At 60.6% G+C, this 49,046-nt stretch carries 50 protein-coding genes and 1 pseudogene; 27 read left to right on the top strand and 24 right to left on the bottom strand.

Going from position 1 to position 49,046, the window contains the following annotated elements; all coding sequences use genetic code 11:
- Together NKI08_RS29795 and NKI08_RS29790 are read right to left on the bottom strand one after the other, a co-directional pair.
- Positions 1 to 315, bottom strand: a 315-nt coding sequence (locus NKI08_RS29795; protein ID WP_352774561.1) for a DUF5615 family PIN-like protein, incomplete at its 3' end; no start/stop codon positions are given.
- Positions 312 to 932: a DUF433 domain-containing protein gene (locus NKI08_RS29790; RefSeq protein ID WP_352509837.1), complete on the bottom strand. Its 621-nt coding sequence runs from the start codon at positions 930 to 932 to the stop codon at positions 312 to 314. The genes NKI08_RS29795 and NKI08_RS29790, both read right to left, overlap by 4 nt.
- Before the next feature lie 182 nt (positions 933 to 1,114).
- Here NKI08_RS29790 and NKI08_RS29785 point away from each other — a divergent pair, with 182 nt between their 5' ends.
- Both NKI08_RS29785 and NKI08_RS29780 read left to right on the top strand, forming a co-directional pair.
- The gene (locus NKI08_RS29785; RefSeq protein ID WP_352774558.1) at positions 1,115 to 3,262 is read left to right on the top strand and encodes a ParB/RepB/Spo0J family partition protein; all 2,148 of its coding nucleotides are present in this window, start codon (positions 1,115 to 1,117) and stop codon (positions 3,260 to 3,262) included.
- Between the two features lie 117 nt (positions 3,263 to 3,379).
- A complete protein-coding gene (locus NKI08_RS29780; protein WP_352509834.1) occupies positions 3,380 to 3,766 on the top strand; it encodes a hypothetical protein in 387 nt (128 codons plus the stop codon).
- Between the two features lie 475 nt (positions 3,767 to 4,241).
- Here the strand turns inward: NKI08_RS29780 and NKI08_RS29775 are convergent, their stop codons facing one another.
- Positions 4,242 to 4,700, bottom strand: coding sequence for a hypothetical protein (locus NKI08_RS29775; RefSeq protein ID WP_352774556.1), 459 nt, complete (start codon positions 4,698 to 4,700; stop codon positions 4,242 to 4,244).
- Between the two features lie 245 nt (positions 4,701 to 4,945).
- On the opposite strand from NKI08_RS29775, the gene NKI08_RS29770 reads away from it, so the two are divergent.
- Together NKI08_RS29770 and NKI08_RS29765 are read left to right on the top strand one after the other, a co-directional pair.
- On the top strand, positions 4,946 to 5,629 hold the full coding sequence (locus tag NKI08_RS29770; protein ID WP_352509832.1) for a transposase: 684 nt from the start codon (positions 4,946 to 4,948) through the stop codon (positions 5,627 to 5,629).
- A 53-nt stretch (positions 5,630 to 5,682) separates the two neighbouring features.
- Positions 5,683 to 6,434, top strand: a protein-coding gene (locus tag NKI08_RS29765) for an IS5 family transposase (protein WP_352774553.1) whose coding sequence is annotated in 2 segments (ribosomal slippage) — positions 5,683 to 6,013 and positions 6,013 to 6,434 — 753 coding nt in all. Because the reading frame shifts where the segments join, the coding sequence is not laid out codon by codon here.
- Positions 6,435 to 6,487: 53 nt separating this feature from the next.
- Here the strand turns inward: NKI08_RS29765 and NKI08_RS29760 are convergent.
- Positions 6,488 to 7,681, bottom strand: coding sequence for a DUF1173 domain-containing protein (locus NKI08_RS29760; RefSeq protein WP_352774551.1), 1,194 nt, complete (start codon positions 7,679 to 7,681; stop codon positions 6,488 to 6,490).
- 185 nt (positions 7,682 to 7,866) lie between these two features.
- Between NKI08_RS29760 and NKI08_RS29755 the strand changes: the two genes are divergently transcribed.
- From NKI08_RS29755 to NKI08_RS29720, 8 genes and pseudogenes are all read left to right on the top strand, one after another.
- Positions 7,867 to 12,432, top strand: coding sequence for a strawberry notch-like NTP hydrolase domain-containing protein (locus NKI08_RS29755; protein WP_352774549.1), 4,566 nt, complete (start codon positions 7,867 to 7,869; stop codon positions 12,430 to 12,432).
- 11 nt (positions 12,433 to 12,443) lie between these two features.
- Entirely contained in the window at positions 12,444 to 13,487 is a 1,044-nt protein-coding gene (locus tag NKI08_RS29750) for a DUF7146 domain-containing protein (RefSeq protein ID WP_352774547.1), read from the top strand.
- A gap of 246 nt (positions 13,488 to 13,733) precedes the next feature.
- Complete coding sequence (locus NKI08_RS29745) at positions 13,734 to 14,675, top strand: DUF2493 domain-containing protein (protein WP_352774545.1); 942 nt, start codon at positions 13,734 to 13,736, stop codon at positions 14,673 to 14,675.
- Positions 14,676 to 14,737: 62 nt separating this feature from the next.
- Positions 14,738 to 14,998, top strand: coding sequence for a type II toxin-antitoxin system prevent-host-death family antitoxin (locus NKI08_RS29740; RefSeq protein WP_057143280.1), 261 nt, complete (start codon positions 14,738 to 14,740; stop codon positions 14,996 to 14,998).
- Positions 14,988 to 15,406: pseudogene (locus NKI08_RS29735) on the top strand (hypothetical protein). Before NKI08_RS29740 ends, NKI08_RS29735 begins: the two are co-directional and overlap by 11 nt.
- Before the next feature lie 295 nt (positions 15,407 to 15,701).
- A complete protein-coding gene (locus NKI08_RS29730) occupies positions 15,702 to 16,235 on the top strand; it encodes a hypothetical protein (protein WP_352774543.1) in 534 nt (177 codons plus the stop codon).
- Between the two features lie 705 nt (positions 16,236 to 16,940).
- Positions 16,941 to 17,264 carry a DUF736 domain-containing protein gene (locus NKI08_RS29725; protein ID WP_006205585.1) on the top strand — a complete coding sequence of 108 codons (324 nt, stop codon included), beginning with the start codon at positions 16,941 to 16,943 and terminating at the stop codon, positions 17,262 to 17,264.
- Between the two features lie 57 nt (positions 17,265 to 17,321).
- Entirely contained in the window at positions 17,322 to 17,663 is a 342-nt protein-coding gene (locus tag NKI08_RS29720) for a hypothetical protein (protein WP_352774541.1), read from the top strand.
- A gap of 120 nt (positions 17,664 to 17,783) precedes the next feature.
- Here NKI08_RS29720 and NKI08_RS29715 read toward each other — a convergent pair whose 3' ends face one another.
- Positions 17,784 to 18,146 carry a hypothetical protein gene (locus NKI08_RS29715; protein WP_352774540.1) on the bottom strand — a complete coding sequence of 121 codons (363 nt, stop codon included), beginning with the start codon at positions 18,144 to 18,146 and terminating at the stop codon, positions 17,784 to 17,786.
- Between the two features lie 44 nt (positions 18,147 to 18,190).
- Complete coding sequence (locus NKI08_RS29710; RefSeq protein ID WP_352774538.1) at positions 18,191 to 18,871, bottom strand: nucleotide-binding protein; 681 nt, start codon at positions 18,869 to 18,871, stop codon at positions 18,191 to 18,193.
- Positions 18,872 to 19,642: 771 nt separating this feature from the next.
- Here NKI08_RS29710 and NKI08_RS29705 point away from each other — a divergent pair.
- On the top strand, positions 19,643 to 20,050 hold the full coding sequence (locus NKI08_RS29705) for a hypothetical protein (protein ID WP_352774536.1): 408 nt from the start codon (positions 19,643 to 19,645) through the stop codon (positions 20,048 to 20,050).
- Positions 20,047 to 22,284, top strand: a complete 2,238-nt coding sequence (locus NKI08_RS29700; RefSeq protein ID WP_352774534.1) for a relaxase/mobilization nuclease domain-containing protein — start codon at positions 20,047 to 20,049, stop codon at positions 22,282 to 22,284. Before NKI08_RS29705 ends, NKI08_RS29700 begins: the two co-directional genes overlap by 4 nt.
- 266 nt (positions 22,285 to 22,550) lie before the next feature.
- Here NKI08_RS29700 and NKI08_RS29695 read toward each other — a convergent pair whose 3' ends face one another.
- Both NKI08_RS29695 and NKI08_RS29690 read right to left on the bottom strand, forming a co-directional pair.
- Positions 22,551 to 23,189: an FMN-binding negative transcriptional regulator gene (locus NKI08_RS29695; protein WP_352774533.1), complete on the bottom strand. Its 639-nt coding sequence runs from the start codon at positions 23,187 to 23,189 to the stop codon at positions 22,551 to 22,553.
- Between the two features lie 35 nt (positions 23,190 to 23,224).
- The gene (locus tag NKI08_RS29690) at positions 23,225 to 23,884 is read right to left on the bottom strand and encodes a helix-turn-helix domain-containing protein (protein ID WP_352774531.1); all 660 of its coding nucleotides are present in this window, start codon (positions 23,882 to 23,884) and stop codon (positions 23,225 to 23,227) included.
- An 87-nt stretch (positions 23,885 to 23,971) separates the two neighbouring features.
- Between NKI08_RS29690 and NKI08_RS29685 the strand changes: the two genes are divergently transcribed.
- Both NKI08_RS29685 and NKI08_RS29680 read left to right on the top strand, forming a co-directional pair.
- Positions 23,972 to 25,108 (top strand): trans-sulfuration enzyme family protein, encoded by a 1,137-nt coding sequence (locus tag NKI08_RS29685; RefSeq protein WP_352774529.1) that lies wholly within the window; start codon positions 23,972 to 23,974, stop codon positions 25,106 to 25,108.
- Positions 25,109 to 25,147: 39 nt separating this feature from the next.
- On the top strand, positions 25,148 to 25,783 hold the full coding sequence (locus NKI08_RS29680; RefSeq protein WP_352774527.1) for a LysE family translocator: 636 nt from the start codon (positions 25,148 to 25,150) through the stop codon (positions 25,781 to 25,783).
- A gap of 150 nt (positions 25,784 to 25,933) precedes the next feature.
- On the opposite strand, the gene NKI08_RS29675 is transcribed toward NKI08_RS29680, so the two are convergent.
- From NKI08_RS29675 to NKI08_RS29620, 12 genes are all read right to left on the bottom strand, one after another.
- Positions 25,934 to 28,081, bottom strand: a complete 2,148-nt coding sequence (locus NKI08_RS29675; protein WP_352774525.1) for a type IV secretory system conjugative DNA transfer family protein — start codon at positions 28,079 to 28,081, stop codon at positions 25,934 to 25,936.
- 14 nt (positions 28,082 to 28,095) lie between these two features.
- On the bottom strand, positions 28,096 to 29,121 hold the full coding sequence (gene virB11 / locus NKI08_RS29670; RefSeq protein ID WP_352774523.1) for a P-type DNA transfer ATPase VirB11: 1,026 nt from the start codon (positions 29,119 to 29,121) through the stop codon (positions 28,096 to 28,098).
- The gene (gene virB10, locus NKI08_RS29665) at positions 29,118 to 30,581 is read right to left on the bottom strand and encodes a type IV secretion system protein VirB10 (RefSeq protein WP_352774521.1); all 1,464 of its coding nucleotides are present in this window, start codon (positions 30,579 to 30,581) and stop codon (positions 29,118 to 29,120) included. The genes virB11 and virB10 overlap by 4 nt, the downstream gene beginning before the upstream one ends.
- Entirely contained in the window at positions 30,581 to 31,378 is a 798-nt protein-coding gene (locus NKI08_RS29660) for a TrbG/VirB9 family P-type conjugative transfer protein (protein WP_352774519.1), read from the bottom strand. Before NKI08_RS29660 ends, virB10 begins: the two co-directional genes overlap by 1 nt.
- The gene (locus tag NKI08_RS29655) at positions 31,375 to 32,136 is read right to left on the bottom strand and encodes a VirB8 family type IV secretion system protein (RefSeq protein ID WP_352468903.1); all 762 of its coding nucleotides are present in this window, start codon (positions 32,134 to 32,136) and stop codon (positions 31,375 to 31,377) included. The genes NKI08_RS29660 and NKI08_RS29655 overlap by 4 nt, the downstream gene beginning before the upstream one ends.
- Before the next feature lie 18 nt (positions 32,137 to 32,154).
- Positions 32,155 to 33,198 carry a TrbL/VirB6 family protein gene (locus tag NKI08_RS29650; protein ID WP_352774517.1) on the bottom strand — a complete coding sequence of 348 codons (1,044 nt, stop codon included), beginning with the start codon at positions 33,196 to 33,198 and terminating at the stop codon, positions 32,155 to 32,157.
- Positions 33,199 to 33,380: 182 nt separating this feature from the next.
- Positions 33,381 to 34,115 carry a type IV secretion system protein gene (locus tag NKI08_RS29645; protein ID WP_352774515.1) on the bottom strand — a complete coding sequence of 245 codons (735 nt, stop codon included), beginning with the start codon at positions 34,113 to 34,115 and terminating at the stop codon, positions 33,381 to 33,383.
- 9 nt (positions 34,116 to 34,124) lie between these two features.
- A complete protein-coding gene (locus NKI08_RS29640; protein WP_352774513.1) occupies positions 34,125 to 35,282 on the bottom strand; it encodes a transglycosylase SLT domain-containing protein in 1,158 nt (385 codons plus the stop codon).
- Complete coding sequence (locus NKI08_RS29635; RefSeq protein ID WP_352774511.1) at positions 35,266 to 37,668, bottom strand: VirB4 family type IV secretion/conjugal transfer ATPase; 2,403 nt, start codon at positions 37,666 to 37,668, stop codon at positions 35,266 to 35,268. Before NKI08_RS29635 ends, NKI08_RS29640 begins: the two co-directional genes overlap by 17 nt.
- Complete coding sequence (locus tag NKI08_RS29630) at positions 37,665 to 37,958, bottom strand: VirB3 family type IV secretion system protein (protein WP_352707200.1); 294 nt, start codon at positions 37,956 to 37,958, stop codon at positions 37,665 to 37,667. The genes NKI08_RS29635 and NKI08_RS29630 overlap by 4 nt, the downstream gene beginning before the upstream one ends.
- Positions 37,959 to 37,961: 3 nt before the next feature.
- Entirely contained in the window at positions 37,962 to 38,276 is a 315-nt protein-coding gene (locus NKI08_RS29625; RefSeq protein ID WP_352707203.1) for a TrbC/VirB2 family type IV secretion system protein, read from the bottom strand.
- 12 nt (positions 38,277 to 38,288) lie between these two features.
- Complete coding sequence (locus NKI08_RS29620) at positions 38,289 to 38,870, bottom strand: lytic transglycosylase domain-containing protein (RefSeq protein ID WP_352774510.1); 582 nt, start codon at positions 38,868 to 38,870, stop codon at positions 38,289 to 38,291.
- Between the two features lie 156 nt (positions 38,871 to 39,026).
- Between NKI08_RS29620 and NKI08_RS29615 the strand changes: the two genes are divergently transcribed.
- Genes NKI08_RS29615 through NKI08_RS29605 form a run of 3 tightly spaced genes read left to right on the top strand, consistent with a single transcriptional unit; the run spans position 39,027 to position 40,335 of the window.
- Complete coding sequence (locus NKI08_RS29615) at positions 39,027 to 39,626, top strand: hypothetical protein (RefSeq protein WP_352774508.1); 600 nt, start codon at positions 39,027 to 39,029, stop codon at positions 39,624 to 39,626.
- Positions 39,623 to 40,162 carry a thermonuclease family protein gene (locus NKI08_RS29610; RefSeq protein WP_352707210.1) on the top strand — a complete coding sequence of 180 codons (540 nt, stop codon included), beginning with the start codon at positions 39,623 to 39,625 and terminating at the stop codon, positions 40,160 to 40,162. The genes NKI08_RS29615 and NKI08_RS29610 overlap by 4 nt, the downstream gene beginning before the upstream one ends.
- Before the next feature lie 2 nt (positions 40,163 to 40,164).
- Positions 40,165 to 40,335 carry a hypothetical protein gene (locus tag NKI08_RS29605; protein ID WP_352707212.1) on the top strand — a complete coding sequence of 57 codons (171 nt, stop codon included), beginning with the start codon at positions 40,165 to 40,167 and terminating at the stop codon, positions 40,333 to 40,335.
- Here the strand turns inward: NKI08_RS29605 and NKI08_RS29600 are convergent.
- Positions 40,332 to 40,676, bottom strand: coding sequence for a hypothetical protein (locus tag NKI08_RS29600; protein WP_352774507.1), 345 nt, complete (start codon positions 40,674 to 40,676; stop codon positions 40,332 to 40,334). The genes NKI08_RS29605 and NKI08_RS29600 overlap by 4 nt on opposite strands.
- 136 nt (positions 40,677 to 40,812) lie before the next feature.
- On the opposite strand from NKI08_RS29600, the gene NKI08_RS29595 reads away from it, so the two are divergent.
- Genes NKI08_RS29595 through NKI08_RS29580 form a run of 4 tightly spaced genes read left to right on the top strand, consistent with a single transcriptional unit; the run spans position 40,813 to position 43,997 of the window.
- The gene (locus NKI08_RS29595; RefSeq protein ID WP_352707215.1) at positions 40,813 to 41,442 is read left to right on the top strand and encodes a DNA-binding response regulator; all 630 of its coding nucleotides are present in this window, start codon (positions 40,813 to 40,815) and stop codon (positions 41,440 to 41,442) included.
- A gap of 5 nt (positions 41,443 to 41,447) precedes the next feature.
- Positions 41,448 to 42,149, top strand: coding sequence for an FkbM family methyltransferase (locus NKI08_RS29590; protein WP_352707217.1), 702 nt, complete (start codon positions 41,448 to 41,450; stop codon positions 42,147 to 42,149).
- Positions 42,130 to 42,684 carry a putative pterin-binding protein gene (locus tag NKI08_RS29585; protein ID WP_352707219.1) on the top strand — a complete coding sequence of 185 codons (555 nt, stop codon included), beginning with the start codon at positions 42,130 to 42,132 and terminating at the stop codon, positions 42,682 to 42,684. The genes NKI08_RS29590 and NKI08_RS29585 overlap by 20 nt, the downstream gene beginning before the upstream one ends.
- Entirely contained in the window at positions 42,681 to 43,997 is a 1,317-nt protein-coding gene (locus NKI08_RS29580) for a sensor histidine kinase (protein ID WP_352774505.1), read from the top strand. Before NKI08_RS29585 ends, NKI08_RS29580 begins: the two co-directional genes overlap by 4 nt.
- 118 nt (positions 43,998 to 44,115) lie before the next feature.
- On the opposite strand, the gene NKI08_RS29575 is transcribed toward NKI08_RS29580, so the two are convergent.
- Positions 44,116 to 44,688 (bottom strand): helix-turn-helix domain-containing protein, encoded by a 573-nt coding sequence (locus NKI08_RS29575; protein WP_352707223.1) that lies wholly within the window; start codon positions 44,686 to 44,688, stop codon positions 44,116 to 44,118.
- A gap of 97 nt (positions 44,689 to 44,785) precedes the next feature.
- Between NKI08_RS29575 and NKI08_RS29570 the strand changes: the two genes are divergently transcribed.
- From NKI08_RS29570 to NKI08_RS29560, 3 genes are all read left to right on the top strand, one after another.
- On the top strand, positions 44,786 to 45,415 hold the full coding sequence (locus tag NKI08_RS29570) for a hypothetical protein (protein ID WP_352774502.1): 630 nt from the start codon (positions 44,786 to 44,788) through the stop codon (positions 45,413 to 45,415).
- A 126-nt stretch (positions 45,416 to 45,541) separates the two neighbouring features.
- Positions 45,542 to 46,000 (top strand): hypothetical protein, encoded by a 459-nt coding sequence (locus tag NKI08_RS29565; protein ID WP_352774500.1) that lies wholly within the window; start codon positions 45,542 to 45,544, stop codon positions 45,998 to 46,000.
- 577 nt (positions 46,001 to 46,577) lie between these two features.
- Positions 46,578 to 46,787, top strand: coding sequence for a hypothetical protein (locus tag NKI08_RS29560; RefSeq protein ID WP_352707231.1), 210 nt, complete (start codon positions 46,578 to 46,580; stop codon positions 46,785 to 46,787).
- Positions 46,788 to 47,107: 320 nt separating this feature from the next.
- Here NKI08_RS29560 and NKI08_RS29555 read toward each other — a convergent pair whose 3' ends face one another.
- Positions 47,108 to 47,407: a Y4lK-related protein gene (locus NKI08_RS29555; protein ID WP_352509870.1), complete on the bottom strand. Its 300-nt coding sequence runs from the start codon at positions 47,405 to 47,407 to the stop codon at positions 47,108 to 47,110.
- 999 nt (positions 47,408 to 48,406) lie between these two features.
- On the opposite strand from NKI08_RS29555, the gene NKI08_RS29550 reads away from it, so the two are divergent.
- Positions 48,407 to 48,598, top strand: coding sequence for a hypothetical protein (locus tag NKI08_RS29550; protein ID WP_352509872.1), 192 nt, complete (start codon positions 48,407 to 48,409; stop codon positions 48,596 to 48,598).
- Positions 48,599 to 48,660: 62 nt separating this feature from the next.
- On the opposite strand, the gene NKI08_RS29545 is transcribed toward NKI08_RS29550, so the two are convergent.
- On the bottom strand, positions 48,661 to 49,046 hold a 386-nt coding region (locus NKI08_RS29545; protein WP_352774497.1), incomplete at its 5' end, for a S46 family peptidase.

The raw sequence follows: 49,046 nt of genomic DNA, 5'->3' as shown, positions 1-49,046 counted from the left end.
CCATGCCTCCTCGCCACCGAGCTCCGAAAGGGCGAGATGAAAGAGCCTGTGCTGGAGATCGAGGCTCATCAGGCCAGGGGCGGTGTTGAAGGCGACCAGCCCGACATGCAGCTCCTCGCGGCGATAGAGGCCGCGAAAGTCGGTCGTGTTGTGCGTGACGAGCACATAGCCGTCATCGACCGCGCGCCGGGTCACCATATGGTCCTTGGCGCCGGCGAGGCCCAGCCAGCGCACATGGCTCGACTCTGGAAAACCCCGTTCGCGCGCCAGTTTCGCAAGCTCTGGGCTCAGGCATTCGTCGATCAGGAATTTCACGAAACGGCCGGCAGATCGTCGAGACGGATTGTGCGTTTCGATTTCGCCGCCGTGCTGCGCCACGCCGGCTTGACCGGCGGACGGCCACGCCGCGGATAGGCGAGCGCATAGTCGGCCGCGAGCCTGATCCGGTCGAGAGTCAGTTGCGGATAGGCGGCACGGATCGTCTCGGGAGTATCGCCATTGGCGAGCATGTCGGCAACGTCATGAACAAGCACGCGTGTTCCCACAAAGGCCGGCTGACCGCTAAGTACCGCTGGATCGCGCGCCACCATGGCCTTGGCTTTCCTCAGCCGGCCGAGGCCGGTCCTTACCCCGGCGGTGATCGGCTTCAGGTCGACCTTAAGCGGATCGTCCGCGACCACGGGCGCAGCATCATCGGCAATGGCGTGCTCGACGATCCGCCGCCGCGCGGCCGGCGTCAGCGTCTCCGCCGTCAGCCAGGCGAGGCGTAGGCCGACGAGACCCGCTCCGATGATGACACGGCTGCCGCGGCGTGTCTCGACACGGCCGCGTAGCAATCCGGCATCGATGATGCGATGCACCTGCTTAAGCGGCACCTGCGTTACCGCCGCCGCTTCATTGGCGGTGAGCACTTCGGTACTAAACCCCGGCATGACAATAATCCTTCCACGTTCATGGAAGATATATAGTCACTCTGCCGTCCGCAGTCCAGCGAAGGTTTGCGGCAGGCGGCCGGGTCGGCGTGAGGCCTGGAGGCAGAGGGGGAGGGGAGGGTTCTGACGGGCTTGGAGGTTCGGGGAGAGGCCCCGGACCGTCCGTCATGGAGAACCTGACCATGGCAAAGAACGCCATTCAGAAGATCGCGATGAACGCCGCGGAGAATATTCCCTATGACAAGCTAATGCTGTCGCAGAAAAATGTTCGGCGCATCAAGGACGGCGTGTCAATCGAGCAGTTGGCCGAAGACATCGGACGGCGAAAGCTGATCCAGAGCCTGAACGTCCGGCCCATGCTCGACGGCGAGGGCGAGGAGACCGGCACGTTCGAGGTGCCCGCCGGCGGGCGGCGTTATCTGGCGCTCGGCATCCTCATCAAGCAAAAGCGCCTGGCCAAGAACGAGCCAATCCCCTGCATCGTCAACCGCGGGCAGGAGACCTCGGCCGAGGAGGACTCTCTTGCTGAAAACCTGCGGCGCGCTGACCTGCACCCGCTCGACCAGTTTCGGGCCTTCAAGACGCTCAGCGATCAGGGCCTCGATCCGGACGAGATTGGCGCCCGCTTTTTCGTATCACCGGCGATAGTGAGACAGCGTCTGCGATTGGCATCGGTATCGCCAAAGCTTCTCGAGTTCTACGAGAACGACGAAATCCGTCTTGAGCAGATCATGGCGTTTTCGATCTCGGACGATCACGCGCGCCAGGAGCAGGTCTGGGAGCGGATTTCCAGCTCGCACACGCAGGAGCCCTATTACATCAGGCGCCTGCTGACGGAGACGACGGTTCGGGCCGATGATCGCCGGGCCGTCTATGTCGGCGCCGAAGCCTATGAAGCAGCTGGCGGAGTCATCCTGCGCGACCTGTTCGAGCAGGATTCCGGCGGCTGGTTCCAGGATGCCGCACTCCTCGAGCAGCTTGTCTTCGACAGGCTGAAGGTGGATGCCGAGGCAATCCGCGCCGAAGGCTGGAAGTGGGTCGAGGCGGCGATCAGCTTTCCCTATGGCCACGCCTCCGGCATGCGGCGCATCTACGCCGAGGCGCAGGAGCTGAGCGCCGAGGAGATCGAACGCTACGACGCGCTGAAGGCCGAATACGACAAGCTGGATGCGGACTATGCCAAGGCCGAGGATGCCGACGAGGCAATCGAGGCGAAGCTCGACCAGCTGGGCGCCGAGCTCGATGCGATCGATGATCGTCCTCAAAGCTACGATCCCGCCCAGAAGGACATTGCCGGTGTGTTCGTTACGCTTGCCGCGAACGGCGAGCTCCAGGTCGACGCCGGTTTCGTGCGGTCCGAGGACGAGCCGCGGACCGAGACCGGCGACGTCGAGGAGGGCGAGGAAGGGGGCGCCGAGGGCCAAACCCGATCCAGTGGCGACGATGGCGAAGGTGTTGTCGTCAACGGCGAGCCGGTGGGTGACGGCTCTGGCGACGACGGCGAGGACGATTGCATCAAGCCGCTGCCCGATCGGCTCGTTTTCGACCTGACCGCGCAGCGGACCCTGGCGCTACGCAACGCGCTCGCCGGTGACGTCGACATCGCCATCGTCGCCGCACTCCATGCCTTCGTCCTGCAGGTCTTCTATCGCTTCGCGCCGGACACGTGCCTGGAGATCAGCCTGAAGAGCGGCAGCTTCAGCCAGGTCGATGGTCTTGCCGAGACATCCTGGGCCAAGGAGATCGCCGAGCGGCACGAAGCCTGGGACCGCGATCTGCCCGATGAAGCGGAAGGCCTATGGGACTTCCTGCTCGGCCTCGACGAAGCAAGCCGCAAGGCGCTGTTCGCGCACTGCGTCTCGCTGACCCTCAATGCGGTGGTCGAACCCTGGAACAGGCGAGCGAAGGCGCTCGAGCATGCAGACCTGCTTGGACGTTCGCTCCAGTTTGACATGGTCGACGCCGGCTGGACGCCTACCGTTGAGTTCCTCGGGCGGCTCACCAAGGCGCGGATTCTACAGGCTGTCCGCGAAGCTCGTGGCGCAGACTCCGCGCAGCTGATCGACCACATGAAGAAGGACAGCATGGCGCGTGAGGCCGCCCGTCTTCTCGAAAGATCGAACTGGCTGCCCGAGCCGCTGCGCCTTGAGATTGATGAAGTGGCTACCGATGCTGGCGACGCGGTCGCCGGCGACAGGTCGGACGAGGCGGCTATCGACGGCGATGCCGCCGAGCTGCCGGCCTTCCTCGCCGACGATGCGGATCCGTCCTCCGATGAGCCGGTGACCATCGACGGCGACGAAGCAGATCACCTCCAGGCCGCCGAATAATCGGCCTCCCGCTCGGCACGGGTCCGGCACCTCCACCGGACTCATTCATTTCCAACTCACTCTCAAGTCCGGGATCGCCATGGCGATCCCGGACGCTTTCGTTTCATGGAGATCCGCATGTTCGACTGGAAAAGAAGCTGTTCGTACGACGAGCAGCAGAAGAGACATTTCCACGCGACAGCCCGTTCACGGCTGAAGAAACTCGCCGTCGAACTTGCCCTGCCGCAGGGAAGCTTAGACCTGCGCTCAAACAAGGCGGGCATAGCCGTTTCCGGTGAAATTACCCTGCACCATGACCGCGCCTACATTCAGGTCGGCCAGTTCGGGCTGTCCTCAGGTCACGGCATCCTGATCAGGACCTGCACGGGGCGCAAGGACTATACCGGCGGGGCCAACCACTTCGTCGCACTCAGCATGCTCGAGGACATTCCGGCGCTCGCGGCGGCCGTCCGCGCCATCACTGGCGTCGGTCGTCAGAATCCGTCCCAATCCCACGCCGCATGACATCCCGCAACAGCCGCCAAAGCCAAGTCAACCGCCTGTCGGCCGGGAGCGACCCCGCCGGAGCCGGTGGGCCGAAGATCGCGGCAAACGCACGCTCATTAACGCCGGAAGGCATGATGCTGTCTTCAAGCTGCTCGATGATCTGTCGGATCTCGAGATCGACGAGTTCCTGTCCAAAGTGCGATTGCGTCAGAGCTGACGAAGGAAGGCGACGATGGGCACCTATAAGAACCGCGCCTCGGCGGCGAAACGTCTCCTCACGGTGACTGACCTTGGCTCAGTGGATGCACCCGCGTACGGCGCATCCTCAAGCTGTTGAGCCAAACATCGACGAGGTCTTCGTGGTCAAGAAAGCCACGCTCCAGGGTCGGACCTCTATCCGCAACACCAGCCTGCATCCCGGTATCCAACATGCGAGTCCGTATGGCCAACTGCCAGGAGGATATAAGCATCGGGCCCTCAGCAAAACTTCAGGTCAGTGCCTACCATGCGGGAGGTACCCGGCATTGCGTAAAGCGCCGATGAACAGGCAGGCCGGGCCGGCGATACTCGTCTTGGCCTGCATCGGTAGCGGAAGGGTGTTCCAGTCCTCCAAGGGAGCGATAAAGCTGGAGAAAGTGCCATTGACCATGCAATGGCTGGTCAACAAGCCTTGCTTGTCCAGCACCAGAACGCCTGTCTGATCGCTAGGATAGCGGATGGCGGCGACCCGCTGAAGTTCCATGTCGCCATCGATTCGCAAATTGAAAAGCAGTACACCGTGGCTTCGGTTGGCGATTTCTGAGACTTTTTCCGTGAAAGGTACAGTAAGCGCACGAACGCTTTCGACTGCCATCCCGAAAACAAGCGCGTCCAGCTCATCCGCCGCCATGAGAAGATTAGTTCCCAAGAAAATTTGGATTGCAATCGCTCCAGCCGGATTGTGCACAGTCATCGCGCGCCGCTGGCTAGACGCCTGAGCATCGCGTGTATGGATGCAGCTCTGAAGATCCACCTCTCAGTAGGCATGTTTGCCCCCGCTGATTGAGCCGGTCGCCTAAGGCCCATGACACATCGCTTGCTCGTTGCGTCGCTTCTCCGATAAAGCACGGCGAGAGCGACAGATACCTTCGCGTCGGATACTCGCAAAAACGAACAGCGACTTGGCTTGCAAGTCGTCCTCACATCAAGGAACAGACTATGAAGCGCCAGATCCGGCCATTTGTTGTGGAAGTGAAACAGAAGCACGGCAAGCAAAAGTCAAGCCATTCGATCTGGGGTGGTCTCGACCTGTCCAAAATTGTCACGGAAATGACGCAGCCGGCTGACGGTGCTCAGTTGCCAAATTCAGAGGTCATTGACTTCAGTATAAGAGCCATTGATGCTGAAGGAGGGGATAAACCAAAAGCGGAGCATATCATGGCCGATTTTCAGGACGCTCAGACTGTTCAGACGACAGTAGCGCCAGCCAAAGTGGAAGTGCCTGAATCCAAGAAGAAAATTCCGCGAGCAAAGAAAGCGAAGGCAGAGCTCGCAAAGCCGGCGCGCAGGAACGGGGCGAAGCCAGCGCCCCAGGCCGCTGAATCTCCGTTAGCAGTCAAGACCACCCGCAAGACATATTCCGAGAAGGAACGCGCCCAGAAGCTTGACCAGATCGAGAAATCGATCGCTGGCGGCGCGACCAGCAAGATTGCGGTCGGCCAGGCCGGCATATCCGAGCAGACCTACTATTATTGGAAAAGAGCTGCCGCACCTTCTTCAGAAAGTGGTGATCTCCGCGATCTTGTCGCACTCGAAGAAGAAAACAAGCGCCTCAAGAATCTGCTTGCCGACCGTCTGCGCAAGGAAAATGCCGAGCTCAAGAAAAAGCTGGGCCTGGCCTAGGGCCTGTTGATATCCAGATTCCCATTCTGGCTTGATCGTGATTCAAGCTTTGGATGGAACGATTCGTGCTGACGGACGCCCAGTGGGCGAAGATGGAACCGCATTGTCTGGGTAAGCCAGCGGATCCTGGGCGAAGCGGCCAGGACAATCGCCTGTTCGTCGAAGCGGTTCTTTGGATCGTGCGGACTGGCAGTCCGTGGCGTGATCTGCCTGCCCTCTTCGGAAAGTGGAACAGCGTTTTCACGCGATACCGAGGTTGGGTCAAAGCCGATGTTTTCATTCGGCTTTTCGAGGCTTGCTCGGGCCAGCCGGACATGGAATACGCCATGGTCGACGCCACCATCGTCAAGGTCCATCGACACGGCCAGGGCGCAAAAGGGGGACTCAAAGCCAGGCCATAGGTCGCTCCAAGGGCGGTATGACAACCAAAATCTTGGCGCTTACCGACGCGCTTGGCAATCTCGTGCGCTTTGTCCTGCTGCCGGGCCAGCGCTTCGATACGGTCGGTGTCGAACCGCTCATCCAAGGCCTCTCCTTCGGCGCTCTGATCGCCGACAAGGCCTTCGACAGCAACACCATCATCGCCGATCTGAACGAGCGTGGCGCCAAGATCGTCATTTCCCAGCATCCGCGCCGAACAAAGCCGATCCCGCTCGATGCCGAGATGTACAAATGGCGTCATCTGATCGAGAATTTCTTCTGCAAACTCAAAGAGTTCAAACGCGTCGCCATGCGCGCCGACAAAACCGACCAGAGCTTCAATGCCATCATTCATCTCGCTGCTGCCGTCATCAACTCCAAATGAATCTCAACAAGCCCTAAGGCATACTGAAGCATCGACGGAAATTCCGCCGACGCTCAGAGCGGTAGCGGCGGCATATCGCCTTCGCCGACACGCCACACCCAGGAGCCGATCTCCGGACGCGTGGCGATCATTTCGTCGAGCGACGCCTCGAACGCTTCGTCCGCACCGGCCGGAACGACAAAGAGCGCTATCGGCTCGTCCCTGTTCTGAAGCAATGCGTTGGCTATCGGCTGGTCGGGTTGCAGGTCAAAGCGCAATCCCTTCACGCTCTTCTCACGAACGCGGGCGAGCCCATCGACGAGCCTTTTCTCCGGGACCGTCTCGTAGGGAATCCAGTTTTCGGACACCACCATCAACGCGACCTCCTCGACAATGGCGAGGCCGGCCGGGTTCAGTCCGAACGTCGCGATCGTCATGAGATGCGAGCTGGAATCCGCTGCCCACAACGACAATTCTTTCTCAAATCGCACCTGCAAGCGGCGATGCAATGCATCTTCGATCATGAAGGGAAAACCGGGCAAATGCCTGATGACGAGTTTCTGACCGGAGCGGGCGGGCACGATCTCCTTCACCTCGCCGACCAGGACGAGCAACTTTCGGGGACCGGATTTCGCCGGGAGCGCCGTGCCGAGAACCGCGTTGCGACGCTGTTCGATGGCTTCCTTGTTCTCGGCGCGAAACGGCTCGGGCACGAACAGAATATCCGCGAGCGGTCCGCCCCTCACCGTCATTTGCCCGGCAGCCTCGAGCAGATGCCAGCGGACATTCCACCAATGTCGCTTGCCGGCCCATCGGGATGTCCAGACCGTCAGTTCGGCCTCGTGCCAGAGATAATGAAGCAGGCCACGCAGCGACATCCGCCTGGGATCGGCGGTTACGCTGGCGGAACTTTGCCCCGCAGGCACGGACGCTGCCCGGCTCCCCGTCTTGGACAGGCTGAAGTCCAATTTGAGGGCCGCCATGCCGCTTTGCGGATCGAGCTGTATGGCGCTGCCCATCAAGGCGCCCAGACCGGACAGTTCGTAAGGTGATTCATAGGAATCACAGGATGGATCATGTCCGCCGCCGCTCAGCGGCATGCGCTTGATCAGGTGAAGGTCGCCGATGCGGGCGATATACATCGGGCAGCCTGGCTCGCGGCACAGGCACAGCGGACGCTCGGTGCGGGCATAGGCGCTCGCCAACGCCGCCTGCAGGTCAGGCGCTGCCCCCTCGTAAACCTCACTGCCAATTCTGAACCGTCGCATCACCTCCGCCGCTCCAGGTCGCCGCCGCATCCCTGTGCGCGCATTCAAGTCATGGCTTTGCGCAGAGCGCAACCCATTTGGTGCATCGGCGCCAGAGGCAGAGGGGAGCCGGGAGGAATGCGGCCCGGCTGGCGCGCAGAGAGTGTCGGCGCGGGCGCCTCTCCCCTCTCGCGAAGGACATCTCCATGAACATCGTTTCGACCACAGCTGCCGCTCCCCTCGACGCGCCGAGGCACGTCCCCATCAACAACGCCCAGGCGATCTATCAGGCGGCAATGCGGCTTCTGCCTTTCCTCGAGCAGGGCAAGTCTGTCACCACTGCGGAACTGCGCACCACCATGACGACAAGTTTTGGCGGCAGCGATGCGCAAGGGTTCTGGGTCTGGAAAGACGCCTATGAGGCGCTCGAAACCGCCCAGGTGCTGTTTCTGCGCCGGTTCGGAGCAGCGATCCTGTCCCGGTCCACCACGCCGCAGGCGACGCTGGCGATGATGAAGCGCATCGCCGAATTTCTTCCCACTCATACGCGACGGTCCGACGAGAGCCAGGCCATGCAGCAGCTCTCCACGCCCTTGCCGCTGGCCTTCGTCACGGCGCACGCCGCGGCGATCTCATCTTGCGACCTCGTTCTCGAACCCTCGGCCGGCACCGGTCTGCTCGCCGTCCATGCCGAGATGGCGCGCGCCTCGATCGCTCTCAACGAGCTTTCAGCGACACGCGCCGATCTCCTCGGCCTTCTGTTCCCGCGCGTTCCCGTCTCGCGGCACGACGCCGCCCATATCGACGATTATCTCGACGCGGCCATGGAGCCGTCCGTCGTGCTGATGAATCCACCCTTCAGCGTCGGCGCATATGTCGACGGCCATGTCGCCGATGCCGCATGGCGGCACCTCTCTTCCGCATTCGCACGCCTGCTTCCGGGCGGACGCCTCGTTGCCGTCACCGGCTCCGGGCTGTCTCCCGAAAACTCCAAATGGCGGCCGGCCTTCGAACGGTTGCAGCAGCAGGGCACCACCGTCTTCACCGCAGCGATCGACGGCCGTGTCTACGCCCGCCATGGGACGACGGCTGAGACCCGCTTGACCATCATCGACAAAGTTCCTGCTAACGACCCAACCAGCTTCTCCGGCTCGCCGGGCAAGGCCACGGATGTCGAAACGCTGCTCTCCTGGATCACGGATCTTCCGCCCCGGACACCGGGCGGCTTTCCGAACTCGACCGGTACATTGTCCAACGGCATCGTGCGCAATGCCGCCATGCACATGGGTGCCCAATCGGGAGCGAGAGCCGCACCCCTCGGTGCCTCAACGGCTGCTCCGAAGGCCATCCAATCGGTCCGCCCGACTGCGCGGGCGAAGCCCGCCCGCCAGGTCATGGCAAACAGCACGCCGGCTGTCCCCCTCGCCTATGAGCTGCGCGACTGGATGCCGGAGGAGGGCGGCCGGCTCACCGACACGATCTACGAACCCTATGCGCTCCAGTCGATTGACATTCCCCGCGCGAAACCGCATCCGACGTCGCTCGTGCAGTCGGCCGCAATGGCCGCCGTCGCGCCGCCAAAGTCTTCCTATCGGCCGCTTCTTCCTGATGCGATCATCGACGAGGGCCTGCTGTCAGACGCCCAACTCGAAAGCGTCATCTATGCCGGCGAAGCCCATTGCGGCCATCTCACCGGCGCCTGGACTGTTGACGAGACCTGCGATGTCGTCTCCGCCGCGCCAGAAGGTGCTGAGAACGCGGTCCGCTTCCGCCGCGGATGGTTTTTGGGTGACGGAACCGGCTGCGGCAAGGGACGGCAGGTCGCCGGCATCATCCTCGACAATTGGCTACAGGGCCGCCGCCGTGCGATCTGGATTTCCAAGTCGGACAAATTGCTGGAAGACGCCCAGCGCGATTGGGCAGCACTCGGCCAGGAAAAACTTCTCGTGCAGCCACTCTCGCGCTATCGGCAGGGCACGCCGATCCGCCTTGCCGAGGGCATCCTGTTCACGACCTACGCGACCCTGCGCTCGCAAGAGCGGGAGGGCAAGAAATCCCGGATCGCCCAGATACTCGACTGGGTCGGCCAAGAGGCGAGGAGGGACGAAGGCCCGACGGGGAACAGAGGAAACTTGGCGGGGAGGCCCGAAAGCCAGACAGGGATTAAAGAAAGCCAGACAGGGATTGGAGAAAACCCGTCGGGGGCGAAAAAATCTTTCGATGGCGTCATCGTCTTTGACGAGGCCCACGCCATGGCTAACGCCGCTGGCGGCAAAAGTGAGCGTGGCGACGTCGCGCCCTCGCAACAAGGCAGGGCGGGCCTGCGGCTGCAGCACGCGCTGCCCGATGCCCGCGTTGTCTACGTCTCCGCGACCGGTGCGACCGCCGTCGAGAACCTGGCCTATGCGCAGCGTCTCGGCATTTGGGGCAGCGAGGATTTTCCCTTCGCCAACCGCGCCGAATTCGTCGCCGCGATCGAGGACGGCGGTGTCGCGGCGATGGAAGTGCTCGCCCGCGATCTCAAGTCGCTCGGCCTCTATGCGGCGCGTTCGCTTTCTTATGACGGGGTCGAATATGACCTCCTCGAGCACGAGCTGTCCGAGGAGCAGATCCGCATCTACAACGCCTATGCGGACGCCTTCCAGGTCATCCACAACAACCTGACCGCCGCACTCGAGGCGACCAACATCACCAGTGAGTCCGGCACGCTGAACCGCAACGCCAAATCGGCGGCGCGCTCAGCCTTTGAAAGTACCAAGCAACGTTTTTTCTCGCATTTGATCACCTCGATGATGACGCCGACGCTGATCGGCGCGATCGAACAGGACCGTGTCGACGGGCATGCTGCGGTCATCCAGATCGTTTCGACCGGCGAGGCGCTGATGGAACGACGCCTTGCCGAGATCCCAACCGAGGAATGGTCGGACCTGCATGTCGACGTCACGCCGCGCGAGTACGTCGGCGGGTACTTGATGCACTCCTTCCCCACCCAATTGTTCGAGGAATATTCGGACGCGGAGGGCAACGTCTATTCGCGGCCTGTCCACGACGAAGATGGCAACCCGGTTCAATGCCGGGAGGCTGTTCGCCGGCGCGACGAGATGATCGAGCGGCTCGCCACTTTGCCACCGGTCGGCAGTGCACTTGACCAGATCATCCATCACTTCGGCACCGACACCGTTGCCGAGGTGACCGGCCGCTCGCGGCGCATCGTGAGGAAGACTGGTGGCGACGGTATCGACCGGCTGGCCGTGGAAAACCGCCCGGGCTCGGCCAACCTCGCCGAGACGCAAAGCTTTATGGATGACGACAGGAGCGTTCTGATCTTTTCGGATGCCGGCGGCACCGGCCGCTCCTATCATGCCGATCTTGGGGTGAAGAACCAGAGGCTGCGCAAACACTATCTGCTCGAGGCCGGCTGGCGTGCCGATAACGCCATCCAGGGGCTCGGTCGGACCCACCGCACCAATCAGGCGCAGCCACCTTTGTTCCGGCCCATGGCCGCCAATGTAAAGGCCGGCAAAAGGTTCCTGTCGACGATTGCACGCCGGCTCGACACACTCGGCGCGATCACGCGCGGCCAGCGCCAGACCGGTGGGGCAGGTCTGTTTCGTGCCGAAGACAATCTGGAAAGTCCCTACGGCCGCGCGGCCCTCCGCCAGTTCTATATGCTGTTGCACCAGGGCAAGATCGAGGGCTGCTCACTCACGACCTTCGAAGCGGTAACTGGGCTGTCGCTGACCACCGAGGAGGGCGGCCTGCGCGATGAACTGCCGCCGATCACGACCTGGCTCAACCGCCTGCTCGCGCTGCGCATCGAAACCCAGAATCTGCTGTTCGAGGTGTTCGAGCAGCTGATGGCGGGAAGAATAGAAGGCGCCATCGCCGCCGGCAACTACGACAAGGGCCTGGAGACCATCACGGCGGAGAGCATCGTCGTCACCGGTCGCCGCACCGTCTACGCGCACCCAGTCTCGGGCGCGCAGTCGCATGTGCTGACCGTCGCGCGCAAGGACCGTATCCGGCCGCTCGGCCTGGTCGACGCGCTGGCCATCGTCCGGGCGGAGCCCCAATCGGTTCTGCTGGTGAACGCCCGGTCCAGCCGTGCGGCGATCCGGCTGCCGACGGCGAGCTTGATGCTCGACGACGGCACGATAGAACACCGCGTGCGGCTGCTGCGGCCGACCGACGAGCTGCGCTTCGGTCTCGACGCCCTTGCCGAAACCCACTGGCAGCCGACCGACCGAAACCTGTTCCGCGAGCTTTGGCAGGCAGAAATCGACGCCGTCCCGGAGTTCACCACCAGCACTTTCCACATCGTGACGGGTCTGCTGTTGCCGATCTGGCGGCGGTTGCCAGACCATGATTGTCAGGTCTATCGGATCCAGACCGATGCCGGCGAACGCATCATCGGGCGTCACATCGCCCCGACGCTTGTCGCCACCATGTTCCGCAATCTGGGGCTCGACGATGTACCCAAGCTCGCGCCGGAAGATGCCTGGACCGGGCTTGTCGACGGACGGATCGGACTGCAACTCGCCGATGGCCTGATTCTGCGCCGCGGCCGCGTCATGAACGACTACCGTGTCGAATTGATCGGCTTCACCGACGCCATGGTTCCGCGGCTGAAGGCGCTGGGGCTGATCTCCGAGATCATCTCCTGGAAGCTCCGGCTGTTCATCCCGACGTCCGCGCAAGGGTCTGCCATCCTCGCCGCGCTCCTCGACCGCCATACGCTGGTTGGCGTCACCGACCGCACCTCGGCGGCTTAAGGGAGGGGATGATGACCGGCTCGGCCTCAGAGCTGGCACGCCGCCTTGGCGATCATGCCGAGGCGGTGTGCCGCGAATATCTCTCCAACGGCCATCGCTCCGGCAATTACTGGATGGTCGGCGATGTCCGCAACACGCGCGGCCGTTCCATGCATGTGCGGCTGAAAGCCAACGCGAAAGGCCCGGCGGGTAGGTGGGTCGACGAGGCGACGTCTGAGTTTGGCGATCTGCTCGATGTCATCCGAGAAAGCTGCGGTCTTGTTGATTTCCGTGACGTCGCGGATGAAGCGCGTCGCTTCCTCTCCGTGCCGCTGCCACCGCCCCACGCTCCTGGCGCGCAACGCCAGCCTGCCGCGGCACCCGGCTCGCCTGACGCGGCGCGTCGCCTGTTCGCCATGTCGCAGCCGATCGCCGGCACGTTGGCCGAACGATACCTCGCCGGCCGCGGCATCCTGCTTTCCGCGCATGAGCGTGCCGTGCGCTTCCATCCCGGCTGCTACTGCAGGGATCTCGTGACGGGCGAGACGCAGACCCTACCTGCGCTCATTGCCGCTGTCACCAGCCTCGACGGGCGTATCACCGGCCTACAACGCACCTGGCTTGATCCTTCGGGTCAGGGCAAGGCGCAACTCGCGGATCCACGCCGTTCGCTGGGGAATCTCCTTGGCAACGGCATCTGGCTTGGCCACCAGCCCGGTGCGCCCGTCTCGGTCATGGCCGCCGGCGAGGGGTTCGAGACGATGGCGTCGCTTAAGGTGGTGATGCCGGCGCTGCCGGTTGCCGCCGCCACTTCGGCCAATCACCTCGCCGGCCTGACCTTCCCGCTTGGCTGCCGTCGCCTCTATATCGCGGCCGATGCCGATGCCGCCGGCCGGCACGGCATCGAGCGTCTCAGCCAGCGAGCCGGCCAAGCCGGGATCCTCGCCCTGGTGTTGCGGCCGCAGCTCGGCGATTTCAACGACGACCTGCGTCATCTCGGCCCGGCCCATCTCACAGCATGGCTCAGTGACCAGCTCGTCCCGGAGGATGCCCGTCTCTTCCTGCCGCCCGGATGAATGGGTCGGGCCGGCACGCGGGCCGGCGCGGCGTCGCCGGACAGCCTGCAGACATGGCGGCGGTCCACCGGAGAAGCCGCGCCCGCGGCCTGCCTGAGAGGCGACCCCTGCCACCCCCGGTCACGGCCGCAACGGCTGCGCCGTCCTCCGCTCGCGCTCCGGCCTTCGGTGCGGCCGCGCCCGGCGCGCGGCCGGGATGCGCTGTCAGGCCGCGATAGGCGCGGCCATAACCGACGGAGACACGCCATGACCTACGAGCTTCCTCTCGACGACGCCTACGAGCCCTACCACGCCTCCTCGCCGACCGACCGCGTCATCCTCGAACTGCAGATGTACGGCCATCGCCCGCATCAGGACGAACCTGATCCTCGGCCACTTCCCGACGACGAAGTGATCCGGGCCGGCCTCGCCGGGATCGTCGAGACCTTCGCCGGCATGCTTGGCGACACCAGGCTCGAACCCGATCTCGACGACCTGCTCTGGTCCTTCGCAAACGTCTTCCATCGTGCCGCCGAGCGCGTCGCCCGCAGCCTCGACCGCAATGAGGAGGCGCAGCGCTCGAGTCAGCAGGAGCAGGACGGATCGGAGGTAAAGTCCGTCGAGCTGGAGCGGCTGACCGCGGAAGGCATCAGCTATATCGAGCGCCGCAATGTGCTCGAAATCATGCGCGATGAGACCGCCGACCTATACGAGGCGCAGACCGGATCGGCATGGCGGCCGCGCACCGGCTCCAAGGTCAGCCACCAGGCGATGACAGCGGCGGTGATCGACTCCAGAGATTTCCTCGCCGCCCGCCGCCACGCCGAAACCGAGGTGCTCGTCCCGGCCGGCACCAAGATCGCCTTCGCCGGCGGCCTCGACTGCAACGATCACGACCGGATCTGGGAGGCGCTCGACATGGCCCGCGACAAGCATCCCGACATGGTTCTGCTCCACGGCGGCAGCCCGCGCGGCGCTGAGCGTATTGCCGCCTGCTGGGCCGAGAACCGCAAGGTCACCCAGATCGCCTTCAAGCCGGATTGGACCCGGCACGCCAAGGCGGCTCCGTTCCGCCGCAACGACCAGCTTCTCTCGGTGGTGCCTTACGGCCTGATCGTCTTTCCCGGCTCCGGCATTACCGAGAACCTTGCCGACAAGGCGCGTCGGCTAGGCATCCCCGTCTGGCGGTTCGCGGAAGGCGGCGCGTGAGCGCCGTTTTCTTGCAAATCCAGAAAATCCAGATAATATGGAGATCGATAAGGAGGCCAGCCATGCGCCAGTTCACGACCGGAGATCTCAACAAGCAGGTTGGCGACGTCACCGACGTTGCCAGCCGCGAACCCGTTATTCTCACCAAGCACCGGAAACCCCGGTTCGTGCTGATGAGCTACGAGCACTACGAACGGATGCGCATCGGCGGCGATCCCCGCCGCGCATACCATGTCTCCGAGATGCCGGAGGAACACACGGAACTCTTCGCCGCCGAGATCGATCGATTGGCGCGCGGGGAAGGATACGATGATGAGCGGTAGATTTCTGCCTGGTCAGGTGATCTCCTACCCGTATCTTTGGGCATGGCAACACGAGCGCGGCGAAACGGAAGGCCGCAAGAGCCGGCCGACCTGCGTGGTCATCACTATCCGCGGCGCAAGAGATGGCCTGACCCATCTCGCGCTCCTGGCGATAACACCCAGCCACCGACCAGCGATCGGGTCGGTTTGGAAGTCTCCGCTATCGAGTGCCGCCGCGCCGGTCTGACCGATCTCAAACGCTGCTGGATCGTGGTTGACGAATACAACTACGATATTGCCGAACGCTCCTGGTACATCGAATCCGACGGTAAGCCCCTCGGTCGTTTCAGCAAGGCATTCATGATGAAGATCGCAGGCGCCTTTATCGAAGCGCGCAGCGAGGGCCGCCGCGTCAGCCGTCTGGATTGACGTTCTCTTTTCGCAGCCATGCGCTCGATCCAGGACGTGAGTCTCTGGCTGGCCGACAAAGGCCCGTAGCTCCAAGCGCATAGCGCCACTAGCCAGATGATGCGCGTAGCGCCTCCGGCAGCTGCAGGATCCGGGCGCGCCGGCCTGCGGCCGGCCGGGCTCTCGTCGCGGCGTCCCGCCGCTTCCCGAGCCGGCTTTGCCGTCTCGGCCTTCGGGTGACGATCCCTCGCGCAGGGCCAGAGGGAGAGGGTGGCCGGCGCGGGGCGGGGGACGCGGGAGAGAAGGGAAAGTCACGATGTCGATGATATTCATAGGTGGATCACGTGAGATATTCGAGCTGCCGGAACCTGCCATCGCTCGCATCGGCGCAATCGTTGCTGCCGAGCACGGCGTGCTGGTTGGCGACGCGTCGGGAGCCGATGCCGAGGCGCAGGGCCTGCTCGCGGGCTATAAGTACGAGCATGTCGGGGTCTTCCATGCCGGCAAGGAGCCCCACAACAATCTGGGCGACTGGGCCGCCTACCATGTCCCGTCACCTGGAGGCACTCATGGATCTTGGTACGACGCCGCCAAGGACCGGGAGATGGCGCGGCGCGCCGACTTTGGCATGATGGTCTGGGACGGCGCATCACCCGGCACGGCCGTCAACGTGCTTCGGCTCGCCATGGCGAACAAGCCGTGCGTCATTTACGATCTGGCCAGGGGCCGGATGGCGACGACGTACAATGTGGAGGACTGGTGCGCCATGCTCCGCCATGCCGGTTCGGACATTCGCCGCCAAGCCGAAGCCCGCATGATGCCGGAGGAGCGTCTAACGTTGCCAGGATGATGGATGCGGTCCCGCCGACAGCCCGGCGGGTTCAATCAGATATGTTGATCCGGCTCCTCGCCGCCTAGTCCACTTGTATGTGCGGACGGAGCCGGCCCCTTTCGAAACCGGTCCACGCGCAGAGCCGCAGGGCTTGTGCGGATGATCATCTTTTCTCGCCTCTGAAGCGGGTGCAAGCGTGCCGAACAACATCCTGGCTTGCCGGGTCATCCAACCTGACTGCGCGGTATCGTCCCCCGAGGGGCGTGAAGGCCGCTGCCAGCCGGCCCCGATCTCGAAACCGCTATGCCGCCATACCGAAACGCAAGGCGGTCACGCGCCGGGCTGCTGTTCGATGTGTTGGCAATGCCGACGATATGACCCGAGAGGCTGCAGCATGTTCCTGCGATCCGCCAGCGTTGCGTCGGCGATCTAGCGATGGTGGCCTGAGTTCTTCTCCTTCGGTCGCATCCGGGGCCATTCCCGTTTCATGTCGCCTTTGTAGACGACCGCCTGCTTTGTGCGGTCAACCCCCGTTGGGGGTACACGCGGCGAATATTCAGGAAAATTCGATTTCTGTTTTTGTCTGCGGGCAGGAACTTCGCCTGCCCGCAATTTTTCGGCAAATAGAATTTTCCAGAATTTTCGCCGAGATGACCGCAGCAGGACGGCCCTCTCCTTTGGCGCCATCGGGAATGGTCCCGATGCAACCGAAGGAGAACTACCATGGCCACCACGATCGCAAACCTCACCACCAAGGCCGACGGCTCGATGGAAGGCGTCTTCGCCACGCTCCGGGTCAACGCCCCGATCACCCTGATCCCGAACACCAACAAGTCGCGCGAGGACGCCCCCGACTACCGGATCGTCAACAAGCGCACGGGCTTCGAGATCGGAGCCGGCTGGCATCGCATCTCCCAGCGCTCGGGCGAGGAGTACCTCTCGGTCAAGCTGGAAGCCCCCGAGATCGGCGTGATCTTCGGCAATCTCGCTCCCGCCCCGGGTGGCGAGGAAAACAAGAAGGTCATCCTCTGGAACAACCCCCAGTGAGGCATCGGTGGCCGGCCCCGCAAGGGGCCGGCTCCCCACCGGCAAAAGGAGGTTGCAATGAGCCGCTACACCATCACTGTCACTGGCACCATCACCGGACAGGGCCGCTCGGACCCAGACGCTGTCATCGGCTACGATCCACCACTTCGGACCTACTTTCTGCAAGCGTTCCCGCACGAAGAAACCGACGAGCCCGGTCTTTGGCTCGGCACCCACGATCGCGCGTTCGAAACGCTTGAGGATCTTCACCGCGCAGCCATCTCACACGGCTACGACTTCATCCCGCTGTCGCCCAAACTGGCCGCAAAGCTGGTCGACGACAAAGCGGCAGCCAGCGGGCGTCCGGTGCGAGACACAATCCTCGGCCAGGTGCTGAAACACCTCAACCAACCCAAGTAGGCTACACATCTCAGGGCCCGCGACGGAGTGTTCCGTCGCGGGCCCTTTTTTTTTGCACGTTGCAAAGAAGCCACGAACATCACCCGTCACGGCATGCGAGAGCGACTCCAAAACCGCCGATTATTCGTTCGGCAGTTTGTGCTTATGTATGCGGATATAATCCTGCACGGCCTTTCGCAGCAGTTCGGTCATGCTGTGCCCGTTGCTGATCGCCAGCAACTTGAACTGCCGCTGCTCCGCAGCCGTCAGGTAGTAACCGCAGCGGATCATCTCCTCCTCGCGTATCTTCTTTCCGGCGATAGGGTCCTTTTTCTGACCCTGCCGCAGCAGCTTGCGAAAGTCAGGCGTTGCACTCGATGCCGGCTCGGGCGTCTTCGACGTGGCCGATCCGGCATTTGGCTCCAGCTTCTGCCCCTCGATTTTCGCTGATGAAATGAACAGGCTCGGCAGCGCTGGCGGCTGCGTGGAGATCGCCTTCATCATGCGGGCCTTCTTGTCGTCACCGGGTTTCGGTGCGGTTCTTTCACTCATGCCGCGTTCCTCGTGGCTTCGATGAAGGTTTGCAGAAGATCGTCGAAGAGCCCTTCGCTCTCGGCAACCGCCTTCGCGTCAGGCACCTCGGAGCTGTAAAGGGTCTGCCCGGTCTGAAGGTCGCGGTAGGCAACGCGATTGTGCAGGACGTGTTCTGCAATACGCGTGCCGTTGGCCTGGATGATTGCGCGCAGTTCGGTCAGGGCTCGCGCCCTGCCATCGATGATGGTCTGCTTGGTCAGCACGAATATCGCAGGCAGCGGTCTACCCCGGCTCTCGACCGCCAGCGGGATGTAGTGGTCGGTGATCTGGATGGCGGCGGTCACATCGTCCAGCGCAAAATAGACTGGCACGACGACAATGTCGGCGGCGAAGAGCCCGGCCATGAGGTTATCGTTTGTGGTGCCTTCCGTATCGATCAAGACGACGGAGCGTTCTCCGTTGTGAGTGGCTGCCGCGCGAAGGATTTCCTGCGGCGTCATCGCGCTCACCATCGTGAGCCTGTCAGGACGATTGCCAGCTTCGCCCAGCATCTGGAACCAGCGGTTCATGTTCTGCCGCCGGTCGCCGTCGATTAGAGTGACCGAATAGCCCCGATGCAGCGCGACGGATGCGAGGGTGCGCAGCATCGTCGATTTTCCAGTGCCGCCCTTTGGGATCGCAGCGGAGATGATCATGGGGGCCTCCTTCCGGCGTTGTCTCCTTGTTTCCATGTCAACATGGAAACAAGTCATCATGGACACATGAAACGAAATCACGGTCGCAACATGTGACATTGTCGACGGGGAAGACCGGTTTGGCAACCCAGGCGCGCATCGATAAGGGCTCGCTAAAGTGCAGTTTTTGCGCAGCAGCTGTCTTCAGGAAAGAAGGGGTCCGGTGGCCCATCGACTGCGCTTTCCGACTACGCTTTTCCGACTACGTGATGTTTCCATGTTAACTTGGAAACAAGTTGTCAACGCATCATAGACACATCGCATCAAATGACGGTGAGAACATTGTGACCGGACCTGCCAATGACAACTGGGTGGGAGGGAAAGCATCGTCGGCTTTTTCCTTCCCCCTTCCTTGTTGGGGAGCCATTGTCGACGGGGAGAACCGGTTTGGCAACCCAGGCGCGCATCGATAAGGGCTCGCTAAAGGTGCAGTTTTTGCGCAGCTGCTATCAGGTCCGGTGGCCCATCGACTGCGCATTCCGGCTTGCGTATCAGAGGGCTGATGTTTCCATGTTAACATGGAAACAAGTTGTCAACGCATCATAGACACATCGCATCAAATGACGGTGAGAACATTGTGACCAGACCTGCCAATGACAACTGGGTGGGAGGGAAAGCATCGTCGGCTTTTTCCTTCTCCCTTCCTTGTTGGCAGGATAGCCTATTTTGTGATACACACAAATAGGCGGCGCGGCCCTGTCGGGCCTTAGCGCCCGCAAGCGGGCTTGAGAGATGGATGCAGACGCCCAGAAACCAGCGGTGAAGAGCGCGTCACGACGCTATGGCGAGGTGACGCACATCCGGTTTTCGGCTGACGAACTGGCCAGCCTAAAAGCCATTGCGGAGCGGGAGTGCGCAACCGTCAGCGAGGTCGTCCGGCGTCTGGTGTGGGCTGAAGCCGGGCACCTGCCTGTCGCATCAGAGGCCTTGCGGCCGGCGATCGTGGACATGACCGATCAGCTGCGGCGTCTCGGCGTCAATTTCAATCAGGCCGTGCGCGCCATAAACGACGGCCGAGTTGCCCAGGATGAGGATCTTGAGCAGGCGCTGATCGCCGTGGGCGACCTGGTGCGGCAGTTTCGCGAGGAATTGAAAACGATGACTTGCGGGTCTCGTAAGGCGAGGGAGGCCGGGCCATGAGCGGCCGTCTTGCTGGCTACGCGGCCGAAATCGAACGCTATCTGCGGGGCGAGGCCGGCGTGCAGCGTGAGGAGCTGGACGACGACAAGTCCGCGACGAGCGCCGGACGCGAAGCGGGCGAATTCCAGCCGGTGGAGAGCTATGGGCGGACGGGTGGCGGCGGGCGCCTCGGGCACGGACAAGCCGGCTCGACGCTAGGGGGCGGCAGAAACGCCGCTCGTTCTTCGCCGGGAGGGACAGGAGCGGCGGGGAGCTCCATGTCCAGCGGGGCTTGGAAGTCCACTGCCGCTGCGACCTCCCCCAAGGCCGCTAGCGCGCCGATCACGGTCTATGGCGCCACACTCGCCGGTTTCCGGCCGGAAGAGGAGGAGGAAGACTGGAAGCGGCGGGGCGGCGGCGGCCGCGGCGCGGGTCGCCCGAGCGGTACTGGACGAGCGGCGCGGGTGGCCTATCAGGCGCGCGCCGTCGCGGCACGGGCAGGCTATGCGGCGGGCGCGCAGCCTGCTGTGTTCAAGGTCATGCCGAATCCGCCATCAACCAAGGAAGCCGCCGCCCGGCTGCTCAATTACATCGGAAAGCGCGAGGACGAAAAAGGCGAGAAACACGACATCGATATCTTCGACGAGGATGGGCAGGTCCTTGCGACAGGCGGCGCGCGAAAGGCGTTCCTGGAAACGTTTTGCGAGACGTTCGAACCGCCCCTGGAAAACACCAATTTTATCGAGGTTCGTTTCGAGCTCGCTGGCGAGGTCACCGGTGCCGCCTTGAGCGAGGCGTTGAACGAGGCCTTCGGCGCAAAACCGTTCATCTATGCACAGGACGGACAGACGGTGGAGGTTTACGCGCATACCGATGAGCGGGCCGGACCGCTTGCCAAGGTGCTTGCCGGCGGTCGGGAAAATTCGCGCAGCAAGGCGCTCGACAAGATCGAGGCGCGTTTGTCTGAGGCTACGGGCGCGGCGGGGGTGGTCGCCAAGGCAGAGGTAATGGCGGCGGTGAGCCGTGAACCCAAAGCGAAATACTTTTTGCAAAAATTCATCCGCACCCACAGCCACGTCCGCCACGCAAATGGCGAGCCTGTGCCCGGGGCGAAGAATGCCACCAAGGCGGCGGCTTCGGTCTACGAACAATGGCGCCCGCAGTTTTCGGGGCGTGAACGCCGCAATGCCTATCACCTGCTTTTTTCGGCAAGGGCCGGAACCGATGCCAACGCCGTCATGGCCGCGGCGCGCGCCGTGATGGAGGAGCGCGCGCCAGGATACAAGTTCGTCCTGGCGCATCACAAAGACACCAAGCACGTCCATATCCACGCGATGGTGCAGGCACGGTCAGCCGACGGCGAACGCCTGAAATTCTACAAGCCGGATCTCGCAGCCTGGCGCGAGACCTTTGCGGAAAAAGCACGCGAGAACGGCATCGCGATGGTGGCGACGCGACGCATGGATCATGCGATGACGCGGCCATTCACGAAGGAGCATGCCGGAGCATATAGCCGCGCCCAGAGCGATCCGCGCTACCAGGTCAGCGCCAGGACGATCGAGCGAGTGGAGGCAAAGCGGCAACGCCGCTTGGATGGGCAATCGCTTGTCGTGAACGGCGATTCAATCGCTGCCGCATGGCAGAAGACTGTGACGACGATGCGGACTGCCGGCATAGTCGGTCAGGCTCTCTCGGCGGCGGAGTCGATCGGTAACAATTTGCTGCAGTTCCGTCGTGACCGCACAGGGGAGGGGCAGCCAGGTCCTGCCGCGGATCGCGGAGCTGATCAATCTGGGCAGAAGTCTTTCCTGTCCCATCCCGGTATGAGAGAATTGAATGCACTGATAGGAGATTTGAACATGGCGCAACCCCCCTTGGAAATGCGGCGTCAGATGGCCCGCGTCAATCAGGCTCTGGACAACATGCGCGAGACGCTGCCGCCGGCGCATCAAGGACAGTTCGAACAGTATCGTGAAGAGGTCAACGACAAGATGCACGACCGTCTCGCGCGGCTGCAGTTCGAGCGGCAGCAGCAGCGTCGCGCTGGTGGTAGTGGCGAGCCGATCCCCGAGCGCGAGGCGCGAGGGCGAGACCTTCCAACTCGGGACGATGCCCGCCAGCCGGAGCAGCCGCGCACCGGCACCGAGCAGGAGATGAAAGCCAAGCAGAAGGATGCCAAAAAGCAGAAGGCTCATCAGGCTGAAGAGCAGGACCGCAAGACCCAGCGCTCGAATGATAACGATTACGAGCGCTGAGCAAAGATCGCTTACCGACCCTCTTGAACGCGGCAGAGTGCAGGGGACCAAAATGTCGCCGAGGCTCGTTCGTGCCTCGGAGGTTCAGGATCAGGGGCCACGCATGTCATTGCCGGGCATCATATTGTAATCTGCCACCTGCCGTATCGCGGGTGGTCAGATGCTGGTCCCGTTTCCGGCGAGCCGAAACATTTGTCTCTCCATTTGTCTCTCAAGGTCACCGTTGGGAAATCCAGCACCTATGCTTTGTCGGGACAATATAGTTGCTATTGGGATTTGGCCGCCGCGGCCGCGAGCATTGCCTGTCCCACTTCAACAGCGCCTTGAGCAGTCAGCGTCTCGCCGGCGTTCTGGATGTCGCGCAGCTCTTTGTTCTGGCTGAGCTTGAATTTTCCGACCAAGCTGGTGATCTCAATCTCCAGGGCGACGATCGCTTTGGTCATCGTGTCAATGAAATCCTTCGGCGCGTCGCCCATCTTCCACGGGGCCGGCTGGTTGGCCTCGTGCATGTGAGTGAGCTTCGCGACGTTGCGGCGCACATAGCGCTCATCGTCGCGGACAGTGATGCGACCATGGGCGTGGGCAACGAGATAGTTCCAGGTCGGCACCTGCTTATGGGATTCGTGTTTGCTTGGATACCAGTTCGGCGAGATGTAGGCGTCGGCCGCACGGAAGACGACGAGGACCTCATCGCCATTGGCAACCTCCGTCCAGACCGGGTTTTTACGGGCGACATGGCAATTGAGGACACCCTTGTCGCCCTTTGAGCGGTCGAGCTCGAAGGGGATATGGTTCGCGTCGAGGGAGCCGTTGCTGTGGGTGATCAGGATACCAAACGGATGTTTTTCGATAAGATCGAAGAGGGCATTCTGATCGGGCACGGCGAAATGCGGAGGAACGTACAACGGGGAATCTCCTGGTGAAACGCAATTGTCAGTGGTCAGCGAGGTCTTGGCGAAACAGCCAGGGGCGACGTCGTTGCCTGCGAAGAGGGTGCCGGAACCCTATGTCCGCCGCGCTCGAGAACTGCCATCGAGAAGTGGGCGGGCGCGTCGGATGCCGCGGCATAAGAGTGGGGTCGATCCGTAACGAGGCGCGCATTCTCGCCTGCATTTAGAATGATCTCGTGGCTGCCCACCGTGACCTTAAGAGCGCCTTGGGTAACCGAGAGCAGTTCGCGCGTATCGGGACTGTGTGCATCGGCGGCAAACACATCACCCGGCATGAGGACCCAGCTCCAGAGTTCGAACATCGTGCGTCCGGAGGTCGATGCGTGAAGCTGTGCCCGGCTGCCTTTGGCGCTTTTCCAAAGCGTCCTGGACACGCTCCGTTCGATCGGCAGGTCGGGGGCCGTGGAGGGCGCCTCGTTCAGCAAATCAGCGACAGATAGCGAAAACGCCGCCGCCAGACGGCAAAGGATGCCGATGCTCGGGTTTGCCTTACCCTGCTCAAGCGCGACAACCGTCCCTTTCGACAGGCCGGTCAGTTTGGCCAATCGATCGAGCGTGAGGTTTTGGTCGCGCCTCAGATCCTGAATCCGGATCGCAATCGCATGGCCGAGCGCCTGCTCGGTCTCCAGAGGTGTCGGGGTGTCGGTCATTATATTGACTTCGGCTCTCGCTTCGCATACGGTCAATATAATGACCCGCGCAAAATTGCAACTGCGTCTGAACCGAGGAACTAGCCAGTGCGCTTTGAAACGAAGGCAATCAACAGCGGTCGAGCTGTCGATCCATCCACGGGCGCGGTTTCATTACCGCTTCATACCAGCACGACGTTCGAGCGCGGTGCCGACGGCTCGTTTCCGTTTGGGTTCGAGTACACTCGCGATGCAAACCCGACGCGCAATGCATTCGAGTCGGCGATGGCCGCGCTCGAAGGCGGACACGAAGGGATAGCCTTTGGGTCTGGCATGGCCGCAATCACTGCGGTGTTTGAGAGCCACCCCTCGACAGGACGGATCGTTCTTCCCGACGATATGTATTTTGGCATCCGCTCGCTGATCCACGAAACCGATATCGGCTCTCGCTTCGACTTCCACGCAGTCGACATGCGCGATCTGGACGCGGTGCGGGCCGCGGTCACCTCAGAGCGGACTGGCCTCATGTGGGTCGAGACGCCGTCGAACCCGATGATCCGCGTAGTCGACATTTCGGCCATCTGCAAAATCGCCCATGACGCCGGTGCCTTGGCGGTGGTGGACAACACGTGGGCCACGCCTGTGCTTCAGCGGCCGCTTGAACTTGGGGCGGACGCGGTCATGCACTCGGCAACAAAGTACATTGGCGGCCACTCGGATCTGATGGCGGGCGTCGTTGTTGTCCCGCAACCGTCGCCACTCGGACGGCCGCTACGGATGGTCCAGAAACACAAGGGCAGCGTCGCGGCACCCTTCGACTGTTGGCTGGCATTGCGGGGGCTGCAGACATTGCCGGTTCGCATGCGCGCTCATTGTGAAGGCGCCCAGAAGGTTGCCGGGGCTTTGGCGTCTCATCCACGCGTCGAGAAAGTGCTTTTTCCGGGCCTGCAAGATGATCCGGGACACGAACTGGCTACGCGGCAAATGAGCGGTTACGGAGCGATGCTTTCCTTTATCGTCGAAGGTGGAACTGATGCCGCGATGGCGGTGGCCGGCCGCCTCAAGCTTGTCGTGCGGGCGACAAGCCTCGGCGGGACGCACTCCCTGATCGAGCATCGCGCATCCGTCGAGGGTTCGAAGTCTAAGGCGCCAGGCGGATTGCTGCGAATGTCCGTGGGGCTCGAGCACCCTCAGGACATCATTGACGACCTGAAGCAGGCCCTGAACGCAACTTTCAACGTATGAAGCGCAGCCAGTGGGCCCTCGTCTGCCGAAGGATCTGTGATGGACCATAACCTCAGCCATTTCTTACTCGTCTATACCGGCTATATTATCGCGGCCGGCAGCCCAGGCCCGAGCACCATGCGGATCATGGGAACCGCGATGCATCAAGGCCGCCAGGCTGCCCTCGCTCTGTCCGCCGGCGTTGTCACCGGGTCGGTTTTCTGGGGCGTCATGGCCGCCACCGGTGTTTCCGCTCTCCTAGCCACCTATGCCCAGGCTCTCGTCGTTCTGAAAATTCTAGGGGGCTGTTATCTGCTCTTGCTTGCGTTCAAGGCGGCGAGGGGAGCTTTGACACCCGGCAAGCCCGACAAGGCTACCGCTATTGCCAACCGGCCCGTGTCTGGCTTGGCACTTTATATGCGTGGTTTGCTGATGCATCTTAGCAATCCCAAGTCGATTTTGGCCTGGATAGCGTTGGTCACACTTGGGCTCGGTCCGGATGCCTCGACGATGGACGTAATCGTCATTCTCGCAGGATGTGTGGTGCTGAGCGTGACGATTTTTTGTGGATATGCCGTCGTGTTTTCCACGCAACCCATGGTCAGGATATATCGGAGCGCGCGGCGAAGCATCGAAGCTGTTTTAGCCATCGCCTTTGGTTTTGCTGGGCTGCGGCTCCTGCTTTGGCGAACCTGAAAGAATCTCCTGAAACCGCCTAGCGACGAGTAGCGGGAGCGAGGGCAAGTCCAGGGGCGGACGATATCTCTGATACCGCTTTACCTGGTGCCTGGGGCATCATGAATGCGGCCTATTATAGTTGGGCGGGAGGCTCGCCGTATTGCTTGGCTAATCAACTAGATCAGGCAAAGCATCTTCGACGATGATCAGATTTCGATCGAAAGCCTCGGTGTCGGACGCGTTGGCGCGAAGAGACCGCACCTTGTTTAGGATCGCCGCAACAGCCGCTTCTTTTTCGGGCGCTATGCGTGTCGTCACCGCTTTGGCCGCCAAAGCAGAAAAATCTATGGTGGCATGAGCCGGTACGGCTGTAGCGTCTGTTGCTTTCAGCCGTTCTTTTACGATTGCGCGCCGGCCCAGCGGTGGAGTTATACGGCCCGCTTTTGCGGCAAATGTCGCGCCGCGCCGCAGGCGCGTTTGCAAGAGGCCTGAGCGGTACGCGGGTGCGGTCGGGACAATCGTCGGGATCGCAGGAGATGGAACCGCCGCAGCGGAGCCCAACGCAGGGCTTTTCGTTCGCGAAACGTCGGTAGAGGCGGGGACGGGCATGAACGCGCGTTTGGCGAGTTGGACGTCGGCGAAATAGAAATTGCGCGTGCCAAGGATCGGCAGTTCGCCGCGCGGCAATATGATGACCTTGTTCTTGTCGAGCGTACGGATTTCATCCGGCCGCATGAGGGGCCGCCGCACCTCCTTTCGGTGTTCCGAGCGCGTGTAATAAGTGTCGAACAACGTTGCCTTGGTGCGAGTCACGTCCTTTTGCACATCCGACGTTTCGCCGAGCTGCTCGGAAACGTAGCGCAGGTCATCCGCGTCCTGCGCACCGAAAAAGATCTGCACGCGAGCAGCGTTGATGAGCGTCTTGCGCCCTTCCTGGCGATAGATCTCGTCTACGGCCTTCAGCGACTGCACGAAAAACCACATCGAAACGCCGTTGCCGCCGAGCACGCTCGCCATTTCTGTCACGTTCTCGAGCTTGCCGAGGTTCTGGAACTCGTCGAGCAGCACAAGCACCGGATGTTCGTCCGAACGCGGCATGGTTTCCGACATGAAGTTCATCATCTGCGTAATCAGCACGTTGAACAGCGGTCCAAGCGAGGTGATCTGCTCGCGCCGCACGTCGAGATAAAGCGAGATCCGCTCGCGCTTGAGCCTGCGAATATCGAACGTGCTGCGCGACGTAGCCCGCATCAGGCGCTCGTTGAGAAACGGGGCCATGCCGGTGCGAACGCCGGCGTAGATTCCGGAAAACTGCCGCTCAGACATCTCGAAATAGGGCAACAGGGTTTGCAGCGTAAAATGCGAACACTCGCGGCGGCGTTCCTCGCGCAGCGAGCCGAGAAATTCCAGGAGCGGCTGGTCGGCGCCGTTCATGATCTCGAGGATTGTGGCGAAGGTCTTTTTCTCGTTCGGGATCGCAGGCGATTCCATGACGTAGGACGCGATGCCGGTAAAAAGGAGGCGGGCATCGTTGACCCAGTACGGGTCTGCGTTGGACGGAGGCCGTGGAAACAATGCCGCAGCGATGTTGCGAAGGTCGATGTCGCGCTGTGCCGAATCCAGCGAGATGAAGTCCATGGGATTGTAGCATGCGGTATTGCCGTCCGGATCAGCCGGCGCGAAACGCACCACGCGGCTAATGGTCGAGCGGTAGCCGGCGGTCGCCGCATAGGTCTCGCCCCGCAGGTCGAGAACGACGAGCGAATGCGGCCAGGTGAGGGCGTTCGGTATGATGAGAGACGTGCCTTTACCGGAGCGCGGCGGGCCTATGACGAAGCCGCCGATATCATCGCCATCAATCCATAATTTCTTGCCGCCGACCAGCTTGCGCTGCCTCAAGCGGATCTTGCCGGAGCGCCGATCGCGGCCGGGCGACAGAATTTCGGCAAGCCTGCCGCCGGCTCGGCCGATGAAGACGCCGCCCACCTTCGTCAGGCCGGTTTTCGATACGTCGCTCATCGTCATGAAGCGAGAGTCATTGCGCTTTCTCGGGCGCATGAGAAATAGGCTGACCAGGGGCGCAAGAAACCCTAATGCTCCGGCTGCAACGGCGTATTGCACCCGGCCAAAATTCCTCGCCATCGTGTCCGCCCAGGCCTGACGAACGACCGGCAACGGATTGGCGTTCAGCTGGTCGAACACGAAGTGTGAGCCGGTCCGATACCAATCTGTCGCGGCATAGGCGACCGTGAAGAGCAGGGCGCCCAAGGCCATGGCCATGAGCGCCATGAAAATTGCTGTTGCGATTTTCTGCATGGATGGGCCCCCCGCTAGATCGTCTCCGCCTTGGTGAACTTGATCTCGCTGATGCCGCGCCGTCCGCCTTCGGTGCGGACCATCTGAACGACCACCGGAATGACCTCGCGCAGATAGTCGAGAATTTCGCTTCGTGAGAGGCCCGTACTGCCCTGCATGACCATCAGCGCCAGCCGCTCGTAGGCGGACCGCGCGGAATTGGCATGAACGGTCGTGAGTGAACCCGGGTGGCCGGTGTTGATCGCCTGGAGGAACGCGAAGGTTTCAGCGCCGCGCAACTCGCCCAATAGCAGACGGTCGGGCCGCATGCGAAGCGAGGCCTCGAGCAGCTGTTGCGCGGAGACCTTGGCAAGCCCCTGGTCGCCCTTCGAGGCTATCAGGGTGACGTTGTTGGGGGCCGGCAGCCTCAGTTCGCGGGTGTCTTCGATTGTGATGATCCGTTCATGGGCCGGGATCTCCTTCAAGAGCGCATTCAAGAACGTCGTCTTGCCGGTCGACGTACCGCCTGAAACGACGATCGAGACCCGGTTGCGCACCGCATATTGCAGGAAGTCCATCGGCGACGTGTCGTGCAGCATTTCGACAAGTCGCTTTTCTTCCGTTGAAAGCGCCAAGCCGGCGCCCATCGCCGTGTGCTCAAAGGCGCCGAGATCGTTGTAGGCAGCAAGGCTCATATCCATGATGACCTGCTTGCGAATCGAAATCGCCCCGCCTTCGGGAGCCGCGGGCGGCAAGATGCATTGGATGCGCTCACCCGAAGGCAGAGCAGCCGACAGGACCGGCTTTTCTTCGTTGATGACCTGGTTTGTCGCCGAGGCGACGCCGGTCGAGATGTTACGAATCCAGCTAGGTGTGACCTCGCGCTTGACGACGTGCTCCATTTCCTTCGCGCCGAGGCGTTCGATGAACAATTCACCCGGCCTGTTGATCGCAATCTCGGAAACCGCATCTTCGTTCAAATAGGACCATATCGGTTCCAGATGAGCGCGCAGGACCGGGGCTCTCGCCCAAGGATCGGGGAGGGGATGCACGGCATTCATTTCACTGGGCTCCCATAGCCGGGATACAACTGATCCTTGGGCGTGCTGTAGAGAGGCGTCGGATCGATCGCCGTCTTCGGCCGCGCACCTGCCTTCAGGCGCGCCAGTTCTTCCTGAACGGGGTCGGCGTACAAGTCCGAGAAATCGAGATCTCGCCGTACCAGCACGACAATGGATGTGCCCTGGTCGACGTAGACTGTCGGGCCAATGTTCTGCGTGTCGCGAAACGCCTCTTGCGCAAGTTGTTGCAAGGCGGTCGATGACTTGTCAAACGCGATGCTGCGCACGTCGCGCTGCGAGCCATTGCCACCATAAGTTACCGTCGTGGTCTCGCCCGTCATGGGATCAATCGTCGACACCTGGCGCTGTTGTCCATCCTGGCTGCTGTCGCCAAGCGAGGACAGATATTCAGAGACGCCGCCAACGACGGAAAGCATGATGGCGTTACCGTATCGTTCAAGCCAGTGCGTATCGACACGGCCGCCCATGCCACCGCGCCCGAGCGCGTCCGCCCCAGGCGACTTGATATCGACGGAAATGCCGTCCGAGCGGATGACCCTGTTCCAGACGATGAAAACACGCTTCTGACCGCGCGCAAGCCCCGAGCGGTACTCTCCGGTCAGGCGCGAGCCCTTCGGAATGAGGATCCGCCTGCCGTCGAGCGAGAAGACATCCTCACGCACGACAGCGCGCACGGCACCGGGAAGGTCGGTGTTGATCGCGGTTTCCAAATAGCCACGAATGATCGTTCCTTCAGGGATCAACGCATCGGTGCGTCGGAAAACCTTGGCTTTGACGATGCTGGAAGAACTTGCCTCAGACTGCGCCAGGAATGCCTTGTTGGGATCACTGTCGGCCCCGGGAACCGGGATGATCTGACCGTCGGCCGCGATTTCGACCTGTGCCGCCTGGGCACCGGCATCCGTCGAGCCGGTTTGATCATTCGTCACCATCTGGTTCGACCGCAGGCGTTCCCACACCGCTTTTTCATGCTCGGCGGCCTCAGCCTTGCGGCGAGCCTCGTCCTCAGCCGCGGCCTTGCGGCGGGCTTCTTCCGCCTCGGCCTTGCGGCGAGCCTCCTCGGCCGCCATTTGCGCCTCCAGCGCGCGCCGCTGCGCATCAAGGTCCGCGCCCTCCTGTACGGTCTGATCGACATTATCGGCTTGTTGCGTGCCGTTCTGGTCGACGGCCGGTGGCGGCACCACGATCTGGTCGATCGTGCCGTCGGCAGGTTGCGGGGGTTCGTTCAACACCGGCGGGCGAAACTCGGGCGGGTTGAAGTTTTCCTCGCCATCGCTGCGAAGATCGCGCGATACCGGCTCCCGGGGCCAGTTCAGCCATATCAGCGCGCCTACCAGCACTACGCCGAGGCCGACCAGGGCGATCCTGGTACCCACGCCCGCACCACGGCGCGCGACTGTCGGGCTGCCGTCCAGTTGGTTATAATCGATCTGGGTCATCACCGCCCTCCGCTGGATCCGAACAGGGTGGAACCGCCTGTCAGTTTCGTTGGACCGTAGATCTGCTCGACCGGGTCGATAGGGTTGGGTCGCGCCCGGTTGTAGAGGCAGAGCGTCTTGCCATCGGCCCGCAAGGTGAATTGCCGCGCGACCTTGTCGATGATTGTGTATTTGCCCTGCGTACGAACGTTGACCAGCGACTCATGCCGCTTGTCGTCGACAACGAAGATCGCCGGAATGTCGCCCTTGAACTCCAGAAACACCTTGGTGCCGTCGTCGAATACGGTGCGCGGCTTCAGGCTGTCGTCGCCCTTGTAGGCGTAGTCGTAATTGAGATCGGCATAGTTCAGGTCCTTCAAATCCGGATCGGCGGCGCTCTCCTTGGCCTGTGAGAGCAGGCGCGCGTTGATATCCTCGTCCGGGTATTTGAACCGGACCTGGAAGGATGCCCGGTCACGGCTATTGTCAGTCGCCTGCAGCAGCAGGGAATAGACGCGCCGGTTGGTGACCACGTTGACGTTGGTCCACGCATCGGGCTCCAGCGGCTTGACGAACAGAAACCGCGATCCGCGTTTGGGGATGATCGACCAGCCTTTCGTGTCGCCAGCCGACACGGTTTCGATGACTTCGGTCGGACTGAGCTCGACCATCGTGGAAATGCCAAGAGCGGCGCGCACCGACGTCACGTCGTCGTTATTGAAGGTGACATATCGGATCCGGCCGTCGCGTGCCGCCGCGGCGTGGATCGTGCCGAGCAGCAGGGCGGCCGACAGTGCGAGGCCCGCGCGCCATTTCATTGCAGGCTCCCTGCGGCCGGCGCCGATTCCTGGTCGCGGCGATAATCCGTAACCTGAAATCCCAGCGGGTTGTCGAAGCGCCATTCGTTCTTCAGCGGCGTCGAGGTGTAGCGGAATTTTATCACCGCGACCCAATTGTCGACGGTCGAAGAATTGTCCCGCCGCGTCGTCGTGGCGAAGCGCACCGATGCTGTGTTGCGGTTGAGCAGGGATACCGACTTGATCTCGACCGAGATCGTGGCATTGCGGCCATAGATCTTGTCCAGCGACTGAGGATTCGCAGGCGTGTACAGCCATGTCAAATCCTTGGACGCCGTGTCGGTGGAGTAGAGTTGCGCCAAGTCGTAATTCTGTTTCAGTTCACGCGAATCGTAGGTTTCGCGGGCCCTGATGTAGCGTACCAGATTGGCCGCCGTGACGGCTTCGTTCTGGGACAAATCTCCAGGCTTGAGCGCGCGCATGATCTCGAGGTAGCCCGTCGATTTGTCGACCTCCACAACATACGGTTCGAACTGCCGGAGCGGCAGGATCAGCACGAGCGCCAGCAGCGACAACACCGCCACCAGTCCAGAAACGCCACTGACGATCCATGCCAATGTACGCGATCGACGCATTGACCTGTGCGTGTCGTCTTCCCAGGTCGCGCCCGCCCTGTAATAGCGCTTGTCGACGAGTTCGCTGCTGCTGTCAGCAACCGTTTCCACTGGAATTGCCACTTTATTATTGCCTCGTTTGCCCGCCGCATCCTGATCCAGCACCGCGATCGTTCTGGTGTTCTAGGCCAGAGGCCTGGAGTTATCCCGCGCACCTTGCTGGATAGCGGACCGGGTTGCGTCGTCCGCCCTCGCTGCTCGCGAAGCTCGAAAACTGTTTGCCGCGAGCTGCCGGGCGCCGCGAGCGGCACGGCCGGCGGCCCAGCGCGCGCCGGAATAGCGCACGGCATTCCTGCCGAACGTCCCATATGAGTACCGGGCTCCCACGGTGCTGAGATAGCCGCCGCCATTCAGGATCGAAGCAATCGACGGTATCTGCATGAGAACGTAGATCCCGATGATCGTCACCAGCACCAGCGGCAGCACCAGCGACATTTTGCTATCCATGGTCGCTCCGCCGGACGTGGCGGTGTTCAGCGCCGCATTGACCAGCGAGAAGTAGAAACCGAGAAAGCCGTAAATCAGGACTTGCTGGATCATCAGAAAGGTGGTGAGCGAAAGGAAGCCTTCGCTCATGCGCGAGGACCATCGGTAAAGCCAAAGAACGATCCATATCGGCGCCAAGGCGAGCGTGATGAACAACATCACTTTGGCGGCGATGATCGCGGCAATGGCAAGCGCTGCGAAGATGATGGCAGACAGCAGAACGAGCAGCGACAAGAGCGCACCAAAAATGTCATAGAAGGATCCGCTGTAGACCTGATTGGCGACGTCCTGCGCCCCCTGGTAGAGATTGTCGATAAGCGCTGGAATTGCCGCCTGGTCGCTGAGCTGGTTGCCGGTGGCCCGCGACACGGCGCCGACGATCACCTTGCCGACCTCGTCTGGAATGCTTTGCGCGAGCTGATAGATCGTCGCGGAAAATGTGCCCCATCCCGTTAGCAGCAGATAGATGATGACGGCGCGGCCGAGGCGATAGGCCGCTTCGATTGGCGAAATCGACTCTCGCCCGCTCAAGATCGAGTAGCCCCACCACACGACATAGAGGGTCAACATCAGGGTGAAGACGTTGCCCATCGCATTGCCCAACTGCATATAGACGGTGCGAACGAAGTCCTCACCGATGTTGTCAATGCCACCGAGAATGCTTTCGGCGAGACCGTTCATGGATCCTCGTCAATGATGCTGGCGAATGGCGTTGAATTAACCGGCTTCAGCGCGCCGCATTCGTCGACGTCCGCATACGCCAAAGGCCCGCACGGCGCTTTGAGTTCACGTTTTGCGCAACCGAAAAGCACGGCTCCGACCCCAATCACAAGGCATGTGCGCAACAGCCGCCTCGACAAGTGCTAGCCTCCGCTCTTGCCAAAGTCCGCGAACGGATTGACGTTGCGCGGCGTCATCATCTTCTGCACCTGGCTCTGGCGAAGAAGATCTCCCTTCAGCTTCTCATTCAGGGCCGCGACCGCACCGTTCTGGACGCCGATCAATTCGTTGACCGCGCGCGCGTTTTCCAGCTGCATTCGTGTGTTCTGGTCCACCGAACCCTTGACGTCCTGCGACTGCCCGATCTGGCCGCTCGCTGACTGCAGAGACTGTTGGCGCTGGGTAACGCCCTGGGAAGCCTGCGAGGTCAATGCGCTTAGCAGCGAGGCCACATTGACGCTGCCGCCATAGGCCGTGTTGACGGCGCTGGTCTCCTTGCCGGCAATCTGCTGGAGCTGCTTCACCAGCTGCAGCCCGTTGATGAGGGCGCCGGCGATTTTCTGGATTTCGGGCGACAGGCCACCAAACGAAAGAGCCCCGCCGTTCAGGATCGATCCGAACGACGGCGCCTGGGCGATCGACATGTTGCCGCCGAGGCCCATTTGCCCAATGCCGAGCGAACCGTCACGACTGCCGCTGAGAGCCTGCAGGATCTCTTCGCTCTTTTTCAGAATATCCTTGTTCGAGTCCATGATGGAGTTGGTGTTCTCCGCATTCTTGCGGGCTACATCGAGATTGGCGCCATCAATGACGGCAATCTGTGCATGGGCCGTGCTTGCCCAAAGCGCCAGACTGGCCGCAATCGCGCATTTCTTCATGTGAGCCTCCTATTGCTGTAGAGAATCGATGACGCCGGCAGCGCCAATAGGGTCGGTGGTAATGATCATCGAGCGGCTGTCCGCCGAGCTTGCCCTCGCGTTCTCAAGTGCGCATGGTAGCCACTGGCCGCGATCAATCTTAAGCCGTTCCAGTTCCGCGGGATCACAAGAGAACGGGTTTGGAGAACCGCTCTTCGGTTGTTGCACCAACTTGGCCGATTGCGATGCCTGAACGTTCTGCACCGAGAGAAGTTGAGCCAGCAACGCCGTGAAGTCGCCCGCCTGGGCGAGATACTGATTGGTGACGCCGGCGTTGATCCCACGAGCCGACGAGTTCAGCTCCCAAGCGTCCTTGTATTCGGTCACCTGGCCAACGGTGCCCGTCAGCGCGTCGATCGCCGCGTCGTTGGCGCCCATTTGCGATGAGCTTGCATCAAGCCCGCCAGCCGCCTTCCTGATCGTGCCCATGGCCGCGTCCTGGGCCGCGCCGCCTGCGCCGTCGGCCGTTACGATCGAGAATAGTGGCGGCGATGCGGCCGGAGCCTTGCCGCTCGATACATATTCGTTGAAGTAACTATTCCAACGGCCGACGCCGCCGGCCCATTGGTTTTGCTCGCCTGCGTTCGATCCGTTGTAGAAGGAGGCGAGACAGCTGTAATTCGTCGCCCCGCATTGCTTCACGCCCATCCCGAGATATTTGACACCACCTTCGACATTCTGCTCGTTCACGTCGCGGTCCAGTCCCATGGACTTGCCGGTGCCCTTGGTCAGTTGCATGACCCCTTTGACGCCGGTGTGGCTCCCGGCGCATGTGTCGAAGCGCGATTCCTGATAGGCGACGGAGAGCGCCAGGCCTTCGGGCACGCCGTACTTTTGCGCATAATAGCGAATCATCTTCACGTTGCCCGCGTCGCGCTGCAACGCTTCGGCCGGCGACCGGCGAAACATCTGTGAGCGGTATTTGTTCGAATAGGTGCAGACGATGCTTTTCTTCCTGTCGGTTTCGTCCTTCTTGGCCTCATCCGACTTCGTGCTGTGCTGCTTGTCCTCTTGCCGCTTGTCGAGGCTCGAATCGTCGATCACCGCGATCTGAGCGACAGCCACTCTCATGCTTTCCGCCGTCGCGAGAACCACGGCCAGACAAGCGCTGCTAAGCCGCTTCGTCATGCTCGTTCTCCCATCCGCAGAAGTATGGCAGCCACATCTCCGGCTCGTCGCCGAAGGTCTCCCGGAGCCGTGCGCATTCCTTGCTGTTGGCTTCGTTCGAGGACAAGACCTTGATGAGATCGGGCATCGCCGACAAATCGAGCTTGGCGACGATCGAGTCGCTGTCGTGCTTGACGAGGAAGGTGCGAGTTTCCTTGGCGGTTCGGCGCACGAACTCGAATTCCTTCGCCGTCAGCGAGAAGCGCTCCATGTAGGACTCCTTGCTTGCCTTCGGGTTGGGGAAGAAAATGTTGGTCTTCGTTTGCTCGATCAGCGACGACGAGATCGAGGAATTGACGACGTCTTCCGCTGTCTGCGTGCCAAAGCCGACGACGCCGTTGCGGCGACGAATGGTCTTCAGCGTCTCGTTGATGAAGGCGGCCAAAACCTCGTCGTCCAACAGCTTCCAGCCTTCATCGAGGAAAAGCATGATCGGCGAGCCGTTGATGACGTCCTCAAGACGGTGGAAGATGTAGAGCAACGCCGCCGAGCGCAGCTTTTGGTCGCCCAGGATCTTAGTCATGTCGAACCCGACAACGGGTTTCGAGAAATCCACCAGATCGACGGGATTGTTGAAAAGCCAGCCCTTGTCCTTCGGGTCGAGCCAGGGTTGTATCCGCGCGGCCAGATCATTCATACCAGGCGTGAGCGAGCCCCGCAGCACTTCCGGCAGCAGGTCGAAGGTCCGCTGTTCGCGCGGAATCTTGTAGATCATGTCGACGGCGGCGTTGATGACGCGCATCTCCGCCACGTCCAGCGCGCCACCTTCCGGCGTCAAAATGTAGATGAGCAAATCTTCCAGGAAAGAACGGTTTTCTGCCGTGTCCTCGAGCTGCAATGGCGCGAACCCTGTCGGCTGGGAAGGTTCCATCACCTCGTAGCGACCGCCGAGCGCTCGAACGAAAATTTCAGCACCGCGCATATAGTCGAAATATACACATCGCGGCCGCGGCATGATGCGCATGGCCTGCGCCATCAGGAACGACAGCACCACGGTCTTGCCCGAGCCGGTCGGGCCGAACACCGTGAAGTGCCCGACATCGTGAACGTGGAAATTGAAATAGTAGGCCGTCTGGCTGGTCGTTTCGAGCAAAGCGATGGGGCGTTTCCAATGAAGCCGCTCACGTTGGCCGGACGGGAAATTATGTCCTGAGAAAAGGCCTGCGAAGTTAAGGGACGAGATCAAAGCGCGTCGCGCGATGTAGCTGAAATTTCCCGGCAATTGCGCCCAGAAGGCGAGTTCCGTGTTCAGTGTCTCGCGAACCGGCACGATCGACATGCGCGAAAGCTCGGCCGTGATGTCTGATAGCGCGCGGTTGAGCCCACTCATGACCGGTGCCAAGGCCATGACGCTCATGTGATGTTGTCCGAAGACGACTTCGCCACCGGCCAGCTTGTCGGCGCCATCGTGGACGGACTCCTCGACCGTCGTGCCCGCCTCGTCCGAGCCCTCAACCTGGTTGGCGATGGTGTGGATCCTGCGCATCGCGGTGACACGGTCTTCGATCGCAAAACTCTGCGTCAGGACGAACTCATGTGGCAGGCGCAAGAGACCGTCCAATGAGCCGGGAGCGGTGAACGGAGGGTATTCCTTGATTGACACCATGGCGCCGAGCTTGCCAGCGTCCGGCCCGCGAAGTTCCAGCGCGGACTTTCCGAAAAACAGCTGCCGCGTCGCCAGCACATCGCCAAGGCTCATGCGCGGCAAAGGCATTTCCACGTCGACGCCGCCCGCGAGGATCTTCGCCAAAAATTCCGCAGGCTCGGAAAAGAAGCTATTGCGGCGCTTCACGACACCGAGAAGACGCGCACCATAAGCGGTAAAATCCTTGGCGACGCCGTCGAGAACGTCGTGCAGTTCGGCTATCGCCTCTTCGCGGGTTTCTTCGCCTGCGGTACTGATGCGGAACGCGTTGAGCGCCTTGTCCACCCAGCCGACGCGGCCGACCATCGGTCGGCGTATGACCGCCAGATACGCCTCGTTGACGAAAAGGTTTTTCGCCCCAAGCTGATCCATGTAGCGGGCGTCGAGCTCGGCCACGAAAGGATTGTCAAAGTCGCCTTCGATCTCGGGCGTCACGTGGCGGCGGATGATCGTTGTGTAGACCGCAAATCGAGAGGTCGAGAGATTGCGGAACGTGGTGTTGCGGTTGAACATTCGGCCGTTCAACTCGGCTTGGTCCATCGTCTGGAACGGCAGGCCACTGAGCTGGATGACGCCGACGAGAAAGCCGCTCTTCGTCACGATCAGATTGTCATCGACATGGCGAAGATAGGGGATGTGCATCGCCGCGGGCTTTTCACGCCGCCGCTCACGGCCAAATTTCAGGTCGGCATCGAGGCTCATGGCGAATAGCTCCTCGCGCCCCAGAAAGTAAGGTTCGCCACCGCTCCCCGTTTGGAGATGTGCCGCTCGAAAACATGAAACATGTACGGGTCGCGCTGGCACAGATATGCGCTGACCAGATGCACCACGCCGAACACGCCAAGGCCGAGCATGAAGCTGCTCGTGGCGATAAAGCCGATCACCGCCAGGATGCCGTTTAGTGCAAAAACCTCATAGCGCACCCCCCATTTCATCGGCGGGCGTGTCAGTGGCAGGCTGACCGGCTCGACATAGACCTCCTCGTCGTCCATGTCTCAGCTGCCTCCCGCCGTCGCGCGAACAGAATCGACCAGTTGGGCGGCGCCGAAGATCAGAGCGATGCCGATGATGATGGAAAACGCCGTCATCCACGCCAGCCGGCCCGTCATCGCGACGAAGCCAAAAAAACAGACCGCGATGATGGCAAATGAGCGCGCTATGTTGCCTTGCAGAACGCCGACAAACCACTCCATCACATTTTCGACTGGCGCCGCCGACTGGGCATACGCAGTGGCCGGCGCGAGAGCTATTCCGACCGCCGAGGCCAAGGCCAGCTTCAGGGCGAATTTACCCGCTTTCCTGTATTCCACCCTTGGCTCCTTTCAGTTGCCGAAATCCATGACATGACCATCCTTCCAAGTGTCCTCGCTCGCTGGCGGAGCGGCCGCGAGCGTTTCCAATTTGGGTAGGGTGGATTTTTTGACGACACCGCCGAACTTCCAGCGGTTCAATATTTTCACGATGTATTCTGCCGTCTCCGGATTCACCGGAATGCCCTTCGCCTTGTAGACGTTGTTGGCCCCGGCGTTGTAGGCCGCGAGCATCAGCAGCGGATCTTTGAACTGGTCGTACAGTGACTTCAGATACCGGATACCAGCCCGGACATTTGCCCGTGTATCGCAGGGGTTTGTCACGCCGAGATCGGAGGCCGTTCCTGGCATCAGCTGCATGATTCCCAAGGCCCCGGCTTTTGACGGACCCTGGTTGGCACCAAGATCGCTTTCGGCCCATGCAATTGCTTCGGCCAGATCGGCGTCAAATCCTTGTTCAGCCGCTATTGAGCGCACAAGGCTCGCGATCTGTGCACGGTTGCCACCCTCACAAGCTCCGGAGCGATCTATACCGGTTGCCGCCACAGCTTTCGCCGGCGTTGCAAAGGCGACCGCAACGCGCTCTGATGCCATGTCCTGAGCCAGCGCCGTGAAAGGCGCTATGGCACCGCAAAGCGATATTGTCAGGAGAGGTCGAATCATTGGCTTGCCACAATTTGACACTTTACTATGGCTACACTCTGCCCTAGTAAAGTGTCAATCGATAAGCGTGACGAGAACGGAAATCCGATGAAACAGACAGCCATATTCGTCGCCTTGCTGCTCCAAAGCACCGTGGGTTTCGCAGCCGCCGCGAGCGCCCCGAATGCCTTCGATGAGCCATCGAAGGACTACTTGCTTCAGTTCTCGAAGCCTGGCGAGAAGGTCTTTGTCTATGAGCGCTACGACGCCAAGGGCGCGCTTTATCGGCGTGACGTTACCGCCTTGAAGATGCCGGTGAGGGTGAAGTCGGCTACTGAGCGCGTTATCAACGGCGCGACGTATCGGCTGCGCGGCCTCACAGCGTGCCCAAAGCCAAAAATCACATATAAAGCCGAAGAATGGGACTGCACGAAAGCCGCGCAAGATTACGAAGAGCGGATCTACAACCACCGTGCATCTGTCGTTCTTTGCAAGACGCTTGTTTTGCAAAGCAAGAAGGATGAACCCGACGCCGTGTCGTGCTTCTCCCTCGTCGGTGCAGGCGATGCAAACGATCCGTACACGGTCGCCTATGATGATGACGAAATGGTCTTTTTCGACATGGCGGCGATTGGTAACAAGGATGGCAAATCTCTGCGCCCCGATCTGGAACATTCGGGCGAACTGGGCGAGCAGTTCCAAAAATGAGAAGGTTCAGCCTCGCAGCCATTGCCGTTGCACTATCCGCATCGGCTCACGCACAGGAGAGCAATGCTTCCACCGAACCGACTCCGTTCCAAGTATCGAAGTCGGCTCAACTGCTAACCGGCGACACATGGCGCGATGGAGACCGCCTGTTCCATCTCTATGGGGTCCAATCGTGTTTACGAGGGACAATCGCAGAGGAGGCCGGCGGCAGGAAAATTGATTGCGGCAACGCATCGCTGGCGCACTTGGCCGCGCTGTTTGACGGCACGGCAATCACCTGCCAGCCAATCGGCTACGCGCTCGACGAGGCGGCTTTTGTCATATGCGGAGCGCAGTTGAACGGCGAAACAATCGACGTCGGAACGGCCCTCATCTCGACGGGATATGCTTTTGCGGCGACGACGGTAAAAGGCAAGGCAGTCAACGGCAATTACCTAGTTGCCGAATTGGATGCGAAGTCGAAGCGCAGAGGATTGTGGAACACAACGTTTCAGCACCCAGTACAAATGCTGCTGAAACGCATATCGGAGAGATAATGATGAGCCGCGATGACGACGCCCACAACCATTACCATGGATATCCGGTGCAAGGACGCACCGACCGCTCAATTGGCGATGCCGTCGCATTCATCGCTATTATCTTGGTCCCCGCGGGAGTTTATGCCGCCTGGCACGCCATCACAGCATGGCTTTCGGCACTCTTCTCTTAGGATTGCAGTTTCGTGAAAGAACCGAGCACCGCCTGCAAATCCTCAACGTCAATTTCGCACCAGCCATGACCCATCAACCGTTGGAAATAAGCTGCCTTCATTTTCATATCCGCGACAGTGGCTACTGGAGCGATGGCGGCTCTCCTTCGTGCCGCGGCCTCTTGCGCCATAACCGCGTCCATCCTCTGACCCAGCAAGGCCGCGTCCGCCCCTTCAGCTTCCATCAATCGCCTGCCGAGATATTCGAGCATGGCCAGGCTCTGACGATGTGCCGCAATAAGATTCGCGACACCTTCAGCCGGTTCCATTTGTCCGTTGCTGCAGACCAGTTGAATAGCCATCGTCCTCCTCCTGGCGTACATTGGTCACATACTGATACCTCGGGAGGTAAGGAAAAATAGGGATGGCATCATCCCTATTTTGAAGCGACGATTCTAAGACCGGGCGGGGGTGCCTGCGTAGAAGGATTGGCTTCTAATGTTTCGTGCCCTGGTGGTTGAAGACCAGACGCTTATGCGTCTGGCATTAATGAACGAAGTGCAAGCAAGCTTCCATGACTGCATCGTTGTAGGTGCCGAAACCTTGGAGATTGCGACCAGAGAGCTTCAAAACATCCAATTTGATCTCATCGTAATTGATCCCGGCTTGCCCGGATTTGATCCCACGTCAGAAACTGCTCGGGTTTCTGTCGTCGACAAAATCATGGAAGCCTCTGCGAGCGCCATCCATATCGTCGTCACCGGCTCTGACAATCGAACCGAGGCCGAAGGCTTCCAGCAGATCGGCGCCGCAGCTTATCTCGGCAAAACCGGCCTTGCGCCCGGCGTTTTCAGCGACGTGCTCGAGGACATTTCATCCAAGGGCTTCTCCCTGCGCCTTTCGCGAGTCGCCATGACAAGGCCCGACTATCGCTTTTCCGTTCTGACGCCTCGCGAGCATGAAATCATCGACATGATGGCCCGCCGCGCGCCTGGCGTGAAACGGAAAGAGATTTTCGCCCTCATGTCAGAGCGGCTGGGCATCGATGCCGGCTCTGCCGAAAGGTACTACAAGCAGGCCCGGGCCAAACTCATGAGGCAAGGTCATCCGCTACCACAGGGGCTGTGATCGCGATGGCTTCTCTAACCGTACATGGGATCAAGGTTCCCGTGGAACCGCAGGATGTCTCGCCGGTCATCTGGCGAGCGCTTCAAAGCCAGAGCTATGAGGCGAAGGAAGCGAAGTGGATTTTCAGGGCAGTCAAGGCGCGCGATCGCGTACTGGAGCTAGGGTCCGGTATCGGCATCATCACCGCACTGATTGCGAAAATCCCCGGCGTTCAGGTGTGGGCTTTTGAAGCAAATCCCGCAACAGCGGAACTAGCGAAGCGCGTGATAGCGGCCAACGATCTCGACAATGTCACATATTCCCAGGGTATCCTCACAGCAGGCCCGCCGCGGTCCTTCACCTTCTACGTTCGCCGGGACCTTTGGATGTCTTCCACGGACAAAGACCAAGGACCATATGAGCGCGAACTTTCGATCGTCTCGGCCGACGTCGATCGTTTCATCACCGATCATCAAATAAACGCCCTCGTCATGGACATTGAAGGTGCTGAGAAAGAACTTCTGCAGGATGCCGAGCTGCCCGGCGTCGAGCGCATTTTTCTTGAGCTGCACGATCATCTCTATGGCCTTGACGGCGTCCGCAACATCACGCTTGCCCTAGCAGAAAAGGGATTTGCCTACGATCCGCGGGGCTCCCGAGGACCTTGCGTGCTCTTCGCCAAGAACGATGGACCCCGCGAATACGAGGATGTGGAAGATGTTGCGTAATGCTCTCGCCGTCATGTTTGCCCTGTCCCTTCCGCTCGCCAGCGCCGCCGAGGAAATTCCCCTCGATCCCAACGAAGTGTCGGTTCAAGACGCCAGCGGCAAGACCGTCGCCATCTTTTCGGTAAAGCAGCTGCGGGCAGAGTTTCCGCAACAGACCTATGACACGCGTACGCCCTGGACGAGCAACAACGAGAAAATAGAATATCGCGGGCCACTGCTTGCAAATGTGCTTGCCAAGGCCGGAATCACCGCCGCGCAGGAGGTGAAAGTTGTCGCCTATGACAACTTCGTTTCCGATATTCATATGGACGAAATCCGGTCCTATAATCCGATCTTGGCGATCGAGCGTCGTTGCAACGAGAACGACAAGGCCGGTTCACATTGCCTGCCGGGTCAGGATTTCCGCCCGATCAGCATGGTAGAGAAAGGCCCCATCTTCATCGTTTGGCCCTTCGACCAGCTGCCCGCCTCCTACGTTCCCGCAAGAAACTCGATCTGGGTATTTTTCCCAGTCATCCTGCGCGCCACGCAATGAAGTTCTTCAACGGCCGTTTGTTCACTGTTCTGCCGTATCTCGGTATGGCTGCGGCGCTTGGCCTGAGTGCGTGGACGTTCATCCAATCGAACCGCTATCGTCAGGAGACTGATGCCATCCTCAATCAGACCTTCGAGATTCAGTGGCGTGCGGCACAGATTCGCGAGCGTCTTTTGCGAGTCTATGGTTATCTTCGCATCGCCGACGAGACGGGCAAGCTTGATGCGGACATCGATCGACAAATGGCGCTGGTGAGCGTCAACGTCGCGCAGTTGGAAAACCTGCCCTATCTGAACCGGTTTTTTCCCGACCATGACGCCGAACTCCTGGGTCGGATTCGCCTGACCCTCGAACAGAGAATTGCACCTCTTGTGTCAGCGCGTAGAAACTACACCCAAGCCATTGCCGAGATGGCCAAGCTGGAACAGTCAATTTACGAGATTTCCAGCTCTACCGTTGATCACAGCGCCACCTTGCAGCAGACCGCCAGTATCGACATTGCGGCCTCGCGCAACTGGTTCATCTTCGCCATCGCACTTGGCCTGGGTGCTACCTTCTATCTCGTTATCCATCAGCGTTATGCTTTAGCCAATCGCCGTGACCAGCATATGCGCTCGTTCGCTTCGCTCTTTGCGCATATGACCCGATCGCGGGTTACAGCCTTGAGGCTGTTCCTTGAGCACGCACAACCAGACAAGCAGCCGAGCGGCGAAATGCTTGAGGCTGCGCGCAGTGCTGCGACCGAACTGGAATCGATCACCAACAGTGTGCTTCAGATCGCCTATGCACCACAAGATTCCAGCACTATGTCGCTCGGCCGACTGCTCGAGGATCTTACGCAGGATCGCGGCAGTTTGGTGCAAGTCTCGGTCGATTCCAAAGCGCGCTTGCTACCCGTCCCGGCGACGCCGTTACGGTTGGTGGTGAATGAGCTGATAGAAAACGCGCTGGCCGCTTCGTCGAGCGCCAAAAACGCCCGAGTTCTCATCTCCGCGACAGTCAAGCGGCGCCCCTTTTTCCCGCGCACTTACCTCGTGCTTGAAGTGGCCGACGAGGGCTCAGGCATGCCACCTGCAATCGTTGCAAAAGCAACTACTCCCTTCTTTTCAACGCGAGCCGGGAATCATACTGGCCTTGGCCTGACCGCATGTTCTCAGATGGTCTCGACGCTGAACGGAATGCTCATCATCAAGAGTGCTCATGGTGTCGGCACAACTGTACAGGTCAGAATTCCCCTGGCTTCCGCCGCAGCCACTTTTTGGCAATCGTGCCGCAGGTACGGGCGAACAAAGGAACACTCGTGGGGCGGCTAGCTGTGAGCTCTCAGCTCTGCTCCATTTTCACCTGAATTGCACCGGTATGCGCTATCACGGCGAAAACCTGCCAGCCATTCGGTGTAGCCCAGCTTAGACGGATGATGACGCTGGAAGTTTACGGCTCTCTGAAATGAGAATCTACGCCTCCGGGTGCGTCAGAAACAGGTAGATCAGTTGATGGCGGGACCTTATCGGAAAAGAGGAAGGTCGCTGGATCAAGTTTCAACGCCTTGGCGATCGCGGCAATTGTGTCGACGCTGATATTACCGCTTGCGCGTTCCAATTTCATGAATGTCGCCTCCGCCACGCCTATGAGCTCGGCCATCTCATAGCGGAGCAAAGTGCGTCGTTTTCGCTCAATGTCGATGATGTGCGCCAGACGCTTGCGGATTGCAGTCTCGTCCAACTGATGCGCCCATTCGGGAAGTTTTTTTCCGCCCGCGAGCAGGTCTGCAACTGACACATGCAAGCCGCTTGCCATGATTTGCAACGTCGTCAGGGTGACATTGTTTTTCTGCCGCACGGTCTGGATGTAGGTCCGGTAGGCGAGCCTTTCGCCCTCGACAGTCCGGAACAGCTCGGCCATGTGCATATGGGATAGGCCACGCCTGGCTCTCTCCCGCTCCAGCGTTGTCGCAATGTTGACACGCAACGGGTTGTCGACCACGCCCGCGATGTCTCGTTTCATAAATCGATGTAGTCGCACAAACCTACCTTCTCGATCTGTCCTTTTTCGCGCGGATGATCCATAGTAAAGTATCAGAATCCGCCGCGAGGAAAAGGCTATGATCGTACTGAAATATCTCTTGGTGGGTGCAGCCGCCGTCGCGGGCGCCGCAGCTCTTCCATCCCAATCACAGGCATCGGAATGGGGCTGTCAGGTCCTCCTCTGTCTGTCCGGTGACTGGCAGGGCACTCCTTCTTGCCACCCGCCAATCTACAAGTTGATTGCGGCGATGAAAGCTCCGGGTTTTAACTGGCCGACCTGTCCGCAAGCCAACTCCAGCGCCGCGAGATACGAGAAGTATGAGGATTGTCCTTCTGGCTGGCAAGCAGTTGGCAGCTACGACTCCGATCGGCCAGGAATGAGGCAAGAACGGAACATCTGCCGCATCAGCTCCGACAGGCTCACACTGCCCGTCACTTTCACGAATAGTCGCCTCGGCCAAGACCATGACAACGGATCTCGACAGGCCCAGATCAAAATGAACGGTAAGTTGGTGACGGCAAAAATCCAGATCACGGGCAACGATAGAGGGCATTCCCTTGGTAACGGCTCCACCTACTACACCATCTCTCGGCCGATGCGCGCAAAGCCCTGGTTCATCGAGTATGACGACGCGAACGGCCTACGCCAGAAAAGCTGGTTCAATCTCAACGTGCCATACGCCAGTTCAATCTCAACGTGCCAATAAGCCAGGTGATCACGCAGGACGAGTCGCCGTGAGGATCACAAAACGTCTCTGTCCGGTTCATTCACGCCGACGACAGCGATGGCTTCGAAAGCTCAATGCGAATACTGGATCAGGGAAGGGTAATAAGTGTTGAAGGCGCTTCTCCTGTCGACTGCGATAATGAGCACATGGGCAGTCTCGACGGCGGCTGGTCAGAGCGACAAGCCGCGATCGAGCGCGGACAATCCGATGTGGCCCGCTTCACTGAAATGGGACTGCAAGACCGCCGCAAAAATCGTGTGTGAGCGTGACGGCAGTTGCACAGTGGCTGAGGACTACACTCGATTTGTGCTGAACTATGGCAGCAACGAAGCTGAGTTCCCGGCCAGCAATGTCAGGATCAAACGGCACTATCAGCAGACCGTGCAGGGGAGCCCTTTGCAGCAGGAAGTTAAAGTCGAACTGGCCGACAATCGCGTTCTTTGGCTGACGGCCGTGGATGCCAGCCGCACTTATTCGGAAGCCTGGGTCGGCGCATTGAGCGAGTTAAAGGGCGGCGCGGTACTCATGGAATCCGAGGGCATCTATTGCATGCCGCACAAGTGAGTGAGCCGAGAGGGAAGGGGTGAGTGAGCCGAGAAGGGAACGCGAGCGAAAACCGATATGGTCTGACCTCGAGCAGCCACCGGCGTTTCAGAAAACTCCGGCGTAACCGACTTCCGGTTCTAGGTGTTTCATCAGTGATCAGGGGGGATCTAAAGTAACATTGACCTGAGCAATGAGCTTCGATAAGACCTCGATGCGGTGCAACTGCATTCGCTCACTGAAACCAGTGCCAATACTTATAAAGTTGCATAACATATATTATGGAACTACCGGGCGGTTTCGCCTGTGTTGCTTTTTTCTTCCTGCCGCAGCTTGCGAAGTTGTGGATTCTTTCAGTAAACTGCGGTTATCGGATTTTGAACTATGGTTCAGCGTCGGAAACGACAGCACATCGCGATGCCGTTCGGGGGGCGTCCATCGCATCGATTAGGACTGAGCATGAGGGGGAAGGCGGATAGCCGAAGCGTGACAGTGCGATGACCCGAAGGCCCTCGCCAACAGGGCGGCCGTAGGAGCACCAGCATAGCGCCGCCGTCAGGCGCGATGCGGGCCGACAGCCCCCGGCGGAGGGCCCTGATTGATATCGAAATTGAATCCGGTCATTTTATCAGCTGTCATAATCCAAATCGAATTTCTCACGATTTTCAGCGCGCGCCTGGATTCTCTGCATTTGGCTGCGGCAAAGATCCCGGTGGTGCGGTGGAAGCGCACCACCGGGCATCTTGGACTTGTTTTCATCAGCGACCAGGACTGCTGCATTGCGGCAGGGATGGTTCCAACCTGCTAGGCGTCGCCAAACCGCGCATCTTTGGTTGGATGCCGAATTCCGTGTGCGACGTTGCCGGATCGACACCAGCCATGGCCGCGACCCAGAGTTGCTACGTCGGAATGGCTAAGCACCTTGCCGTCGCCGGACTTGATAGTTTCGACGACATTGCCCGGCGAACAGTCATTGACCGACCCTTGTCCGTGGTGCCCAGTACGAGAAGATGAGGTTATTGCCCTGTTGGGCAAACCACAGCTCGTTGGCGTCAATACCGGTCCCGAAGTCCAGCTCGTCATTGTCGGTGAAGGAGCCGGATTCGACAATCGTATCCGACCCGTCCTTTATACGTTCCAACTTCGAGTGCCTGTTTTGTGCGGTCTCCGGCCCTCGTTTGTCGACGACGAGAGTTCTATGTACCGGCCAATCGAGCGAAGATAGGCAACGATCTCCGGTAGCAGGTGATCACGATCGCCAAACTCTTCTACGATTCTTCTTACCTTGCGCCAGGGTACCTTCCGGTCAACATCACCTGCCGAATAGCCTAAGTGACCGATCGCGCAGATGTCGCAGCCAGCCTCGATCATCTTGTCGACGAAGGCGGGAATCTCGCTCGCTTTCATTAGTCGAATGTTGTTGGTCATCGCAGAAATCTCCGTTGGTGGTCGGCATGGAAATTGCGCCGACACTCAAACGTGCTTGAATGCGCTCACCTTCGCTACCTGTGCACTTGCACAGGTTGTAGGGTCTCAGGCCTGCCGAAGGCGCCCGATCGAGCGTTCCTGCGCATTTGTTCATCGTTGGCACCCCGGGCACTAAACCGTGTTGCTAGAACAGCCCACCTGCTCCGTTCCAGCAAGGCAGCACTGGCCACCGGAACGCTCCCCTTGCGCGTACTGAAAGGCGATGCCGGCGCTCAGGCAGTCGGAGTCAGTCATGCCGAGGCGCCATTTCCTTTTCCTCGCAATTCGCTCGAGCCGCACGCCTCTTTTCGCTCTGGAGTCCAATAGGTTGGGCCGAGGTTTGCTCAATCGAGGGGATCGGCGCCTTTCCATTTAGCTATAGGCTAAGAAAAGCTCCTTAGATCCCGCAGTCAGGAGTCCACCAATCGGTCGAGATGGCTGCGAACCGCGTTGCGGGCGGGATTGGGTGCTCTGACGATCGATACCCCACACCTGCGCCATTTCTTCTTCGATGGCATTATCGCCCCCCCGTATAGCTAAGTGGTGTGGACAAACCTGATCCACACGACCTAGCGCGATTTGGAGCCACCCGGCCTGGGACCTGGCGGCCGCCTCTGGCTCTACGCCGCCAAAATCGGGCCGGTTCCGCGTCCGCATCGAATGACGCCGGTCAGAGGTGATCTCGGAACGGGGTGTGCTCGGCATTTATGAATCCGACCGAGCGCCAGCGAGTGATCGCCGGCGGGCTGGACGGCGGCATCATGTCAGGGGACTTTGTCCTCCAGGCGCGCGAGGAATGCCGAAACCTCGGCGTCGAAGTCGACCGGTTCAGTCACCGTGGGGGGAAATCCTGGCTACTCCCCCGATCATCTCCGATTTAATTCAAATTTGTCTGTAGATATTGACGATGGCGCGACCTTCACCTCGTAGACGGCAATGCGGGCGGGTAGAGAGGGTCCTATGACAAGCAATTTTTCCGCCGCCCGAGTGCATTTAGATCGAGCGTATGACTACCTTTGTGGCGATGACCCGATGAGTCGAAGGGGACGCGAAGCCTTGGACTTGTTGATTGAGGCGGTTGCCGTCGAAGAGTTCAAGCAGCCACGCCAAAACGCGGAGGTGCTAAGGTTTCCGATTGGGCGCCGCTTCTGAGGCAATCTCCACGGCCGCCATGTAGCCTCAGGTGAGGCGCTCGCCGGACGGTTGCGCCGCCACTATGAACCATGGTGAACAAATCTCCCAAAACGCCAAGAAGCCCGCCCCGCATGAGCCGAGGCGGGCAATAGAAAATGGGGGGCCCAAGCGCGCGTCCATGAAACAGCGCCGCAGGTAAAATTCAGCAGAATGTCCATCCTGGCGCCTTCAGCGGCGATGCGCAGCCAGTTCTTGGGCCGGTAGGGCACGTTGTCGCGCGCATATGGCCGGGAGGAATCATCAGGAGCGACATAGGCGCGATAAAAGCCGAAGTGGCCCGTGTGGCGCAGCCACATCCAGTTCTCCGTTTGGCCGCCGAAGTTGCCGATGCCGAGCGCGGGCGCATAGACGAGGCGCACGTCCTCAATTTCGAGCTTCTGGAGGAGATAGTAGGAGACGCCGCCAT

Origin of the sequence: Mesorhizobium sp. M0768 (assembly GCF_040320195.1) — a bacterium.
Classification (GTDB): Bacteria; Pseudomonadota; Alphaproteobacteria; order Rhizobiales; family Rhizobiaceae; genus Mesorhizobium.
The sequence above is the reverse complement of the archived record's forward strand: the minus strand, read 5'-3'. Positions and strand labels throughout refer to the sequence as shown.

What these genes read in the sequence shown, in the direction of transcription:
- virB11 (WP_352774523.1), bottom strand. Translation starts at nt 29,121, where the DNA reads ATGAATGCCGTGCATCCCCTCCCCGATCCTTGGGCGAGAGCCCCGGTC.
- NKI08_RS29675 (WP_352774525.1), bottom strand. Translation starts at nt 28,081, where the DNA reads ATGCAGAAAATCGCAACAGCAATTTTCATGGCGCTCATGGCCATGGCC.
- NKI08_RS29785 (WP_352774558.1), top strand. Translation starts at nt 1,115, where the DNA reads ATGGCAAAGAACGCCATTCAGAAGATCGCGATGAACGCCGCGGAGAAT.
- NKI08_RS29585 (WP_352707219.1), top strand. Translation starts at nt 42,130, where the DNA reads ATGTGGAAGATGTTGCGTAATGCTCTCGCCGTCATGTTTGCCCTGTCC.
- NKI08_RS29790 (WP_352509837.1), bottom strand. Translation starts at nt 932, where the DNA reads ATGCCGGGGTTTAGTACCGAAGTGCTCACCGCCAATGAAGCGGCGGCG.
- NKI08_RS29645 (WP_352774515.1), bottom strand. Translation starts at nt 34,115, where the DNA reads ATGAAGAAATGCGCGATTGCGGCCAGTCTGGCGCTTTGGGCAAGCACG.
- NKI08_RS29760 (WP_352774551.1), bottom strand. Translation starts at nt 7,681, where the DNA reads ATGCGACGGTTCAGAATTGGCAGTGAGGTTTACGAGGGGGCAGCGCCT.
- NKI08_RS29600 (WP_352774507.1), bottom strand. Translation starts at nt 40,676, where the DNA reads ATGGCTATTCAACTGGTCTGCAGCAACGGACAAATGGAACCGGCTGAA.
- NKI08_RS29575 (WP_352707223.1), bottom strand. Translation starts at nt 44,688, where the DNA reads ATGAAACGAGACATCGCGGGCGTGGTCGACAACCCGTTGCGTGTCAAC.
- NKI08_RS29705 (WP_352774536.1), top strand. Translation starts at nt 19,643, where the DNA reads ATGGATGCAGACGCCCAGAAACCAGCGGTGAAGAGCGCGTCACGACGC.
- NKI08_RS29580 (WP_352774505.1), top strand. Translation starts at nt 42,681, where the DNA reads ATGAAGTTCTTCAACGGCCGTTTGTTCACTGTTCTGCCGTATCTCGGT.
- NKI08_RS29775 (WP_352774556.1), bottom strand. Translation starts at nt 4,700, where the DNA reads ATGACTGTGCACAATCCGGCTGGAGCGATTGCAATCCAAATTTTCTTG.
- NKI08_RS29640 (WP_352774513.1), bottom strand. Translation starts at nt 35,282, where the DNA reads ATGACGAAGCGGCTTAGCAGCGCTTGTCTGGCCGTGGTTCTCGCGACG.
- virB10 (WP_352774521.1), bottom strand. Translation starts at nt 30,581, where the DNA reads ATGACCCAGATCGATTATAACCAACTGGACGGCAGCCCGACAGTCGCG.
- NKI08_RS29740 (WP_057143280.1), top strand. Translation starts at nt 14,738, where the DNA reads ATGCGCCAGTTCACGACCGGAGATCTCAACAAGCAGGTTGGCGACGTC.
- NKI08_RS29750 (WP_352774547.1), top strand. Translation starts at nt 12,444, where the DNA reads ATGACCGGCTCGGCCTCAGAGCTGGCACGCCGCCTTGGCGATCATGCC.
- NKI08_RS29630 (WP_352707200.1), bottom strand. Translation starts at nt 37,958, where the DNA reads ATGGACGACGAGGAGGTCTATGTCGAGCCGGTCAGCCTGCCACTGACA.
- NKI08_RS29650 (WP_352774517.1), bottom strand. Translation starts at nt 33,198, where the DNA reads ATGAACGGTCTCGCCGAAAGCATTCTCGGTGGCATTGACAACATCGGT.
- NKI08_RS29550 (WP_352509872.1), top strand. Translation starts at nt 48,407, where the DNA reads ATGACAAGCAATTTTTCCGCCGCCCGAGTGCATTTAGATCGAGCGTAT.
- NKI08_RS29605 (WP_352707212.1), top strand. Translation starts at nt 40,165, where the DNA reads ATGAGCCGCGATGACGACGCCCACAACCATTACCATGGATATCCGGTG.
- NKI08_RS29680 (WP_352774527.1), top strand. Translation starts at nt 25,148, where the DNA reads ATGGACCATAACCTCAGCCATTTCTTACTCGTCTATACCGGCTATATT.
- NKI08_RS29720 (WP_352774541.1), top strand. Translation starts at nt 17,322, where the DNA reads ATGAGCCGCTACACCATCACTGTCACTGGCACCATCACCGGACAGGGC.
- NKI08_RS29780 (WP_352509834.1), top strand. Translation starts at nt 3,380, where the DNA reads ATGTTCGACTGGAAAAGAAGCTGTTCGTACGACGAGCAGCAGAAGAGA.
- NKI08_RS29755 (WP_352774549.1), top strand. Translation starts at nt 7,867, where the DNA reads ATGAACATCGTTTCGACCACAGCTGCCGCTCCCCTCGACGCGCCGAGG.
- NKI08_RS29690 (WP_352774531.1), bottom strand. Translation starts at nt 23,884, where the DNA reads ATGACCGACACCCCGACACCTCTGGAGACCGAGCAGGCGCTCGGCCAT.
- NKI08_RS29715 (WP_352774540.1), bottom strand. Translation starts at nt 18,146, where the DNA reads ATGATGAAGGCGATCTCCACGCAGCCGCCAGCGCTGCCGAGCCTGTTC.
- NKI08_RS29770 (WP_352509832.1), top strand. Translation starts at nt 4,946, where the DNA reads ATGAAGCGCCAGATCCGGCCATTTGTTGTGGAAGTGAAACAGAAGCAC.
- NKI08_RS29710 (WP_352774538.1), bottom strand. Translation starts at nt 18,871, where the DNA reads ATGATCATCTCCGCTGCGATCCCAAAGGGCGGCACTGGAAAATCGACG.
- NKI08_RS29660 (WP_352774519.1), bottom strand. Translation starts at nt 31,378, where the DNA reads ATGAAATGGCGCGCGGGCCTCGCACTGTCGGCCGCCCTGCTGCTCGGC.
- NKI08_RS29725 (WP_006205585.1), top strand. Translation starts at nt 16,941, where the DNA reads ATGGCCACCACGATCGCAAACCTCACCACCAAGGCCGACGGCTCGATG.
- NKI08_RS29595 (WP_352707215.1), top strand. Translation starts at nt 40,813, where the DNA reads ATGTTTCGTGCCCTGGTGGTTGAAGACCAGACGCTTATGCGTCTGGCA.
- NKI08_RS29555 (WP_352509870.1), bottom strand. Translation starts at nt 47,407, where the DNA reads ATGACCAACAACATTCGACTAATGAAAGCGAGCGAGATTCCCGCCTTC.
- NKI08_RS29615 (WP_352774508.1), top strand. Translation starts at nt 39,027, where the DNA reads ATGAAACAGACAGCCATATTCGTCGCCTTGCTGCTCCAAAGCACCGTG.
- NKI08_RS29570 (WP_352774502.1), top strand. Translation starts at nt 44,786, where the DNA reads ATGATCGTACTGAAATATCTCTTGGTGGGTGCAGCCGCCGTCGCGGGC.
- NKI08_RS29635 (WP_352774511.1), bottom strand. Translation starts at nt 37,668, where the DNA reads ATGAGCCTCGATGCCGACCTGAAATTTGGCCGTGAGCGGCGGCGTGAA.
- NKI08_RS29590 (WP_352707217.1), top strand. Translation starts at nt 41,448, where the DNA reads ATGGCTTCTCTAACCGTACATGGGATCAAGGTTCCCGTGGAACCGCAG.
- NKI08_RS29730 (WP_352774543.1), top strand. Translation starts at nt 15,702, where the DNA reads ATGTCGATGATATTCATAGGTGGATCACGTGAGATATTCGAGCTGCCG.
- NKI08_RS29620 (WP_352774510.1), bottom strand. Translation starts at nt 38,870, where the DNA reads ATGGCATCAGAGCGCGTTGCGGTCGCCTTTGCAACGCCGGCGAAAGCT.
- NKI08_RS29610 (WP_352707210.1), top strand. Translation starts at nt 39,623, where the DNA reads ATGAGAAGGTTCAGCCTCGCAGCCATTGCCGTTGCACTATCCGCATCG.
- NKI08_RS29745 (WP_352774545.1), top strand. Translation starts at nt 13,734, where the DNA reads ATGACCTACGAGCTTCCTCTCGACGACGCCTACGAGCCCTACCACGCC.
- NKI08_RS29700 (WP_352774534.1), top strand. Translation starts at nt 20,047, where the DNA reads ATGAGCGGCCGTCTTGCTGGCTACGCGGCCGAAATCGAACGCTATCTG.